The 57,671-nt window shown below is 37.8% G+C and carries 58 protein-coding genes, 1 tRNA gene and 1 other annotated feature (2 of these 60 running past the window's edge); of the genes, 43 read left to right on the forward strand and 16 right to left on the reverse strand.

Annotation, left to right across the window (positions count from 1 at the left end; genetic code table 11):
* The 5 genes from rhaA to IGL42_RS01690 form a co-directional block, all read left to right on the forward strand.
* Positions 1–1,013 carry the 3' portion of an L-rhamnose isomerase gene (gene rhaA, locus IGL42_RS01670; RefSeq protein WP_002355309.1) on the forward strand. Its footprint begins 274 nt before the window's first position, so the window shows 1,013 of its 1,287 coding nt (coding positions 275–1,287); the start codon falls outside the window, past its left edge; the stop codon is at positions 1,011–1,013.
* Positions 1,014–1,040: 27 nt separating this feature from the next.
* Positions 1,041–1,889, forward strand: coding sequence for a rhamnulose-1-phosphate aldolase (gene rhaD, locus IGL42_RS01675; RefSeq protein WP_010710818.1), 849 nt, complete (start codon positions 1,041–1,043; stop codon positions 1,887–1,889).
* Positions 1,886–2,197, forward strand: a complete 312-nt coding sequence (gene rhaM, locus IGL42_RS01680) for an L-rhamnose mutarotase (RefSeq protein WP_010710817.1) — start codon at positions 1,886–1,888, stop codon at positions 2,195–2,197. The genes rhaD and rhaM overlap by 4 nt, the downstream gene beginning before the upstream one ends.
* A 251-nt stretch (positions 2,198–2,448) precedes the next feature.
* Positions 2,449–3,327 carry an AraC family transcriptional regulator gene (locus IGL42_RS01685; protein WP_002358417.1) on the forward strand — a complete coding sequence of 293 codons (879 nt, stop codon included), beginning with the start codon at positions 2,449–2,451 and terminating at the stop codon, positions 3,325–3,327.
* 1 nt (position 3,328) lies between these two features.
* Positions 3,329–4,165 carry a sugar phosphate isomerase/epimerase family protein gene (locus IGL42_RS01690; RefSeq protein ID WP_002355313.1) on the forward strand — a complete coding sequence of 279 codons (837 nt, stop codon included), beginning with the start codon at positions 3,329–3,331 and terminating at the stop codon, positions 4,163–4,165.
* 83 nt (positions 4,166–4,248) lie between these two features.
* Here the strand turns inward: IGL42_RS01690 and IGL42_RS01695 are convergent, their stop codons facing one another.
* Together IGL42_RS01695 and IGL42_RS01700 are read right to left on the reverse strand one after the other, a co-directional pair.
* Positions 4,249–4,449 (reverse strand): hypothetical protein, encoded by a 201-nt coding sequence (locus IGL42_RS01695; RefSeq protein WP_002355314.1) that lies wholly within the window; start codon positions 4,447–4,449, stop codon positions 4,249–4,251.
* Positions 4,450–4,554: 105 nt separating this feature from the next.
* Positions 4,555–6,036 carry a peptide MFS transporter gene (locus tag IGL42_RS01700; RefSeq protein WP_002355315.1) on the reverse strand — a complete coding sequence of 494 codons (1,482 nt, stop codon included), beginning with the start codon at positions 6,034–6,036 and terminating at the stop codon, positions 4,555–4,557.
* Positions 6,037–6,853: 817 nt separating this feature from the next.
* Between IGL42_RS01700 and IGL42_RS01705 the strand changes: the two genes are divergently transcribed.
* Entirely contained in the window at positions 6,854–7,453 is a 600-nt protein-coding gene (locus tag IGL42_RS01705; protein ID WP_002355317.1) for a LysM peptidoglycan-binding domain-containing protein, read from the forward strand.
* 69 nt (positions 7,454–7,522) lie between these two features.
* On the opposite strand, the gene IGL42_RS01710 is transcribed toward IGL42_RS01705, so the two are convergent.
* Positions 7,523–7,903, reverse strand: a complete 381-nt coding sequence (locus IGL42_RS01710) for a PaaI family thioesterase (protein WP_002361187.1) — start codon at positions 7,901–7,903, stop codon at positions 7,523–7,525.
* Between the two features lie 110 nt (positions 7,904–8,013).
* Here IGL42_RS01710 and menB point away from each other — a divergent pair, with 110 nt between their 5' ends.
* The 6 genes from menB to menC are packed head-to-tail and all read left to right on the forward strand — an operon-like array spanning position 8,014 to position 15,358.
* On the forward strand, positions 8,014–8,883 hold the full coding sequence (gene menB, locus IGL42_RS01715; protein ID WP_002391106.1) for a 1,4-dihydroxy-2-naphthoyl-CoA synthase: 870 nt from the start codon (positions 8,014–8,016) through the stop codon (positions 8,881–8,883).
* 4 nt (positions 8,884–8,887) lie between these two features.
* The gene (locus tag IGL42_RS01720; protein WP_002364948.1) at positions 8,888–10,345 is read left to right on the forward strand and encodes an o-succinylbenzoate--CoA ligase; all 1,458 of its coding nucleotides are present in this window, start codon (positions 8,888–8,890) and stop codon (positions 10,343–10,345) included.
* Complete coding sequence (locus tag IGL42_RS01725) at positions 10,342–11,709, forward strand: isochorismate synthase (protein ID WP_002407297.1); 1,368 nt, start codon at positions 10,342–10,344, stop codon at positions 11,707–11,709. The genes IGL42_RS01720 and IGL42_RS01725 overlap by 4 nt, the downstream gene beginning before the upstream one ends.
* Entirely contained in the window at positions 11,709–13,442 is a 1,734-nt protein-coding gene (menD, locus tag IGL42_RS01730) for a 2-succinyl-5-enolpyruvyl-6-hydroxy-3-cyclohexene-1-carboxylic-acid synthase (RefSeq protein ID WP_185776364.1), read from the forward strand. Before IGL42_RS01725 ends, menD begins: the two co-directional genes overlap by 1 nt.
* A complete protein-coding gene (menH, locus tag IGL42_RS01735; protein WP_010710813.1) occupies positions 13,430–14,254 on the forward strand; it encodes a 2-succinyl-6-hydroxy-2,4-cyclohexadiene-1-carboxylate synthase in 825 nt (274 codons plus the stop codon). The genes menD and menH overlap by 13 nt, the downstream gene beginning before the upstream one ends.
* Positions 14,255–15,358, forward strand: coding sequence for an o-succinylbenzoate synthase (gene menC / locus IGL42_RS01740; protein WP_002364942.1), 1,104 nt, complete (start codon positions 14,255–14,257; stop codon positions 15,356–15,358).
* A gap of 56 nt (positions 15,359–15,414) precedes the next feature.
* On the opposite strand, the gene IGL42_RS01745 is transcribed toward menC, so the two are convergent.
* Both IGL42_RS01745 and IGL42_RS01750 read right to left on the reverse strand, forming a co-directional pair.
* Entirely contained in the window at positions 15,415–16,113 is a 699-nt protein-coding gene (locus tag IGL42_RS01745) for a glucosamine-6-phosphate deaminase (protein ID WP_002355326.1), read from the reverse strand.
* 251 nt (positions 16,114–16,364) lie between these two features.
* Entirely contained in the window at positions 16,365–17,891 is a 1,527-nt protein-coding gene (locus IGL42_RS01750) for an AMP-binding protein (RefSeq protein WP_002361196.1), read from the reverse strand.
* Between the two features lie 220 nt (positions 17,892–18,111).
* Here IGL42_RS01750 and IGL42_RS01755 point away from each other — a divergent pair, with 220 nt between their 5' ends.
* Entirely contained in the window at positions 18,112–18,513 is a 402-nt protein-coding gene (locus tag IGL42_RS01755; RefSeq protein WP_002355332.1) for an organic hydroperoxide resistance protein, read from the forward strand.
* A gap of 43 nt (positions 18,514–18,556) precedes the next feature.
* Here IGL42_RS01755 and IGL42_RS01760 read toward each other — a convergent pair whose 3' ends face one another.
* Positions 18,557–19,327, reverse strand: a complete 771-nt coding sequence (locus tag IGL42_RS01760; protein WP_225581367.1) for a sulfite exporter TauE/SafE family protein — start codon at positions 19,325–19,327, stop codon at positions 18,557–18,559.
* Positions 19,328–19,496: 169 nt separating this feature from the next.
* On the opposite strand from IGL42_RS01760, the gene IGL42_RS01765 reads away from it, so the two are divergent.
* The 7 genes from IGL42_RS01765 to IGL42_RS01795 are packed head-to-tail and all read left to right on the forward strand — an operon-like array spanning position 19,497 to position 24,822.
* On the forward strand, positions 19,497–20,300 hold the full coding sequence (locus IGL42_RS01765; RefSeq protein ID WP_002358431.1) for a PTS mannose/fructose/sorbose/N-acetylgalactosamine transporter subunit IIC: 804 nt from the start codon (positions 19,497–19,499) through the stop codon (positions 20,298–20,300).
* Positions 20,293–21,111: a PTS system mannose/fructose/sorbose family transporter subunit IID gene (locus tag IGL42_RS01770; protein ID WP_002355336.1), complete on the forward strand. Its 819-nt coding sequence runs from the start codon at positions 20,293–20,295 to the stop codon at positions 21,109–21,111. Before IGL42_RS01765 ends, IGL42_RS01770 begins: the two co-directional genes overlap by 8 nt.
* A gap of 30 nt (positions 21,112–21,141) precedes the next feature.
* Complete coding sequence (locus IGL42_RS01775; RefSeq protein ID WP_002355337.1) at positions 21,142–21,618, forward strand: PTS system mannose/fructose/N-acetylgalactosamine-transporter subunit IIB; 477 nt, start codon at positions 21,142–21,144, stop codon at positions 21,616–21,618.
* A gap of 16 nt (positions 21,619–21,634) precedes the next feature.
* Positions 21,635–22,486 (forward strand): MurR/RpiR family transcriptional regulator, encoded by an 852-nt coding sequence (locus tag IGL42_RS01780; RefSeq protein WP_002355339.1) that lies wholly within the window; start codon positions 21,635–21,637, stop codon positions 22,484–22,486.
* Positions 22,487–22,500: 14 nt separating this feature from the next.
* Positions 22,501–23,391, forward strand: coding sequence for an N-acetylmuramic acid 6-phosphate etherase (murQ, locus tag IGL42_RS01785; protein WP_002355340.1), 891 nt, complete (start codon positions 22,501–22,503; stop codon positions 23,389–23,391).
* Positions 23,392–23,403: 12 nt separating this feature from the next.
* A complete protein-coding gene (locus IGL42_RS01790) occupies positions 23,404–24,393 on the forward strand; it encodes a serine hydrolase domain-containing protein (protein ID WP_010709212.1) in 990 nt (329 codons plus the stop codon).
* Between the two features lie 9 nt (positions 24,394–24,402).
* A complete protein-coding gene (locus tag IGL42_RS01795) occupies positions 24,403–24,822 on the forward strand; it encodes a PTS sugar transporter subunit IIA (protein WP_002363016.1) in 420 nt (139 codons plus the stop codon).
* Positions 24,823–25,000: 178 nt separating this feature from the next.
* On the opposite strand, the gene IGL42_RS01800 is transcribed toward IGL42_RS01795, so the two are convergent.
* Positions 25,001–25,810: a DUF1189 domain-containing protein gene (locus tag IGL42_RS01800; protein WP_010710811.1), complete on the reverse strand. Its 810-nt coding sequence runs from the start codon at positions 25,808–25,810 to the stop codon at positions 25,001–25,003.
* 193 nt (positions 25,811–26,003) lie between these two features.
* On the opposite strand from IGL42_RS01800, the gene IGL42_RS01805 reads away from it, so the two are divergent.
* The 6 genes from IGL42_RS01805 (at position 26,004) to IGL42_RS01830 (ending at position 31,163) form a co-directional block, all read left to right on the forward strand.
* The gene (locus IGL42_RS01805; protein WP_002361201.1) at positions 26,004–26,612 is read left to right on the forward strand and encodes a superoxide dismutase; all 609 of its coding nucleotides are present in this window, start codon (positions 26,004–26,006) and stop codon (positions 26,610–26,612) included.
* 147 nt (positions 26,613–26,759) lie between these two features.
* The gene (gene dapF, locus IGL42_RS01810; RefSeq protein WP_002364932.1) at positions 26,760–27,740 is read left to right on the forward strand and encodes a diaminopimelate epimerase; all 981 of its coding nucleotides are present in this window, start codon (positions 26,760–26,762) and stop codon (positions 27,738–27,740) included.
* 149 nt (positions 27,741–27,889) lie between these two features.
* Positions 27,890–29,098, forward strand: coding sequence for an LCP family protein (locus tag IGL42_RS01815; RefSeq protein WP_002390468.1), 1,209 nt, complete (start codon positions 27,890–27,892; stop codon positions 29,096–29,098).
* A gap of 130 nt (positions 29,099–29,228) precedes the next feature.
* A complete protein-coding gene (nagB, locus tag IGL42_RS01820; RefSeq protein ID WP_002355352.1) occupies positions 29,229–29,930 on the forward strand; it encodes a glucosamine-6-phosphate deaminase in 702 nt (233 codons plus the stop codon).
* 95 nt (positions 29,931–30,025) lie between these two features.
* Positions 30,026–30,727, forward strand: a complete 702-nt coding sequence (locus tag IGL42_RS01825) for an MgtC/SapB family protein (RefSeq protein WP_002355354.1) — start codon at positions 30,026–30,028, stop codon at positions 30,725–30,727.
* A 79-nt stretch (positions 30,728–30,806) separates the two neighbouring features.
* Positions 30,807–31,163: a hypothetical protein gene (locus tag IGL42_RS01830; protein ID WP_002375865.1), complete on the forward strand. Its 357-nt coding sequence runs from the start codon at positions 30,807–30,809 to the stop codon at positions 31,161–31,163.
* Between the two features lie 252 nt (positions 31,164–31,415).
* Here IGL42_RS01830 and nrdF read toward each other — a convergent pair whose 3' ends face one another.
* From nrdF to IGL42_RS01850, 4 genes are all read right to left on the reverse strand, one after another.
* Positions 31,416–32,381, reverse strand: a complete 966-nt coding sequence (gene nrdF / locus IGL42_RS01835; protein WP_002355357.1) for a class 1b ribonucleoside-diphosphate reductase subunit beta — start codon at positions 32,379–32,381, stop codon at positions 31,416–31,418.
* Positions 32,382–32,581: 200 nt separating this feature from the next.
* On the reverse strand, positions 32,582–34,741 hold the full coding sequence (nrdE, locus tag IGL42_RS01840; protein WP_002355358.1) for a class 1b ribonucleoside-diphosphate reductase subunit alpha: 2,160 nt from the start codon (positions 34,739–34,741) through the stop codon (positions 32,582–32,584).
* Entirely contained in the window at positions 34,722–35,099 is a 378-nt protein-coding gene (gene nrdI, locus IGL42_RS01845) for a class Ib ribonucleoside-diphosphate reductase assembly flavoprotein NrdI (protein ID WP_002355359.1), read from the reverse strand. The genes nrdE and nrdI overlap by 20 nt, the downstream gene beginning before the upstream one ends.
* Before the next feature lies 1 nt (position 35,100).
* Positions 35,101–35,325 carry a redoxin NrdH gene (locus IGL42_RS01850; protein ID WP_002355360.1) on the reverse strand — a complete coding sequence of 75 codons (225 nt, stop codon included), beginning with the start codon at positions 35,323–35,325 and terminating at the stop codon, positions 35,101–35,103.
* Between the two features lie 512 nt (positions 35,326–35,837).
* Between IGL42_RS01850 and IGL42_RS01855 the strand changes: the two genes are divergently transcribed.
* The 12 genes from IGL42_RS01855 to IGL42_RS01910 all read left to right on the forward strand — a co-directional run bounded on the left by IGL42_RS01855 (position 35,838) and on the right by IGL42_RS01910 (position 50,568).
* Positions 35,838–36,311 carry a ferrous iron transport protein A gene (locus IGL42_RS01855; protein WP_002355361.1) on the forward strand — a complete coding sequence of 158 codons (474 nt, stop codon included), beginning with the start codon at positions 35,838–35,840 and terminating at the stop codon, positions 36,309–36,311.
* Entirely contained in the window at positions 36,308–38,458 is a 2,151-nt protein-coding gene (feoB, locus tag IGL42_RS01860; protein WP_002355363.1) for a ferrous iron transport protein B, read from the forward strand. Before IGL42_RS01855 ends, feoB begins: the two co-directional genes overlap by 4 nt.
* Before the next feature lie 6 nt (positions 38,459–38,464).
* A complete protein-coding gene (locus IGL42_RS01865; protein WP_002355364.1) occupies positions 38,465–38,602 on the forward strand; it encodes a hypothetical protein in 138 nt (45 codons plus the stop codon).
* Positions 38,603–38,683: 81 nt separating this feature from the next.
* Positions 38,684–38,757 (forward strand) — tRNA-Lys (locus tag IGL42_RS01870).
* A 278-nt stretch (positions 38,758–39,035) separates the two neighbouring features.
* Complete coding sequence (locus IGL42_RS01875) at positions 39,036–39,911, forward strand: aldo/keto reductase (protein ID WP_002390484.1); 876 nt, start codon at positions 39,036–39,038, stop codon at positions 39,909–39,911.
* A gap of 22 nt (positions 39,912–39,933) precedes the next feature.
* Positions 39,934–40,416 (forward strand): VOC family protein, encoded by a 483-nt coding sequence (locus IGL42_RS01880; protein ID WP_002355441.1) that lies wholly within the window; start codon positions 39,934–39,936, stop codon positions 40,414–40,416.
* A gap of 166 nt (positions 40,417–40,582) precedes the next feature.
* Entirely contained in the window at positions 40,583–42,028 is a 1,446-nt protein-coding gene (gene cls / locus IGL42_RS01885) for a cardiolipin synthase (RefSeq protein ID WP_002361214.1), read from the forward strand.
* A 291-nt stretch (positions 42,029–42,319) separates the two neighbouring features.
* Positions 42,320–42,534 (forward strand) — a binding site (T-box leader).
* Positions 42,535–42,725: 191 nt separating this feature from the next.
* The gene (tyrS, locus tag IGL42_RS01890; RefSeq protein ID WP_002355444.1) at positions 42,726–43,982 is read left to right on the forward strand and encodes a tyrosine--tRNA ligase; all 1,257 of its coding nucleotides are present in this window, start codon (positions 42,726–42,728) and stop codon (positions 43,980–43,982) included.
* A gap of 298 nt (positions 43,983–44,280) precedes the next feature.
* Positions 44,281–46,143 carry a tyrosine decarboxylase gene (tdc, locus tag IGL42_RS01895; RefSeq protein ID WP_002355450.1) on the forward strand — a complete coding sequence of 621 codons (1,863 nt, stop codon included), beginning with the start codon at positions 44,281–44,283 and terminating at the stop codon, positions 46,141–46,143.
* A gap of 202 nt (positions 46,144–46,345) precedes the next feature.
* Positions 46,346–47,764: a tyrosine-tyramine antiporter gene (gene tyrP, locus IGL42_RS01900; protein ID WP_002355453.1), complete on the forward strand. Its 1,419-nt coding sequence runs from the start codon at positions 46,346–46,348 to the stop codon at positions 47,762–47,764.
* 124 nt (positions 47,765–47,888) lie between these two features.
* Positions 47,889–49,295, forward strand: a complete 1,407-nt coding sequence (nhaC, locus tag IGL42_RS01905) for a Na+/H+ antiporter NhaC (RefSeq protein WP_002363118.1) — start codon at positions 47,889–47,891, stop codon at positions 49,293–49,295.
* A gap of 355 nt (positions 49,296–49,650) precedes the next feature.
* Positions 49,651–50,568 (forward strand): hypothetical protein, encoded by a 918-nt coding sequence (locus tag IGL42_RS01910; RefSeq protein WP_185776365.1) that lies wholly within the window; start codon positions 49,651–49,653, stop codon positions 50,566–50,568.
* 51 nt (positions 50,569–50,619) lie between these two features.
* Here IGL42_RS01910 and IGL42_RS01915 read toward each other — a convergent pair whose 3' ends face one another.
* The 3 genes from IGL42_RS01915 to IGL42_RS01925 all read right to left on the reverse strand — a co-directional run bounded on the left by IGL42_RS01915 (position 50,620) and on the right by IGL42_RS01925 (position 52,799).
* Entirely contained in the window at positions 50,620–51,069 is a 450-nt protein-coding gene (locus IGL42_RS01915; protein ID WP_002355456.1) for a YehR family lipoprotein, read from the reverse strand.
* Between the two features lie 138 nt (positions 51,070–51,207).
* Positions 51,208–51,714, reverse strand: coding sequence for a phosphatidylglycerophosphatase A family protein (locus IGL42_RS01920; protein ID WP_010710809.1), 507 nt, complete (start codon positions 51,712–51,714; stop codon positions 51,208–51,210).
* Between the two features lie 131 nt (positions 51,715–51,845).
* Positions 51,846–52,799: an L-lactate dehydrogenase gene (locus IGL42_RS01925; protein ID WP_002370889.1), complete on the reverse strand. Its 954-nt coding sequence runs from the start codon at positions 52,797–52,799 to the stop codon at positions 51,846–51,848.
* A 167-nt stretch (positions 52,800–52,966) separates the two neighbouring features.
* Here IGL42_RS01925 and IGL42_RS01930 point away from each other — a divergent pair, with 167 nt between their 5' ends.
* Together IGL42_RS01930 and IGL42_RS01935 are read left to right on the forward strand one after the other, a co-directional pair.
* A complete protein-coding gene (locus IGL42_RS01930; protein WP_002364850.1) occupies positions 52,967–53,329 on the forward strand; it encodes a DUF4809 family protein in 363 nt (120 codons plus the stop codon).
* 15 nt (positions 53,330–53,344) lie between these two features.
* Entirely contained in the window at positions 53,345–53,755 is a 411-nt protein-coding gene (locus tag IGL42_RS01935) for a DUF4809 family protein (RefSeq protein WP_002358638.1), read from the forward strand.
* Positions 53,756–53,802: 47 nt separating this feature from the next.
* On the opposite strand, the gene IGL42_RS01940 is transcribed toward IGL42_RS01935, so the two are convergent.
* Positions 53,803–54,630: a LysR family transcriptional regulator gene (locus IGL42_RS01940; RefSeq protein ID WP_002358639.1), complete on the reverse strand. Its 828-nt coding sequence runs from the start codon at positions 54,628–54,630 to the stop codon at positions 53,803–53,805.
* Between the two features lie 141 nt (positions 54,631–54,771).
* Here IGL42_RS01940 and IGL42_RS01945 point away from each other — a divergent pair, with 141 nt between their 5' ends.
* Positions 54,772–55,740: a TDT family transporter gene (locus IGL42_RS01945; RefSeq protein WP_002355462.1), complete on the forward strand. Its 969-nt coding sequence runs from the start codon at positions 54,772–54,774 to the stop codon at positions 55,738–55,740.
* A 23-nt stretch (positions 55,741–55,763) separates the two neighbouring features.
* Positions 55,764–56,723, forward strand: a complete 960-nt coding sequence (locus tag IGL42_RS01950) for a GDP-mannose 4,6-dehydratase (RefSeq protein ID WP_002371454.1) — start codon at positions 55,764–55,766, stop codon at positions 56,721–56,723.
* 13 nt (positions 56,724–56,736) lie between these two features.
* On the opposite strand, the gene IGL42_RS01955 is transcribed toward IGL42_RS01950, so the two are convergent.
* Positions 56,737–57,084 (reverse strand): winged helix-turn-helix transcriptional regulator, encoded by a 348-nt coding sequence (locus IGL42_RS01955; RefSeq protein ID WP_002355464.1) that lies wholly within the window; start codon positions 57,082–57,084, stop codon positions 56,737–56,739.
* Between the two features lie 111 nt (positions 57,085–57,195).
* On the opposite strand from IGL42_RS01955, the gene IGL42_RS01960 reads away from it, so the two are divergent.
* Positions 57,196–57,671: the 5' portion of a nitroreductase family protein gene (locus tag IGL42_RS01960; RefSeq protein ID WP_002355466.1), read on the forward strand. The gene runs 142 nt beyond the window's last position; 476 of the gene's 618 nt are visible here — the first part of the coding sequence; it begins with the start codon at positions 57,196–57,198; its stop codon lies off the right edge, out of view.

Here is a 57,671-nt window from a genome sequence, read left to right on the forward strand (position 1 = left end):
TGCATGCTATTTATTTAGACACAGAGGAAAGGGTGGATTTAAACGAACTGGAACCAAAGCATTTTGAACCATGGGTGACTTGGGCAAAAGAAAATGGCTTAGGATTGGACTTTAATCCAACCTTTTTCTCGCATCCAATGTACCGCGATGGCTTTACTTTAGCTCATCCGAATCCGCAAGTTCGAGACTTTTGGATTGAGCATGGGAAACGTTCACGAAGAATTGCTGAATATTTTGGAAGAGAATTAGGACAAGTAGCTGTCAATAACTTTTGGGTGCCAGATGGCTTTAAAGATAACCCAGTTGATCGTTTAACGCCGAGAAAGCGGCTAATGGCTTCGCTAGATGAAATTTTTTCAGAGGAAATTGATCCAGCTTATACAGTCGATGCAGTGGAAAGCAAGCTCTTTGGGATTGGGTCAGAAGCCTATACAGTTGGGTCCCATGAATTTTATATGGGCTATGGTTTAACGCGGAATAAATTAATTTGTTTAGATGCTGGTCATTTTCATCCAACAGAAGTGATTTCTAATAAGTTATCTTCATTATCCTTATTTGGCGAAGGAATGCTATTACATGTCAGTCGTCCAGTTCGCTGGGATAGTGACCACGTTGTCATTATGGATGATGAATTGCAAGAAATTGCCAAGGAGTTAGTTCGCAATGATTTATTAGGAAAAACACACGTGGGCTTAGATTTCTTTGATGCCACAATCAATCGTGTTGCCGCTTGGGTGATTGGCACCCGCAATACACAAAAAGCGTTAATGAAAGCGATGCTTGAGCCAACAAACGTCTTAAAAGAAGCTGAATTGATAGGAGATTTTACCACACGTTTAGCCTTAACGGAAGAGTTAAAAGACTTTCCATTTGCCGATATCTGGAACTACTACTGTCAAGAAAATCACGTACCTATCGGCTTAGATTGGTTAACGGATGTTCAAGAATACGAAAAAGTGATTTTACCAACTCGTCAATTGCCAACAGGTAAAGATAGTTGTCGTTTTTCATAAAATTAACAAACGAGAGGAACTTCTAAAATGAAAAAAATGAACGTGTTACAAGCACCATTTGTGGAAGAAATGGTCAAAACGACCAAAAATTTATATCGTTTAGGTTGGGATGAACGAAATGGCGGAAATATTTCGTATTTATTAAAAGAGGAGGAGATTTTACCTTTTCTAAATCCAACACAAGTGCTCCGAAAGATTCCAATGAAATTTGATGCAACGAAATTAGCAGGAAAATATTTTATCGTGACAGGCTCAGGAAAATATTTTAAAAATGTCTGTGATGCACCAAGCGAAAACTTAGGGATTTTACGAGTTAGTGAAAATGGCCAGGAATTAGAACTATTGTGGGGCTTAGAAGATGAAGCTGTGCCAACGAGTGAATTACCTAGCCATTTTATGAGCCATATTGCTCGTTTAGCTGTTGATCCAGAAAATCGCATTGTCATGCATAATCATGCGAGTCATTTATTAGCAATGAGTTTTACTCACGAATTAGATGAAAAAGTCTTTACTAGAACATTATGGCAAATGTGTACCGAATGTTTAGTAGTATTTCCAGACGGTGTTGGTATTATTCCGTGGTTGGTTCCTGGAACGAATGAAATTGGTGTAGCAACGGCTGAAAAAATGAAAGAATCTCGTTTGGTTTTATGGCCGCAACATGGTATTTATGGTACTGGCCGTGATATGGATGAAGTATTTGGTTTAATTGAAACTGCCGAAAAAGCCGCTGAAGTGTACACTTATGTTTGTGCGCAAGGAGGCGTTCGCCAAACAATTTCAGATGCAGATTTATGGCGCTTAGCAGAAGCGTTTGGTGTGACACCGAAAGTTGGCTATTTGGAAGAGAAAGTATCAAAATGGAGAAAGCTATGATAAAAAAAGCCTTTTGTATGCAAGTATATCCTGATCAACATGCCGAATATCAACGACGTCATGAGAAGTTATGGCCAGAAATGCGTCAAATGCTGAAAGAACATGGGGCAATTAAGTATCAAATTTTTTTAAATACTGAAACCAGTACACTTTTTGGTTATTTAGAAATAGAAGATGAAGCTCGCTGGGAGCAAATAGCACTGACGCCAATCAATCAAAAATGGTGGAACTATATGGAAGATATTATGGAAACAAATCCTGATTGCTCGCCGATGACGACTGAATTAAGAAAAGTTTTTGAACTATAATTTAAAATAGAACAGTTTGTTATAGTGAATCGTATGATTGGACACAAAACAACTTACTTGAGTGGAGTTGATTTTAAGAAATTGTTCTGGAACTTACAAAGAAAGCCTTTGTGGTAACGCCTGTTCCAGAAAGTAATAAATTGTACCAACATTAGCTGTAACTGTTTATTCAAAAAATAGTTAACTTCTAAAAAAAGAGGTGAATCTTGTTGAAGAGTGTAAAAGAAATCCGGAAATCACAAGTAAATAGTATGATTTCAGATCAATATGAGATCTTTCATGTAAAAGATATGGTTAGTCCAGAAAAAACCATCTATCATTACCACGATTTTTATGAAGTCCATTGTACGTTAAAAGGGGTAGCAACGTTCTTTTTAGATGGACATCAATTTGATGTTGAAGCAGGGACCGTTTTACTCATTCATTATCATGATTTACATCGAATTATTAAGCAGAGTACTGATGATTTTGAACGGATGTATATTTTTTTAACACCCGATTTTTTACAACAACGATCTAGTAAACGGACAAACTTGTCTGCTTGTTTTCAACATTTTGGTCAGCGTCGTAGTAAAGTTATCAAAGTGGATGTAGCAAAATTAGCAAACTACTTGACCCCGTTAGATCATTCTCCTTTGCCAGAAGAATATGGTGCGGATGTTCGTTATGAACAACAACTGTTAGACTTTTTAATTTACTTAAATCAATTAGTTCTGAAAGAAGAGAATGAGAGCCAACCAAAACAAATGATTGAAAATGAACGAATTGAAGCAATGATTACCTACATTTCTCAAAATTTGGATCAACCATTAACCTTAGAACAGATGGAAAAAAATTTTTTTGTGACTAAGTATTATGTAACGCGGGAATTTAAGAAACATACAGGATTTACTTTCCATCAATTTGTGCTGAAAAAGAAACTACTTTACGCTAAACAGTTATTAAAAGAATATCGCAGTGCTAGTGATGTTTACCTGAAATGTGGATTTAAATCATATCCACACTTTTTGAAGTCCTTTAAAAAAGAGTTTAATATGACACCGAAAGAATTTTTGGTGCAACATAAGAATAATCAGATCATTCATTTTGATCATTACGAAGAATCTATCAAGAAAGTGAGGCTTGAATAAAATGTTGACACTTGCAGTACGTGCCCATGATGTTGGCACCAAAATATCTCCTGTGGAATTGGCTAAAAAAATTGCTGAAACGAACATAACTTCAATTCAATTTGCCTTAGGTATTTCTTATCCAGAATATGCAAGTGCTGCTGTTCTATCTCCAGGACTAGGAAGTCAATTGAAGAATATTTTCGAAGATGAAAAGATTACGATTAGTGTCCTAAGTTGTTATATTAATCTGATTCATCCAGATTTAGAAGAGCGAGAAAAACGACTGCATCAATTTGAAACATACATTCGTTACGCTTCAATGTTTGGGGCAAAAATCGTTGCAACTGAAACAGGCAGTATATATGAAACGATTTATTACACTGAAGATAATTATACAGAAGAAGCCTACGAAGAAGTTTTATTTTCTGTTAGAAGATTATGTCGAGAAGCTGAAAAGTATGGGATAATTGTTGGGATTGAACCAGGAATCAATCATCCAATTCATACAATTGAAAAAATGCAACGATTGATTGACGAGGTTGCTTCAACTAATTTAGGTATTATTTTGGATCCTACCAACTTAATTCGAGTAGATATAGATAAAACGTATTTGGAAATAGTAGAAGAAGCGTTTGAGTGTTTTGGTGAAAAAATCGTTGCTTTTCATTTGAAAGATTTCATTATAAGAAATCAGCAGATATTTCCGGTAGCCATTGGCGAAGGGCAGGTACCTCTTAAAGAAACCATTCAATTTTTGAATAAACATAAGCCTGGACTGTTCACTATTTTTGAGGAAACACCATTTGAAAAAATAGCAAGTGCCTATCAAAAAGTTTCGCAATATCATTCCATTTAGATAAAAATGTGCAACAAAAAACATCTCGATTTTTTGAGATGTTTTTCGTTGCTTAATAAGACAAAATATAAAATATACTTGCCTTAAAAACTCACATAAAAGAAAGAAGCAATCGCCACAGCAAATGAAATAATAGCAAACACTAAACTACTCCATAGTCCTAACAGAATAAATGGTGAGGTTCTTTTGCCGCCCTCTTTCTTTAAGTAGGAAAATGTCCGTCCAGTAACAATGAATTGCCAGATACTAATCAATAAAAAAATACCGCCAATTAAGTAACGCATGTCCTCGTCCTCCTTCTATTTAGTATACCACTTGATGAAAACGTTATCAAAACGCTGTATAAAAAAGTTGCCTTTCAAAAAATAGAAAGGCAACTTTTTGACGGTTTAACGGACGTCACCCATTAAGTTTTGGATTGGTTTTTTCACAATGAATAAGAGAATCCCAGCAACGACAGCTACAAGTCCGACAATCCCAAAATATGCTGACTCTGTTCCAGGTGTATAGAAACGAGCAATTTGAGCGTTAATGGCTTGTGAAGCGGCATCTGCTAATAACCAAATAGCAACGGTTTGAGCTTCGAAAGCTTTCGGTGCTAATTTTGTAGTAATCGATAAGCCAACGGGAGATAAACACATTTCTCCGACAATCATAATGAAGAAACTAAAGAATAACCAAAGTGGACTAACCCGTCCTTCGGTACCATAAAGTAGACCTGGCAACATTAATAAGACGAAGGAAAGACCAGCAAAGACTAGCCCTAGTGAAAACTTCACAACTGTTGATGGTTGACGTTTACCTAGTTTTGTCCATAATGTAACAAAAATAGGGGTCAAAATAACTACGAATACAGGATTTAATGATTGGAACCAGCTAGCGGCAATCGGGAAGCCAAACAAACTCGTTTGCGTCCGTTCATTTGCAAATAGAGCAAGAATAGACGAACCTTGTTCTTCCAATGACCAGAAAACAATTGCTGCTAAGAATAATGGCAAGTAAGCCAGAACTTTTGGTTTTTCTTCAGCAGTGACATCTTTAGACGTTAACATTTTGCTGAAATAATAAACAGGTAACAGGATTCCTAACACGCTGATGGTATTAATAAAGAAATCAATTGTTAAATGTCCTGTGACATAGGCGCCACCAAAAATAAGTAAAGCAACGACAATTGCCAACATAAATGCTTTAGCAAATTTCTTTTGCTCTTCTTTAGACATTGGATTAGTTGGGGCTTGACCAATTCCAGCAAGAGATTTACGTCCTTGGAAATAATATTGTAGTAGCCCGAAGAACATCCCAACTGCGGCAACGGAAAAGCCTAAATGATAATTATATTCTTGTCCTAAAGTTCCGACAACAAGGGGAGCGATTAAGGCTCCGATATTAATCCCCATGTAAAAAATGGAGAAGCCTGCATCTCTACGTAAGTCAGTTTTTGAATAAAGATGGCCAACCATCCCTGAAACGTTTGGTTTTAACATCCCAGTCCCAAATACAATTAACATAATAGAAACGAATAAGGCGGGGACACCAAATGGGGTAGCGAGAACAATATGTCCAGCAATGATTAACAAACCACCAATAAAAACAGTTTTCCTTGAACCTAAGACTCGGTCAGAGACCCAACCGCCAATGATACTGGACATGAAAACCATTGATCCATAAATGGACATGATGGCTAAGGCAGTTGCTTTGGGGAGACCTAAACCGCCATTGGCTACGGTATCGTAAATGTAATACATTAGAATAGCACGCATGCCGTAGTAACTGAAACGTTCCCACATTTCTGTGAAGAACAGTGTTGCTAGTCCTTTCGGTTGTCCCAGAAAGGATTTGTCTAATTTCTCAAGTTGTTCTTTGTCACTCATAGATAAAACTCCAATTCTTATAATATTCAGAATATTTGATAATAAAATGACTTAAATGTAGATTCATATATTTTATTACTCATAGATTGGAAAATAGAAAGAGAAAAAACTGATTACGTTTTTAAATAACAAGCGTTCGAGTGATTATTTGTTTTTTATTCGTGAATTACAATAAAAATGAATATTTATTCTGCTTTATTTTCAATACTTTGTTTTCATAGTTGCTTTAGCTGTTCCTTTTTTGAATAAGATTAAAATGAATAAATAACAAGCAAAATATAAGATTTTTTTGTTTAACTCTTTTTGTTTCAATAGGAAGTGCTTAGTGTTTTTTCAGAATCGAAAAATGAATACGACAAAAAATTTATCTATATAATAGAAGGAAAAATAAAAATAGTGAATGATAAAAAAATTCAAAGAAAACGCCTGTTCTTTTTAGGCGTGAGTTTTTGAAAAAAACATTCTCATGTCTAGTATCTTTAACATTTTGTTACTTTTTGACTGAAACGAATGTAAAAAAACCGACATTTAATGACTAATCAAGGGTTAGAAAACGGTTTCTCAAAAATAAAATCCTGTTTTTTTAACTTTTTTTCGCAAAATATAAACAGGATAATATCAAGCTTCCAGCAGCTTTTTATTACAAAATGTAACAAAATCGACATTCTAGTAATAAATTGTCACGAGATATTCACCTACGGCCGGCCATTCGATGATAAAGTATGTGAAGTCGTTTCGATAAAGCGAAGCAGACGTGGTTGTTGCCGAGAGCTAAGAGCAACAATCAAATATTTTTAATTACAAAGGAGAAACATACATGAAATCAATCAAAACGATTTTACTTGGAACAACTTTGGCCGCAGGTTTAGGATTATTCTTAGGAACAGACGCAAACGCAGAAAGCTTATATACAGTTAAAGCAGGAGATACTTTATCAACAATTTCTCATCAATTTGCAGGAGACAATAGCTTAATTCAAAAAATTGCTTCTGATAACAAATTGCCAAACCTTGATTTAATTTTTGAAGGAGAACAATTAGTTATTCGTTCAGAAAAAGAAGTTGCTAATACTCCAGCACCAGCTGTAGAAGTTGCACCAGTTCAACAAGTAGTTGAACAACCTGTTGCACAACCAGTACAACAAGAAGTACAACAACCTGTTGCTCAAGAAGTAGCGCAACCAGCAGCACCTGCCGCAAGCAGTGATGCAAAAGAGTGGATCGCACAACGTGAATCTAGTGGTTCTTACGATGCAACAAACGGTCAGTATATCGGTCGTTACCAATTATCTGCCTCTTATTTAAATGGTGACTATTCACCTGCCAACCAAGAACGCGTGGCAGATCAGTACGTAGCAGGTCGCTATGGTTCATGGGATGCAGCTAAATCATTCTGGTTAGCAAATGGTTGGTACTAAAATTAAATAAACGAAGTAATCTAATTACTTATTAAAAACCATAAACAAAAAAACAGTAACCTGTAAAGATTACTGTTTTTTTTGTCGATTTGTTAAGGTACAACGCCCCACGCTCGTCAATTGGTGGTCTGCGTTATAAATTTTTGCTTCCCAAACTTGAAGGGTCTTTCCCGAGTGATCGGGTGTCGCAATCACGGTAAGGCTACCATCATGGACACTACGAAGATGATTTACTTGTAAGTCTATGCCGACAGCAAAAGTGTTTTCAGGAACGTTTTCGTTCGCACCTAAACTACAGGCGGTTTCAATTAAGACGCCGTTTAAGCCCCCGTGGACAAGGCCATAGGGTTGTTTATGCACGTCTTTTACCGCTAAAGTAAGCTGACATTTCTCAGCAGAAACGTGTTGAATCGTGATGCCTAAATACTCTAAAAGATGAATAGTAATCAGTCCTTTCTAATAAAAGAGAGAATAAAAGGTTTTTTATTTATTATACAGGAATGAAGAAAATTTGAAATAGCCATGTTTTTTCTTAAAATTCAAGCGACTTTTTCTCTAAAGTGCCGATTCTTGTGTATAATAGAAAAGATGAGATTAATGAAGGAGGTTTCCTAATGAGAAACTGGACAACAATTAAAGAATATGATGAAATTTTATTTGAGCAAGCAGGCAAAGTAGCAAAAATTACTATCAACCGCCCGCATGTTCACAACGCATTCACACCAAAAACAGTCATGGAAATGATTGATGCATTCAACATTAGTCGTGATAAAGAAGATGTCGGGGTTATTATTTTAACAGGCGCAGGTGACCAAGCATTCTGTTCTGGTGGCGATCAAAAAGTTCGAGGTAATGGTGGGTACGTTGGCGAAGACAACATTCCACGTTTAAATGTGTTAGATTTACAACGGTTAATCCGTGTCATTCCCAAACCAGTCATCGCAATGGTGAAAGGCTGGTCCATTGGCGGCGGCAATGTTTTACAATTAGTTTGTGATTTAACAATTGCGGCTGAAAATGCTAAGTTTGGGCAAACAGGACCAAATGTCGGTAGCTTTGATGGTGGATACGGCTCAGGTTACTTGGCGCGCGTTATCGGCCATAAAAAAGCGAAAGAAGTTTGGTTTATGTGTAAACAATATTCTGCCCAAGAAGCTTTAGATATGGGCTGGATTAATACTGTTGTTCCATTAGATCAAGTAGAAGATGTGACAATGGAGTGGGCAGAAGAAATGTTAACCAAAAGCCCGATTGCTTTACGGATGATTAAAGCCTCTTTAAATGCCGATACAGATGGCTTGGCTGGTGTGCAACAATTAGCTGGTGATGCGACACTTCTTTACTATACAATGGCTGAAGCACAAGAAGGCCGAGATGCATTTAAAGAAAAACGGACACCAGATTTCGATCAATTCCCTAAATTCCCATAAACCAATGACTTGGTTAAATAAACAAGTACAAAAACGTCCCGATCATCCTGCTTTTTATTTTCAGGATGAATCTTGGACGTTTTTAGAAGTGCAACAAGAAGTCAGCCATTGGGTAGCCACATATCAACAGGTGCTTGCACCAGAAGAAAAACGTGTGGCTTTATTCAGTAAGAACAGCAAAGAGTTGTATTTTTCAATTCTAGCCTTATGGGAATTGGGGAAAGAGTTATTATTTTTAAATACGCATTTGACACTTGCTGAACTGACTTTTCAGTTAAAAGATGCGCAAGTTAAAACGATTATTGGTGCGCCTGAAACGCAGGCTTTGTTAGAGGAGATTTCTTTTGTCGACGTTCAGCCAATGGTTAAAAAACAGCATAGTCTTTTACGTCAGGAGTTTCAACAGCCAAGTGACTTAGAGTCGGTGGCTTCTATTATGTATACATCTGGAACTACAGGACAACCTAAAGGGGTCTTGCAACGGTTTAAAAATCATTTGGCCAGTGCTAGAGGCACTCAAGAAAATATGGGGATTACTGCTGAAGATTGTTGGTTGTGTGCAGTCCCATTATTTCACATTAGCGGATTGTCGATTGTTTTTCGACAACTCGTCTTAGGTTGTAGTATTCGCCTTTACGATAAATTTGATGAACAGCAAGTGACACAAGATTTACAAGAAGGCCGTGGCACCGTCATTTCAGTGGTTGCGACAATGTTACAACAATTATTGTCTGTCTATCCTGAAGCTGGCTACAGCGTCAGCTTTAAAGGAATGTTATTGGGCGGCGGACCGATTGCACCGGATAAATTAGCGCAGTGTGAGGAAAAAGGGATTCCAGTCATTCAATCTTATGGGATGACGGAAACGTGTTCGCAAGTTGTTGCCTTGAAATTTGAAGATGCGGCACTGAAAATCGGCTCTGCTGGGCAACCGTTAAAAGATATGCAGATCAAAATTGTTGATGAACTAGGACAAGAACAGCCAGAAAAGCAAGTCGGGGAAATTTTACTTAAGGGACCAAACGTTGTTTCAGGTTACCTTAACCAGCGTCAACCTGAAAAATGGACAGCAGATGGTTGGTTTAAAACAGGCGACATGGGCTATTTAGATGCACAAGGTTACCTGTATTTGGTTAGTCGTTTAAGTGAACTCATTATCTCTGGTGGTGAAAATATTTACCCCACTGAGGTTGAACAGGTGTTACAGGCGATAACAGGAATTAAAGCAGCGGCAGTTGTAGGAGAACCAGATGCGCAATGGGGAGCCGTCCCAGTTGCATATGTGATTAGTGACCAAGAAATCACCTTAGCGCAAATTCAAGACCAGTGTTCACGAAAACTGGCAAAATATAAACGACCGAAACGCATTTATTTTTGTCATTCTTTCCCGCAAACAGCAAGTGGAAAGATTGCCAAACATCGTTTCATGACAGAAGAAAGAGAGGCGTTTTTAATCAGATGAAATTGCCTGATGAATTACGACAAGCCTATCAGAAGAATGCCCGTCAGTTCAGTTGGGTTTTTCCATTAGAAACAGAACAAACAGCCTTGGCAATTTTTGCCGCTGGTGAAAAGGCATACCAAGGAGAACGTTTTTTTTGGCAAACGCCGAAAAAAGATTTTGCTTTGGTTGGCTTCGGATATGAAACTATCTTAAAAGGCGCAGAAACAGAAACGCATCAATTGAACAACTTTTTAAAAAAAGAGGCGGCAACTCGTTTTCAAAATATGTCTATTTCTGGTACGGGGGCCCTTCTGTTTGGCGGTTTGCCTTTTGATACAGAACAAACGCCTACTGAGGCCTGGGGAGAGTTAGGGGAAGGTTGGTTTTATCTACCAAGTATTCTATTTACTTTTTCAGGTTCACGTATTTATGGAACGCTGAACTTTTCAGGTTCTAGTGAACAAGAAGTCGAGGAACGTTGGTCGACTTTGGTGGCTCAGTTTGATCGCTTGTTAGCTACCTGTGAGGAGTTGCCAGCTGTAGCGGAAACAAAGATTGACAAGGAAGAAGTTGCCGTGACTGAATGGCTACAAGCTGTCAACGAAACAGTAGCAGTCTTAAGAGAAGATGGCCCTTTAAAAAAAGTGGTTTTGGCTCGACAACTTGCTGTGAGCAGTCCTGAAAAAATTCGAAGTAACCAAGTGCTCGTTAATTTAATGGCACAACAACAAAATACGTATTTGTTTGCTTTAGAAGCCAAAGACACAAGTTTCATTGGTGCAACACCAGAACGACTTCTGTTGGGTACTAAAGAAACGTTTGCGACCGCTTGTATTGCAGGAACCATTAAAACGGGTCAAACACCAGAAGAAACGAAAGCTTTAGGAGCGCAACTTTTACAAGACCGCAAAAATACCGGAGAACACCAAATTGTGGTGGAACGTTTAGCGAAAGAGTTGGCGAAGATGACGACTTCTGAAAACAGTATTCAAGCACCTATTATTTTGGAAAATCGAGATGTACAACATCTTTATGTGCCAATCTCGGGTCAACGTAAACCGGGAATTTCGTTCTTGGAAAGTGTGATGCAGTTACACCCAACGCCAGCTTTAGGTGGTGAGCCCAAAGAGTTGGCAGTCGAATGGATTCGACAATATGAGCCAGGGAGTCGTGGGTTATATGGTGCGCCAATCGGTTGGATTTCAGGGAATGATGATAGTGGCGAGTTCGCTGTGGCCTTGCGTTCAGGTGTCTTTGCTGGTCAGCAAGGCGTTCTTTATGCAGGTTGTGGTATCGTTGCTGATTCTCAAGCAGAGCTAGAAAGAGAAGAAACGAAAATAAAATTTCAACCGATGTTACGAGGAATTGGAGGGCAGGTTTAATGAATCATCAAGAAACAATGACCGATTATTTAATGGCCTTTATTGAAGGCTTAAAAAATAGTGGGGTTGAACAAGCAGTCATTAGTCCAGGGTCCCGTTCCACACCACTGGCTTTATTACTTCATCGGGAAACCGCAATCCAAACTTTTGTCGATGTCGATGAACGTTCCGCTGCTTTTTTTGCTTTAGGATTAAGTAAAGCGAGTCAAAAACCAGTGGTCTTACTTTGTACCTCTGGAACAGCAGCTGCAAACTATTATCCAGCAATTTGTGAAGCCAATATTAGCCATGTGCCTTTAGTCGTTTTAACAACGGATCGGCCGCATGAGTTACGTCAAGTTGGCGCTCCTCAAGCCATGGACCAATTACAAATGTATCAAAATCACGTGAAATTATTTGTTGAAATGGCTTTGCCAGAAGCAACAGAAGAGATGTTGAATTACGCCTATTGGCAAGGCGCTAAAGGAGCAGCTTTCGCGCAACAAACGCCTGCAGCACCTGTTCATTTGAATTTTCCTTTGCGGGAACCATTATTACCTGACTTAGAGAGAAAAACAAAGAGTTCTCAACAAACGGCTTTATTCGCTGGTCAATCAATCCTTTCTACAGAACAAGTGCAACAGCTAGCGGATCAATGGTACCAGAAAAACGGCGTTTTGGTTGTCGGTGGCAGTCATACAGAGGAAGAAGCGGCGTTATTTATTCAATTAGCCGAAGCTTTGCAATGGCCGTTACTAGCGGATCCTTTAGCAAACATTGTGACACATGGGCAAAATAGTGAAGTTGTTATTGCACACAGTGATCTGTTTCTAAATGTGGCGACCTTGCCACAAGAACCAGAAGTGGTAGTGCGTTTTGGTTCGCTGCCAATTTCTAAAAACATCATGTTATGGTTGAAACACTTAGCAACGACAGAGACTGCTTTTTATTTTGTGGACGAAAATGGGCAATGGCAAGAGCAATTGAAAAAATCACAAACCGTTATTCAGGCAAAGGAAACCACGTTTGTAGAACAACTACTAACGGTTGTCAAATCAACAGAAGCGACTTGGTTAGCACAATGGCTCCTGCTGGAAAAAACGGTCTCTGAAGTTCTTCTAGAAACGCTGAACGCGACAGAATTAAATGAAACAACAGCCAGCTTAGCTGTTCACCAAACGATGAAAGAGAACGGTCAGTTATTTGTATCTAATAGTATGGCTATCCGCTACTTAGATCGATTTATGGATAGTCGCCCTTATCGGATGTTTGGAAATCGCGGCATCAACGGGATTGATGGGATTGTTTCAACTGCTTTAGGAATGAGTGCCGTAGCACCGACACAGCAAAACGTTCTACTGATTGGTGATTTAGCGCTATATCATGATATGAATGGTTTATTTTTGGCTAAACGTTATCAGTTGCCGTTAACAATTGTTTTATTAAATAACAATGGTGGCGGGATTTTCTCTTTTCTATCTCAACGAACTTTACGTGAGGACGATTTCGAGCCTTTATTTGGAACACCGCTTGATTTAGATTTTTCGTTAGTTGCTGAACTTTACGGTGCTTCGTACCAAGAAGTCAAAACAATCGCGGAGCTCAAGCAAATTTTACAAGCAGCGGCTGAAGAACCACAATTTCAAGTGATAGAAGTCAAAGGAAATCGCCAAGAGAATGTTCATTTGTACGAATCAATTTTAGCTGAAATTGGTAGACGAGTAGAAAGACAGGGGATTTCATGGAACGGTTAATTCGGGGGATGCAGTACCATTATCAATGGTTAACACCTTTTGATGCAAAGCGAACGACAGTAGTCTGTTTACACGGTTTCACAGGAACGTTAGCCACGTTTGCAGCCGTTTTTCCCAGTCAAACACCTTATAACGTTTTAGGAATTGACTTACCTGGGCATGGCGCGACTGCTAGTTTGGTAGCACCAGAGCGTTATACCATGAAACAGGTTTGCCATGATATTGCTGAACTAACCGAATCGCTAAATTTGCCTTGCTTTTGTTTATTAGGCTATTCAATGGGCGCTCGAACAGCTTTAGGTTTTGCATTACATTATCCACAAAAGGTACAGCATCTTTTATTGGAAAGTGGATCACCAGGTTTGGCCACTGCCGCAGAACGTCAGGCTCGGATCTGTCAAGATCATCGTTTGGCGGAACGTCTTTTAGAGGAACCGCTGGTGGATTTTATTGATTTTTGGCAAGAATTACCGTTATTTCAAACGCAAAAAGCTTTGTCTGTGGCACAGCAAATGGCCATTCGTCAGGAACGTTTGAGCCAATCGGCCTTTGGATTGGCTAGTAGTTTGTGGTATATGGGCACAGGAGCGCAAGAGAGTTACTGGGAACGTCTAGCAGAATTGCAGCCGATTCCTACCGATTTATTGGTAGGCGGCGAAGATCAAAAATTTATTGGAATTGCGAAAAAAATGCAGGCACGTCAACCGTTGTTGAGGCTGACAATTTTTCCTGCAGCAGGACATTGTATCCATTTAGAACAACCAACGATTTTCTATGAAAAGGTGACAGCGTTATTGGAAGGAGCTATCTGAATGAACATTCAATCAATTGAAACCTATCAGGTTCGTTTGCCTTTAAAAACGCCGTTTGTCACGAGCTATGGTCGCCTGGAAGAAAAAGCGTTTGATCTATTTGTAATAACGGATGAGCAAGGAAATCAAGGGTTTGGCGAATTAGTGGCTTTTGAGCAACCTGATTATGTGCAAGAAACGTTGGTAACCGAACGCTTCATCATCCAACAGCATTTAATTCCGTTACTTTTAACAGAAGCGCTTGAACAGCCGCAAGAGGTTTCAACAATTTTTGAAGAAGTTAAAGGGCATTGGATGGGAAAAGCTGCGTTAGAAACTGCCATCTGGGATTTATATGCCAAACGGCAACAGAAGAGTTTAACTGAATTTTTTGGACCAACGCGGAGGAAAATTCCTGTAGGGATTAGTTTAGGGATTCAAGAAGACTTACCTCAATTGCTTAAACAAGTTCAGTTAGCTGTAGAAAAAGGGTATCAACGAGTGAAGCTGAAAATTCGTCCCGGTTATGATGTGGAACCCGTTGCTTTGATTCGTCAGCATTTTCCTAACTTGCCTTTAATGGTCGATGCCAATTCAGCGTATACATTGGCTGATTTGCCTCAATTACAACGTTTAGATCACTATCAATTAGCGATGATTGAACAGCCTTTTGCTGCAGATGATTTTTTAGATCACGCACAATTACAAAGAGAACTGAAGACAAGAATTTGTTTGGATGAAAATATTCGTAGTCTCAAAGACTGCCAAGTGGCGTTAGCATTGGGCAGTTGCCGTAGTATCAATTTGAAGATTCCTCGTGTAGGTGGGATTCACGAGGCGTTGAAGATTGCCACATTTTGCCAAGAAAATGATTTATTGGTTTGGTTAGGTGGTATGTTTGAGTCTGGTGTTGGTCGCGCATTGAATTTGCAATTTGCGTCACAGCCTACCTTTTCCTTTCCAGGTGATATTTCAGCAACGGAACGCTATTTTTATGAAGATATCATCACGGAACCTTTTATTTTAGAGCAAGGGACAATGACCGTGCCTCAGGGACTTGGTATTGGTGTTACACTTTCCCAGACGAATTTGCTAAAATACAGTCAGTATCAAAAAATCATGTAATGATAACAAAATTGCGCCTATGACTATGCAGAGAAGCATAATCTAGGCGCAATTTTTTATTTTTCTAATTGACTCGCTGCGGCTTCATCCAAGAGAACTGTTAAATTTGGATGGAGTTGAAGAATAGAGGCAGGATACGTTTCTGTGACAGGTCCTTGGAGCACTTGTTTGACCATCTGAGCTTTTTGTTCACCATTTACAATTAGGACAAGATGCTTAACTTTCATGATGCTGGCTGGCCCCATCGTAACAAAGGTCATGCCTGGCTGCATCATTTCAGGAACAAACCAAGGCTCTGAACCAGTGACGGTCACTTGGTAGGTTTCATTTTTAAAATGAGTGGTAGTGGGCATGTTCCCGCAAAAATGACCATCTGCTCCTAAGCCAATTAACATCAAATCTAAGCCGCCTGCGTCAGCAATCCGTTGTTCTTGTTGTTGAAAGTTTTCCACAGTTAATGGATGGATGTTTTGCTCGGATATTTCCGCAGGTGTCAAATACAGCGTCCGCAAATCTGTCAGAGTAATGCCTTCCTTTTGATGAGGAACGGGGATTTCATCAAAGTTATAATAATGAACATTATCAAAGTCAGATGAGTTTTTCACAATCGAGGCTAATTTTTGGTAAACAAGTGCTGGTGTTTTGCCAGCGGTAATTGATAAATTCACTCGTTTATCTTGGCTCATCGTGCTTAGAAGTAACATTTTTGCCCATTCGCTCATCGTGTCGAAATCTTGTTTAATTAAAATTTTCATACTTGCTCACTCCATTCTTTGAATAAGCTAAGTATAATTTGTGGGAACCATCCCATGTCAAGTTCTTCACAAAAAGGATTTAATTAACGGTAGACAAAAGAAAGAGGGGCAGCCGTCAAAACGACGACTGCCCCTCTTTTTAAAGCTTAAGATAACCTACAACGAGTTAACTTTTTAGCTTTCTGTTCCACTTGATCCAACGCTGGCCTAAGCGTTCTTTTGACCAACGTTATTTGACAAAGAATCTTATTTTATTGTTCTTTTAACCATTTTTCTAGTTGTAAACGTTGCACTTTCATAGTAGCTGTGTGAGGAATTTCATCAAAAGCCATAATGATAGGTTCGTTTAAATGTGGTAAATCGGCTACTTGTGTCCACCAAGCATCCCAATCCATTTCTTCCCCAGGGACAACCGCTAAAATTGGCTGAGGTTCATTTTCTTTGCCACGGACAATAATCACTTCTTCTAAGAAATCTAATGCATCCAATAAATGATCTTCAATAGCTAAATTACTGTCGATGTTTTCAATTAGATCTACTTGGCGATCTTTCAAGAATAAGTGGCCGCGTTCATCTAACATCCCGTAATCGCCGCTGTCCCACCATTCGCCGTAGACATTTTCTGCAAAGCGGGCATCTTCTTTGTAATATGTTAAGGCCCGTCCTTTTGATAAGAATTGGATATGGCCGTCCGTCATCGCAGGTAAAACTTGTCCTTTTTCATCGGTAATTCGAGCTTGTGTTAAATCCTCTAAACCAACGCCCATGTCACGAGCATCTGAATCTTTTAGGGATTCTAAAGTATGCGCTCGTAAGATCATTGGCCCGCATTCACTTTGTCCATAAACTTGTAGGAAAATTGGTTCATTGGCAGCAGATGCTTTTAAGAAAGCCACCATTGTAGCGTTGTTAATTGCATCAAAAGTAGAATGATAATAATGGACACTAGCGAAAGCTTCAGGTTTTTCTTTGGCCAAACGAACCCATTGAACGAAGTTATTGGGGTGTGTTTCTACAGCGATTGGTTGATAGGTGCTGAACATTTCAGCGACTTTTTCGCTCGAAGCATTTGCTAAAGGCATCATAGGGAAGCCCATGGCCATTAAAGAAGACACGCCAATGTTAAAACGAGAATGAACTGGCGAAATATGAAAGCCAACTAATTTCTTTTCAGCAATTTTTGTAAAAATGGTTTTTTGCCATTTTGTACGCCAACCCATAGAGTGATTGGAATGACAGATAAGTTTAGGAATACCTGTTGTTCCAGAGGTGTGGGTCATGTAGGCAATTTCGTCTTTAGTCAGTTCGTCTTGAGGAACTTCCGTGGCATCAGCTTCTAAAAGAGAAGCAACCGAAAGTTTTTTATTGGCAGAGCTGTTACGAACAGCTTGAACTTTTTCAGCAGTCACATCATCAAATAAAATATAAGGATCTTCTAAACGATCAACGAATACTTCAATTGTTTCAAAAGGTAAATGGTATGAAACCATTACAGGAACGGCTGCTAGATATGAGGCTGCAACAGCTAGTAAATACGTGTCGAATTTAGGACTTTTATAAATAATAATTTTGTCGCCTTTTTTTACACCTAAAGCGGCTAATTGATATGCCCGTTTCAAAATTTCTTGATGGCTTTCACCATAAGTTGTTTCTAAGCCAAGTGCAGGAAAAGCAGGCAAAGATTCATCAAAAATAATTGGAACAGTTGGTGTTTTTTCTGCGGCTTCTTGATAGTTTGTGTAGAGGTTTAATGGTTGATAATCAAGTAAGTGTGTCAAGGGAAAGTCTCCTTTGTAAAATAGTTTGTGTACAAATGTACAAGTTCACTTTATCCTATCATAGAATGGGTTCTTTTTCTACGTCAAAAATACAACGTTAAATGTTATTTTTTATTATTCACAAGCACAACGTTTGCTGTATCTGGCAAAGTTTCCTACAATAATTATGTAAGTAACAAGTTCTCAGAAGTGTAAAACTTTACAAAGGAGAGGAATTTACATGAAAAAAATCTATGAAACAACTATCATTAATACGGGCGGACGTGCAGGAGAAGTTCACTCACCGGATAAATCATTTTCTTATGCAGTTGCTTCGCCAGGTGTCAAGAAAGAAAATACAACAAATCCAGAACAATTATTCGCAGCGGCTTACAGTGCTTGCTTTAACGGTGCATTAGAATTAGTGATGGATCAAGAAAAAGTCGAAGGTAAAAGTACAGTAACTGCACGTGTTTCCTTATTCCAAGGAGAAGATGGATTTAGCGTTGGTGCTGAATTAGAAGTTCATATTGATGGGGTAGATCAAGCTAAAGCAGAAGAACTTGTTAAAAAAGCCCACGAAATTTGCCCATATTCTAAAGCAACAAGAAATAATATAGATGTTAAATTAACAGTGATTTAATTAAAAAAGAAGCGCTTTGTCGTATAGACAAAGCGCTTCTTTTTTAGATAACAGTCCACAAATTATACATATTTAATAAAATAACTAAAAAAACAACTAAACTATAAATTTGGGCGACCCGTTGTTGGGATAATTTTTTACTGAAAAGACCGCCGACATAACCACCGAATAAAGCGGCAGGAATAATAGCCCAAAGCATTGTCAAATCAAAAACCGCAAACCCTGTGGTCAAGCCGATATTGCCAAGTTTGGCGAGTTGGGAGAAAAAAATAGTAATGATGGAATAAACAGTTGCTGATTTGATATCCATTCCAAAAAAGAGAATAAGGCAAGCTACATTAATGGGACCGCCACCGATGCCTAAAAAGGTTGATAGAATCCCTAAGCCTAATCCGACAATCAGAAAAATGCTCAATCCGTTGAGGTGTAAGTGCCAGTTGGAAAATTGATTGTAGAGAAGAACCAAAACCAAGGTCAGCAACATGATGATATATTGGATTAGTTGTACTTTTTCTTCATTTGGCGCTAGTGCAATCGCCTGATTAAGAAGTAAATCACCTAACATGCCGCCGACTAAGGAACCAAACGAAATACTCGCGGCTTTTTTCCATTCAATTTGGACACCATTTTGATACTGTTTATAAGTCGAAGAAATGGACATGACAAAAACAGCTACACTTGAATAGAACGCAATACTATTTAACGAATGGAACCCAAGAAAATCCAAAACAGGCTTAATAATGACGCCTCCACCCATCCCAGAGAGCGCCCCAACTGTATTGGATAGAAAAATAGTTATGAAATAAATCAGCAAAACCCGCACATAATCACTCCTAAACCGTTTTCTTTTAGTATAGCACAAAAATTATATAAGAAATGTAATTTCATTTAAAAATATTTTTAAAAAGAACTTGAAATGATATTTCTTTAATGGTATTCTACAAATACAAAAAAGAAAACGCATTCAAGGAGGATGAGAAAGCATGACAGTATCGATTGGTATTATTTTGATTTTATGTCTTTACACAGTTGTTGGTGTACTTGACCAAATTTCTATTCAGATTGGTCCATATACACCATTGTTTGCTGCAACGTTTACTGGCCTAGTCTTAGGAGATGTTCAAACAGGTTTGATGATTGGGGCAACGCTTCAATTGATGACATTAGGCGTAGCGACTTATGGAGGAGCAACAGTCCCAGACTTTCTTTCAGGGGCCATTATGGGAACGGCTTATGCAATCATTTCAGGGAAAGGGGCAGAGTATGGTATCGGAGTTGCGGTTCCGATTGGGTTATTATTGACACAACTAGATATTTTAGGCAGAATGGCTAATACGTTTTTCCAACACAAAGCAGATCGTTATGCGGAAGAAGGCAATTATAAAGGGGTCGAGCGCTGCAATGTTTTAGGAATTTTTCCTTGGACGATTTCTCGTGTCATCCCAGTTTTTATTGGCCTAGCTTTTGGTGAACAAGTTGTAAACGCTATCAATAATTGGATTCCTATTTGGGTGATGAATGGGTTAAAAGCAGCAGGCGCTATTTTACCAGCGATGGGGATTGCTATTTTAATGCGTTACTTACCAATTAAAACATACTGGCCCTATTTTATTATTGGGTTCGTGTTACTTGCTTATGGGGCCCAATTCTTCTCAGTTTTAGGTGTCGCACTGGTTGGCTTGGCTTTAGCAGCGATTTATGTGATGAATCATAACAAAGGCGGCGCAGCTACAACAAGTGGCACGGTTATTTACGAAGATGATGAGGAGGTTGAGATTGATGACTAACAAATTAACAAAAAAGGATATTAATAAAGTTTACGTCCGTAATCTTTTTGGCTATCAGTGGGGCTGGAACTATGAAAAAATGCAAGGACTTGGTTACGCTTGGGTGATGATGCCTGCATTAAAGCGACTATACAGTGAAGATCCAGTAGCTATGAAGAAAGCCTTGAAGACACATCTTGGCTTTATGAATACAACGCCAGCCATGTCGCACTTAATTGTCGGAGCTGATATGGCTTTGGAAGAAGAAGTCGGCATTGAAGATGAAACGGCCATTACTGGTTTGAAAACAGGTCTAATGGGTCCGTTTGCTGGTGTTGGTGATACCATTTTTATCGCGATTTATCGTGCGATTGTTTTTTCGATTGCAGCTTACATGGCGCAAGGGGGCCAGGTTGTTGGGTTACTGATCCCGTTAATTGCCGGAGCAGTGGTCCTATGGGTTCGCTATAAATTCACTTGGATTGGTTACCATCAAGGGAAAAAAATTGCGACAGAATTTGCGGATAAAATGAAATTGTTTACGCAAGGTGCAGCTATTTTAGGGTTAACGGTGGTCGGCGGTTTGATTCCTTCGGTAATTACTTACAAATTAGATTTAACTTATAAAATGGGAGATGTAACATTATCTGTTCAAGAAATGTTGGATAAAATTTTACCCGCATTAATTCCTTTAGGGATTGTTCTTTTATCCTATTGGTTACTAGGGAAAAAGAAAATGAATTCAACACGGCTAATCTTTGTTTTAATTTTAATTGGCATGGTTTTAGGTAATTTACAACCAATGTTGGCTTGGGTTGGCGGTTTATTTTAAAAAAATAGTATATAATAGGAGAGATTTATTATGACAATTGTACATGCAAGAGTAGATGAGCGTTTAATTCACGGACAAGTTGCAACCGTTTGGACGAATACGGTTGGCGCACAAAGAATCATGGTAGTAAATGATGCCGCTGTCAAAGATCAATTACAAATTGGTGCCTTAAAAATGGCTAAGCCTGCAGGAGTTAAATTATCCATTTTATCAAAACGTAAAGCGATTGAAAAAATTTTAGCAGGCAATTATGATGAAGAAAAAGTCTTTTTAATTACGAAAGACATTGCAGACATGGCGGCTTTAATTGATGGCGGTGTCCCATTACAGAGCTTCAATGTCGGCAATATTTCTCAAAAAGAAGGCAGTCGAGCAATTAAAAAATCTGTTGCATTAACCGATGAAGATATTCAAACCGTTCGTCGTTTAACAGATAATGGGGTGACTATTACCGCACAGATGATCCCTTCTGAACCAAACGAAGCAATTTTAACTTTCATAAAATAGAAATGGAGATGAGAAGATGGAGCCAATCCGTTCAATCAGACAAAAATATAAGGACTTTTCCAAAGTAAATAAGAGAATCGCAGACTATATACTGAAGGATCCGACCCGTCTTCTCTCATTAACAGCAAACGAAATTGCTAGCAATAGCGAAACTTCTCCGGCGTCAGTTACCCGTTTTTCTAAACAATTAGGGTTTGACAGCTGGGAAGAGTTAAAACTATCCATTGCAGCGGTACAAGCTGCCAGTAACGGTAAAAAAGATATTGATCCAATTGTAGCGGCGGATGATTCGGTGGATACTATTTGTATGAAAGTGGAATCTTTATTAAATGCTACGATTGAGGATTTATTTTATACAGTGGATAAACAAGCCTTGGAACGAGCAATCGCGCATGTTAAAAAAGCGGAAAAAATTCATTTGGTTGGAATTGGTGCCTCTTCTTTAACGACTTATAATCTTTATCACAAGTTTAACCGCGCTGGTCGCCAAGCAATTTTTAATTATGATAGTCACATGATGTTGGAGTTTTTAAATTATGCAACGGCACAAGACATTTTGATCACGGTCTCCTATAGTGGTTTGACAAAAGAAGCCTTAATCGCCTGTGAAATTGCCAAAAATAGAGGTGCAACGGTTATTTTTATTACCAGTAACGATGGAGAAAACGTGCGATCATTGAGCGATGAAGTTCTTTTAGTCCCCAATAATGAGCACCTCATTCGAGTTGGGGCTATTTCATCGATTGCTTCGTCAATGGCAATTGGCGATGTTCTGTATTTAGGTTCAATTCAAGATGATTTAGACACAGAAATTGAACGCAATATGATTGAAACGAGTCAACTTGTCAGCCGTCTAAAAGAGAAGTAGGGGTGTGCAAGCAAATGAACTTAGAAGGATTAACGACAGAAGCCAGAAATGAAGCGACTAAAAAGATTGACCAAGTGTCAACATTAGAAATGGTAACTTTAATAAATCAAGAAGACCAAAAGGTAGCACAAGCAATTGAAAAGGTGCTTCCGCAGATCGCTGCAGCAATTGATGCAGCGGCAGAACGATTTAAAAAAGGGGGCCGTTTAATCTATTGTGGTGCAGGAACGTCTGGACGTTTAGGTGCTTTGGATGCGATTGAATTAACACCCACATATAGTGTGTCGCCAGAACGCGCATTTGGTATTTTAGCTGGTGGTGAAAAAGCAATGTATCAAGCAATTGAAGGCGCTGAAGACTCGAAAGAATTAGCTATCGAAGATTTAACGCAACATCAATTGACCGCCCGAGATGTCGTAATTGCGATTGCTGCTAGTGGTCGGACACCATATGCCGTTTCCGCAATTGAATACGGAAAAAAAGTGGGCGCTCTAACCATTTCAGTTACCTGTAATAATCAAAGTCCGATGAATCAATTGGCGGAAATTGGGATTGCGCCAATTGTAGGACCGGAAGTCATTACAGGGTCAACTAGAATGAAAGCGGGTTCAGCACAGAAAATGGTGTTAAATATGTTTTCAACAGGGATTATGGTTAAAGTAGGGAATATCTATCAAAATTTGATGGTCAACGTACAACCAACGAACGAAAAATTAATTCAACGTGCCACGAATATCATTAAAGAAGCAGCAGAAATCGAGGAATCGCAAGCCAAAGAATACTTGGAGGCAGCACAGCTAGAAGTGGCACCAGCCATTGTAATGGCGAAAGCCCACGTTGATTTTCAAAAAGCCAAACAACTATTAGCAGAACATGACGGACGGATTTCAGAAGTTTTAGCATAGAAGTGGTGAACAATGAATCAAATCGCAATTCAAGAAACAATTCAGAGACTGATTAATCAGCAAGTAGTTCCGGGTGTCGCTTGGGGAACGATTACAGAAGGTAGCTTATCAGAACAGTATACGGGCTTTTTAGGTAATACTGGTCCATTTGCAAGACAAAAGGTTTCATCAGCTAGCCTGTATGATTTAGCGTCCTTAACGAAAGTTATTGGGACAACAAATCGAATGTTACAATTAATCGATACAAATCAGCTTACTTTTTCAACCACTGTGGGGGAAATCCTACCTGATTATCAAGGACTATCTTGTTCGATTGGGGAGCTTCTACTGCATCAGAGCGGACTGCCAGCTGATGTTGTCGATAAGAAAAATGTCACAAAAAAAAGCTTGCAAGAAATCATTTTAACGCATTCGTTATCTGAACGAGGGAAAACCACTTATTCTGATTTAGGGTATTACTTATTGGGAGAAATTATTCAAGTATTGGATCGCTGCTCATTAGAAGAGAGCTTTCAAACATACGTATTTCAACCAATGAACCTACAGCATACAAGTTTTACGGTCAGCGATTTTGCCCAGGCAGTGCCCACAGAGATTACAAAACAACGCAGCGTTATTCAGGGGGTGGTCCACGATTCGAAAGCCTATCAACTGAAAGCGCCAATTGGCAGTGCAGGGTTATTTGCAACTTTACCAGATTTACTCACTTTTGTTCAGTGTTTTATGAACAATCGCTACCCGTCTGGCAAACCATTATTTTCTGAAAAAATGTTCGATGCTCTCTGGTCTATGAACCAAGGGGGACGTACATTTGGTTGGGAAGTGAAAAAGACGCAAGCAGGGGCAGGCTATTTGTATCATACTGGCTTTACTGGAACGGCGATTGGTATGAAAAAAGAGACCAAAGAAGCCCTAATTTTGTTGACGAATCGGATTCATCCCACTCGTGAAGAACGTGGTTTTCTGAAAGCACGAACAAAAATTTATCAGCAGTATTTTTAGGAGGATATGATGAAACCAAAATTAATTTTAATGAGCCATGGACGGATGGCAGAAGAAACCTTAGCTTCTACTCAAATGATTGTCGGGGAATTAGCAGATGCTGCGATTGTGTCAATGACCGCAGAAGATGGCTTGAGCGGCACGCAAGCAAAACTGGCAGCAATCTTAAAAGAAGCTGGCAATGTCCCGACGCTTGTATTAGCTGATTTAAAAGGAGGAACACCTTGTAATGTGGCTATGATGGCCATGGGCACTTATCCGCAATTGCGAGTAGTCGCTGGACTTAATTTAGCAATGGCAATTGAAGCAGCCGTCTCACCTGTTGAAAATGTGGATGAATTAGCTGCATATTTAACGCAAATTGGCCAATCTGCGGTGACCACGATTGACTTACCTGAATTAACAGATGAAGAAGAATTTGAAGAATAGAAAGAGGTCGGGACGGAACCGTTTAGCTCCGAGAAATAAGAAGGAATTTCCGAAAATTGCTTTTTAATTTTTGGAGAATTTCGGCTTATTTCCGAAGGAGTTGGTTCTGTTCCCGCCGTTTATCAGGTTTTGAGCCTGGAACAAAAATCCAAAGTGATTTTTGTCCCAGGCTCTTTTTTTAAGAACCAGGGATATTCCGTGGTTCGTTTTTGGTTGTGACAAAGAAAAAGAACAGACTTAGTAAAATAACTAGGATGCCATCGTTAAACATCGGATTTACGAAATTTAAAATAGCACTTAAGATGACTGGCACGGTAGCACAATACGTAATAATTTTTAAACAATCAATCAAACGTAAAGAATAAAAACGTAATTTTGAATAGAGAGATGCACCGATAGCGGCAATCAGTAAGTCTAAAACTAAACCGATTAGAACAGGGTAGATAGCCACTAAAAAGACAATGAGTTTTGTCCACCAAGGGATTGCTGCTTCACTTAGCGCAGTCTTGATACTCTGAGCGTTAACGCCATCTAAGGTTCCTTTACTATAGGGGAAGATAAATTGGTCGGTGCCTAGAATTGATTCAGTTGCTCCTGAATTTGGTAAGGCGACTACAAATTCATCTTGTAAAAAAGCCAAACCAAACGCATTACCAATTAAATCCTTTTGGACATCAGCGGCTGTACGCTTTCCATCTGGATCAAACGTAAAAATAATCGAGTCGGTTTGATAAATAAAGCCAGATTCTTTGACCTTTGTTTGCAACGTGCCATTTTCAATAGAAAAGTCAGGCAACTTTTCTGCAATTTTTTTGCCATCTTGTTGCACCTCTTGTAGCACAGAAAAGACTTGTTTGGTAATAGGTAGTGCTAAAATAGCACTTAAAAAAACAGCATAGAGAATTACTTTCCAAAACGCCATTTTTTTCGCATGCCGTAATTCTGAAACTGAAAAAAAGGCCTGCTTAAATAATTGCAATGTATTCATTTATTTACTCCTCACATCATTCTTCTACAGGTCATTCTAGCGAATTTATGAGGGAAACACAAGGTAATCTCCCTCTTTTGTAAAACTTTTCTTTTGGCAAGCAAACTATTTTGTAGAAAGCGGTTCACTCTGTTATCATAATAGTTGTATGAAAGACGTATGTTACATACTAAAAAATAGGGGGATTTAAAAAATGACTTACACATTACCAGAATTACCATATGCTTATGATGCATTAGAACCTTACATTGACGTGGAAACAATGCACTTACACCATGATAAACACCACAACACTTATGTGACTAACTTAAACGCAGCGATTGAAAAACATCCAGAATTAGGCGAAAAATCTGTAGAAGACCTAATTTCAGATATGAATGCTATTCCTGAAGATATCCGTACAGCCGTTCGTAACAATGGTGGCGGTCACGCAAACCATACATTCTTCTGGGAAATTATGGCACCAAATGCTGGTGGACAACCAACTGGCGCTATTAAAGAAGCAATCGATGAAACATTTGGTAGCTTTGATGAAATGAAAGCTGCTTTCAAAACAGCTGCAACTGGCCGCTTTGGTTCAGGTTGGGCTTGGTTAGTTGTGAATAACGGTAAATTAGAAATCACTTCAACACCAAACCAAGATTCACCATTAATGGATGGCCAAACACCTGTTTTAGGTCTTGACGTTTGGGAACATGCGTATTACTTAAAATATAAAAACGTTCGTCCAGATTACATTGAAGCATTCTGGAACGTTGTTAACTGGGATAAAGTAAACGAACTTTTTGCAGCAGCAAAATAAGTTTGCCAATTGTGAAGGAAAGAGTCAAATGACGGCTGTCATTTGACTCTTTCCTTTTACAAATCCAGGGTCGAAATAGTTGTTCGTTTATGGCATACTAAAGTAAGTAGGGAAAGATAACGGATACATAAAGAAGGAGCTAAAAAAATGAATGTTATGATGCAAAAAGTACACGGGTCAGAAAATGATTTCTTTTTATTGGATGAAACACAGTTTGAGCGTTCTTTAACCGCTGAGGAAATTGAGCAATTGCGCATCCAGTTATGTTCGCGGGAAACAGGATTATTGGCGGGAGCAGATGGGTTACTTTTGGTAGGAGAAGGGACTCACGGCACGTCCAATGCTAGAATGCGAGTGATTAACAGCGATGGTAGTGAAGCAAGCATGTGCGGGAACGGCTTGCGTACGGTTGCCCGTTATTTAGCTGAAAAAAACCAAGAAAAATCATTTACAGTTGAAACAATGTTTGCAGATTTGAAAGTACGTCAAGCCCCCAATTTAGCTGAAGAAGTAGCGACTTACCAAGTGGAAATTTCGCCAGTAAGTTTTGAAGCAGTCACTATCCCAATGCATTTAGGGGTCCAAACATTAATTGATGAAATCGTACCAGCCTTATCTAACACCATTCGCTTTACAGCGGTAGCAGTGCCTAATCCGCACCTTGTAGCATTTGTGGATCACGAAACCTTAAATGGTCCAGAATTTGAACGAATCGCTACCTATGTAAATAATGAAAATCCATATTTTCCAGAAGGGATAAATGTGAGTTTTGTTGAAGTTCTTGGCAAAAATCAACTATTTGTTCGAACGTATGAACGTGGTGTAGGTTTTACAAGTGCTTGTGGGACAGCTATGTGCGCAAGTAGTTTACTTTATACGTTATTGAAAGATGGTGTTTTTTATGAAGAAATAACCGTCAAAAATGCTGGAGGTATGGTGAAAACAGTCGTCCACGAAACGTCAGATGGCAGTTATTGGATGGAATTAATTGGGAATGCCACGATTACGCATTTGATTGAAGGATCACTGACTGATTTACTAAATGGTGCATTTGAGAAAATAACTATCACTGAAACGAATGAACAGAAACATTATCAAGAATTTCTGCAAACACTTTCTCAAAAATAACAATTGTTCCTTGATAAAGCGCTCTTTTATTTTACAATTGTGTTAAGTTCTTGTTCCAAAAAATAAAAAATATTGCTTGAATAAGCAAACTATGAGAAAATAAAGGGCATGAATTAAGAATTATTCTTAGATAAACGAGGAAGTGTCTTATGAAACTATGGAAAAAAGTAGTACTGGGCTTCTTGAGCGTCTTGCTAGTGGTAGTAGCTGGGGTATGTGCTTACGGGATTAAGATGTATTCAGATGCCAATTCAACAATTAATGGGATCTATCAATCAGTTAACCGTAAGTCCAATAAAGGAGCCACGGCCAATATTGATGCGCAAGAACCATTCTCTGTTCTTTTAATGGGGATTGACACAGGCGATTTAGGCCGAACAGAGCAAGGTCGTTCAGATACTACAATGGTTGTAACCATCAACCCGAAAGAAAACAAGTCCACAATGATCAGTTTGGATAGAGATATTCTAACAGATATTGTTGGAAATGACACACAAGACAAATTGAACCATGCCTATGCATTTGGTGGCGCCGAAATGGCGATTAATACAGTCCAAGAATTACTGGATATTCCCATCCATCACTATGTATCCATCAATATGAAAGGGTTAAAAGACCTGATTGATGCGGTAGGCGGTATTGAAGTAGATAATACGATTGGTGAATTTACGTTGGACGGTATTACTGTTCCAGCAGGTAAAATCAAGTTAGATGGCACGACAGGTTTGGCTTATGCGCGGATGCGTCACGAAGATCCTGAAGGAGATGTGGGTCGTCAACGCCGCCAACGAGAAGTTGTTGAGAAAATTGTGCGCAAAGTCATGAGTTTTGATGGTGTTTCAAAATATCGAAAAATTCTTGATGCTGTTGAAGCCAATGTAAAAACAGACTTAACCTGGGATGACATGATGGACATCCAATCAAAATATTTGTCTGCCTTTAAAACAATTGACTCAGAACAATTACAAGGATACAGTGCAACCATTGATGATATTTATTATCAAGTCCTAGATCCAAATAGCTTATACAAAACACAAACAACGCTTAGAAAACAACTTGGTTTAAAAGAACATGCTTCTGAACGTGAAAAAGATTTAGCCTTTTATAATCAGTTTAGCTATGCTGTTACAGATACTGCACTGATTGGTGAATCTGGTGATTCAAGTGCTAATAGCTCTACTAGTTCGAGTAGCACAGCGGACACCACAGCCGGACAAACAGAATACAACGGCAATACGCAACAAGCAGCAGAAGGAGCCTACGATCCGAATACGTACGTTGACCCAAATGCGTACACAGATCCAAACGCTTATGCTGATCCAAATACGTATGTGGATCCCAACGCACCACAATATTAATCTGTTAAACAAGCTCGAAAACTTCTATTTCTGATGAGAAATAGAAGTTTTTTTCTTTTATTCTAGAAATTTTTTTCAGAAGGTGTTATAATTGGACTATACCAAAATAAACCGTAAGGAGCGTGTCAAAATGCAAATTATCCGTGTAGCAAATGCAGAAGAAGGCGGCAAAAAAGCGTTTGAATTAATTAAAGAAGGTATGAACAATGGTGCGAAAGTTTTAGGCTTAGCAACAGGTAGTACACCAGAAACATTATATAAAGAAATGACTGCAAGTGATGTCGACTTTACAGAAATGACTTCTGTAAACTTAGATGAATATGTTGGTTTAGGTGGCGAAGATGAGCAAAGTTACCGTTATTTCATGAACAAACACTTATTCGACAAAAAACCATTTAAAGAAACATTTGTACCAAATGGTAAAGCAGAAGATTTAGATGCTGCTTCCGCAGAATATGAAAAAATTATCGATGCACATCCAGTAGATATCCAAATCTTAGGTATTGGTCAAAATGGACACATTGGTTTCAACGAACCAGGCACACCTCTAGATAGCTTAACACATGTCGTTGAGTTGACTGAATCAACAATCAACGCAAACAAACGTTATTTTGACAAAGTAGAAGATGTCCCAACACGTGCTGTTTCTATGGGGATTGGCTCAATCATGAAAGGTAAAAAAATGATTTTAATGGCTTATGGCGAAGCAAAAGCAGAGGCCATTAAAGGAATGATTGACGGACCAGTAACAACAGACATGCCAGCAAGTGCATTACAAAACCATCAAGATGTTGTTGTAATCATTGATGATGCAGCTGCAAGTAAATTATAATCGTTGATGAAAAAGAACTTGAAACATGAGGATTTCCTTATGTTTCAAGTTCTTTTTTTGTTATACTGGAAGTAATAGAAGAAGAGGTGAAAAGGATGTTACAGCTAACAATTCCAGAAATTATTTTACGGTTAGTCCTAGCGATGGTGATGGGTGGCGCAATTGGTTTTGAAAGACAATATAAGAATCGCCCAGCAGGGATGCGCACTCACATTTTAGTTTGTATGGGCGCGGCTATTATTGCGTTAATTCAGTCGCAAATTGCAATCAATGCATTAAAAGATGCGTTAGCTAATCCGGCTTTGACGGGGGTCATTCGTTCAGATCAAGCAAGATTGATCGCACAAGTTGTAAGTGGAATCGGCTTTTTAGGTGCTGGAACCATCATTGTAACGAAACAAAGTGTCACCGGATTGACGACAGCAGCGTCACTATGGACCGTTGCTGGTTTAGGGATCGCGGTGGGCATGGGCTACTATACGATTGCCTTAACAAGTTTTATCGGTGTATTATTTGCCTTAACCATTGTCAAACGAATTATTCACGTACCAACAATCAAAAAATTAGAAATTCGCTATCAACATAAACAAGAAACCAAAGAATTTATTAATCAGTATTTTGAAGAAAAACATATTGAAATTTATGATGTGAACTTCAATGTTTCTTGGGTGGATGATACAAAAATCTATACGAATATCTATACTATTGATTTGCCTAAAGGCCTAACGTATGCCGATGTTATCGAAGATCTATCTGTTTCAAATAATGTAACAAAATTACGATTGATTAATGTATAGAAATTAAAAAATATCTCATGAAATGAATGCTTTTAGCGTTTGGTTTTATAGGGATAATGAAAATAGAGAGGGATGTAGGATGAAAAATAATCAAGAAAAAGCTAATGAGAAAATGAATATCTCTAATTCTTCTTTTGATAAAATGAATACAAAAGTAGATCCTTCGCAAAATGGTTCACCCCTTCCATTTCAAGTGGGAGATTTTGCTTCTACCAGATTTGAAAAAGGAGAAGAAAAATCTAGCCGAGAAATACTCCAATTTTATTTGGTGGGCATTATTTTATCTCTTATTGGGTATCTAGGGTTAATAAAAATTCCCGTATTTAAGAATGTTTTGGAAAATACTATCGGTTCTTTTGTTATTTTAGCCTGCATCATAATTTTTAGCTTTATTTTCTCCAAAATTATCCAGGTTGCTTTTAAAAGAAAAAAGTAATCCATTTTGCATAAGCTAATTGTTATCCTGTTTATCAGGGGCAATGAGAAAAGAAATTACTTATAAGTTAGAGTAGGGTACATAATAAAATGGTTTCATACTCTAATTTATATATATCTTTTACTTAGGGAGGTGAAAAGTATGTTTGGTTGGATTAGTTCTTGGTTCGGTGGCGGCTCATTCGGCGGTGGCGGTGCCTCAGGAAGTTGGTAAAACAAAAAGCTAGAAACGTTAATCGTTTCTAGCTTTTTGCTATTTATCTAAACCGTAAAGATAGTCATCATCTTTCATGGCTTCAACTGTTCCTAGTAAATAGCCATTTCCTACTTGGGAGAAGAAGTCATGGTTGCTAGTTCCTGTCGAAATACCATTCATTACAATCGGGTTCACATCATTGGCTGTATCCGCAAATAAGGGATCCATACCTAAGTTCATTAAAGCTTTGTTGGCGTTGTAACGTAAAAAGGTTTTTACTTCTTCGGTCCAACCTAAGTCATCATATAATTCTTCTGTATAACGTTCTTCGTTTTCGTACAATTCGTAAAGTAAATTATACATCCAGTCTTTTAGTTTATCTTGCTCATCTTCTGGTAATTCATTAAATCCTAATTGGAATTTATAGCCAATATACGTGCCGTGCACTGATTCATCACGGATAATCAATTTAATAATTTCAGCGACGTTCGCTAGTTTATTGTTTCCTAAATAGTAAAGAGGAGTGTAAAACCCAGAATAGAATAAAAACGTTTCTAAAAATACACTAGCAATTTTTTTCTCTAACGGAGTACCGTTTTTATAAATTTCGTTAATCCGTTCTGCTTTATATTGCAGATGTTTGTTGGTATTTGTCCACTCAAAAATATCATCAATCTCTTTTTTTGTATTTAATGTACTGAAGATAGAAGAATAACTTTTGGCATGGACAGATTCCATGAATTGGATGTTATTTAAGACGGCTTCTTCATGGGGCGTCCGCACATCATTTCTCAGTTGATCCATGCCGCTTTCTGATTGAACAGTATCTAATAAAGTTAAACCGCCGAAAACGTAGCCGACAGTAGTTTTTTCTAAATCGGAAAGAGTCCGCCAATCATCTAAGTCATTGGATAACGGAATCCGTGTATCTAACCAAAATTGTTCGGTTAATTTTTCCCAAGTGGATTTATCAATGACGTCTTCAATGGCGTTCCAGTTAATTGCTTCATAATACGTTGCCATGGTTATTCCTCCTGTATGCTGGGACAGCAGTCTGTTTGACTAGTTGTCTCGTTTCTTCGCTTAAAACGTTCTACAGAGTCCAAATAGGAGCGTGCAGCCGTTCTTCTTTGTCCAGTATATCTGAAAATGTCCTGTTTAAAAAGAGAACATTCCTAAAAAATAAGACGCTCAAGCAGAACGCCTTATTTAAGTGCTTTTCATTAAATCACGCAAGACTCACATTGATTGCTGCCAATTTCTTCAGCATCATCTGTAAATGTACGAATATAGTAAATTGATTTAATCCCTTTGTTGAACGCATAATGACGTAAAATGTTTAAGTCACGGGTTGTTTGTTTTGGTGTTTCTTTCCATTCATACAAGCCTTCAGGGATTTCTGAACGCATAAACAAGGTTAAACTCATTCCTTGATCAACGTGTTGTTGCGCTGTTGCGTAGACATCAATCACTTTGCGCATATCCATGTCGTAAGCAGAAGTATAGTAAGGGATTGTATCATTAGCTAAATAAGGCGCTGGATAGTAAATCTTACCAATTTTCTTCTCTTGACGTTCTTCAATCATACGAGTAATTGGATGAATGCTGGCACTAGTATCATTAATATATGAAATTGAACCATTTGGCGCTACGGCTAAACGATTTTGATGATAAAGACCATCTTTTTTCACAGCATCGCGTAACGCAGCCCAATCTTCAGCTGTTGGAATCTGAATGTCTTTAAAAATTTCTTTCACTTTATCAAATTTTGGTGTAAAGTTGCCTTCAATATATTTATCGAAGTAAGCACCAGAAGCATAATCTGATTTTTCAAAATTATGGAAGACTTGGTTACGTTCTTTCGCAATTTGGTTACTTTCCATTAAAGTCCAGTAATTTAATAACATGAAATAAATGTCTGTAAAGTCTAATGATTCTTCAGAGCCGTATTCCATATGATTTTTAGCGAAGAAGGTGTGTAAGCCCATTGCGCCTAGTCCGATTGTATGGCTTAAACGATTTCCATTTTGGATAGTTGGCACGACATCAATTTCAGAAGCATCTGTTACAAAAGTTAACGCACGCGTCATAGCGCGGACAGATTTTCCAAAGTCAGGACTTTCCATTAAATTAACAATGTTAGTTGAACCTAAGTTACAACTAATATCTGTTCCTAAAACTTCATATTCTTGTTTCCCATTAATAACAGAAGGCGTTTGAACTTGAAGAATTTCAGAACATAAGTTACTCATGATAATCTTGCCATCAATCGGATTGTTTTTGTTAGCTGTATCAATATTGATGATATAAGGATAGCCAGATTCTTGTTGTAATTTAGAAATTTCATTTTCTAAGTCACGGGCTTTAATTTTACGTTTACGTATGTTTGGATTGGCCACTAGGTTATCATATTCTTTGGTAATATCTACATAGGAATAAGGCACACCATATTCACGTTCCACACTATAAGGACTAAATAAATACATATCTTCGTTGTTACGCGTTAATTCGTAAAATTTATCTGGAACAATAACACCAAGAGACAACGTTTTTACACGGATTTTTTCATCAGCGTTTTCTTTTTTAGCAGATAAGAACATTTCAATATCTGGATGGAAGACGTTTAGATAAACCACACCAGCACCTTGACGTTGACCTAGTTGGTTAGAGTAGCTAAAGCTATCTTCAAATAATTTCATAACAGGGACAACACCACTTGCTGCGCCATCATAACCTTTGATTGGTGCGCCCGCTTCACGTAAGTTGGAAAGAGTAATCCCTACGCCACCGCCGATTCGTGATAATTGAAGGGCAGAGTTAATTGAACGCCCAATGCTGTTCATATCATCTGTTACTTGAACTAAGAAACAAGAAACCAATTCACCTCGACGTTTACGCCCAGCGTTTAAGAAAGAAGGTGTGGCTGGTTGATACCGTTGATGGATCATTTCATCCGCCAATGTTAAAGCCAACTCTTCATCGCCATCCGCAAAATACAAGGCATTAAAGGCAACCCGATCTTCATATGTTTCTAAATACTCTGTTCCGGCGTTGTTCTTTAAAGCGTATTGAGAATAAAATTTATAAGCCGCCATGAAAGACTTGAATTGGAAATGTTGTTCATCTAAGAAAGCATATAATTTTTCAATAAAGTCCATTGAATATTTTTCGATGAATTCAGTTTCAATAAAATCTTCTTTCATTAAAAAGTTGATTTTTTCTTCAGCAGAGCTGAATTTACGTGTATTCGGTTCTACATTTTCTTTAAAGAAGGCTGCGAGTGCTTCTTTATCTTTATTTAAAGGGATTTGACCATCAACAGGACGGTTAATCTCGTTATTCAGTTTGAAATAGCTGACATCTTTAATTTCTTTTAGACTCAATTTCTTCCACTACTTTCTTAAAGGTCTCCACGTCTTCGTCTGTTCCGCTAAACTCAAAGGAGTACAGAAGCGGAACGTGGTAATCGCGGGCAATATCTTTGGCGGTATAGACAAATAATTCAGCAAAATTACGGTTGCCCCCACCAGCTACACCAACTAACAGTTCTTGGTTACTTTTATAATCAAGAAAGTCATTCACTACCTCTGTAATTTCTGCATCATAGGTAGGAATGACAAGAATAAAAGGCTCATTTATTTCAAAAAAAGGATTCGCTGGCTCAAGTTCATAAGCAGGCAAATCCAATTTTTTAATAAAGCGCCTTGTTTGACCGGTGACTGAAAAATAAACAAGTTTCATCTTAGCTAGCCAATTGTTTTAATTGGTCTGGACGGAAGCCAACAACGGTTGTTGCTTCAGATGTGATTACCGGTACGCTTTGGAACCCTTGTTCTTTTAACCAGTCGATAGCATCTGGTTGTGCGTCGATATTGATTTCTTCAAAAGCGATGTTATTTTCACTTAGGAAACGTTTCGCCATTTTACATTGGATACAGTTATTTTTTGAAAAGATTTTTACGTTCATTGAAAGTTCCTCCTCTTTTTTTCTACATAGACTAGTATAAATCTATGTAGAAAAAAGTCAACACTTTAACACTATATATTGTGGTGCGTTTTTCTCATAATACTAGTTTTTGTGTTTTTGAAAGAAAAATGAAAACACGTGAATCCTCGTTTTTGGGAGAAAAAACACATTGGTCAGTGTTTGACAAACAAAAAAATTAAAATTTTGAAAGAGAACATTTAGTGAAAAAACACTAAATATTGTGTTGACATTTGAGTTAGGCACAAGAAGAAAAAATAAGCGGATTTGTTATTGAATGAGTGAAATTTTATAGTAGCTAGTAACATAAAAAACAAGAGCTGACTTTTTTCAAAAATAGTAACCTGAAAAAAGTGTCTCTATATAGAAGGAAAATAGAAGAAAACAGGAGATACATCCAGAAATTCATTGACTTTCCGTGTAAGCAAGCGTATTCTTTTAATTGAGAACGATTCTCATTTTCGTTTGAAACTTTTTCACATGGAGGAAAGTAAATGATTACGTTAGCGCAGGCAGAAGTTGGGAAAGTCTATACAGTCGAAAGCGTCCAAGCAGATGTTCAGACAAAGAAACATCTGAACAATTTAGGTGTCGTTGCAGGCCAAGCAGTTGTCCTTGTCAATTATCAGAATCAAAATGGTATTGTTTTATTACATAATAGTCGAATTGCGCTGACAGATACGATTTTACAAGCGATTCATGTGGAGGAGCGCTCGGCGAATGAGAAAGTTTGGGTCTCCTTAGATACCTTGAAAGTTGGAGAACGCGCTACAATAGTAGGGATCCACGGACAAGGAGCGGTGAAACGTCGGTTGATGGACATGGGCTTAACAAAAGGAACAGTAATTTTTATTCGTAAAGTAGCTCCTTTAGCTGATCCAATTGAAATCAATGTACGTGGCTACGAACTAACGTTACGAAAAAGTGAAGCGGAACTAATCTTGGTTGAAAAGGAGGAAAGCGAATGACTCAGCAAATTGCACTAGCCGGCAACCCTAATAGCGGTAAAACGACAACGTTCAATATGTTAACAGGAGCCAACCAATATGTTGGAAACTGGCCAGGGGTGACTGTGGAACGCAAAGAGGGGGTGGCAAAGAAAGATAAGACACTCATTATTCAAGATTTGCCAGGGATTTACTCTCTTTCTCCTTATACGCCTGAAGAAATTGTGGCACGAGATTATCTTTTGGAGGACCAACCTTCAGTGATTTTGAATATTCTCGATGTGACCAATTTGGAACGGAATCTTTATTTAACAACACAATTAATTGAAACCGGATTACCGGTTGTTTGTGCGTTAAATATGATGGATTTGTTGGAAAAAAACGGCCAAACATTGAATAGTGAAAAGTTAAGTTATGGCTTAGGCGTGCCTGTTGTTGAGATTAGTGCTTTGAAGAATCGTGGGTTGGATCATGCTTTAAAACAAAGTAAGCAGCGAGCGAATGCCATAGAGACAGAGGTTATTTATCCTTCTTATGATAATCGCTTAGAAGCAGCACTTGCTGAAATTGTTGATATTTTAGGGAATACTGTTCCTGAAACGCAACAGCGTTGGTATAGTTTAAAACTTTTTGAACGAGATGTTCGAACCAAAGAGCAATTATTATTGAGTTCTTTTCAAGAAAAAGAAATTGAAGAAGTCATTCAAATTACTGAAAAAATCTTTCAAGATGAAAGTGAAGCGATTATCATTAATGAACGCTATGCCTTTATTGCTCGATTAATTGCTTTGTGTGCGACGAAAAAAACAGAAATGACATTTACTCACAGTGATAAGATTGACCGAGTGGTAACCAATCGGTGGTTGGCGTTGCCAATCTTTGCGTTTGTGATGTGGTTGGTCTATTACTTATCTATTCAAACGGTTGGTACAATGGGGACAGACTGGTTAAATGATGTCTTTTTTGGGGAATGGGTTCCTCAATTTGTGGGAAATTGGTTGGCACAATGGCAAGTAGCGCCATGGATGCAAAGTTTAATTTTAGATGGGATCATTGCAGGTGTTGGGGCGGTGTTAGGATTTTTACCACAACTGGCCGTCCTGTTTTTATGTTTAGGTTTTTTAGAAGATTGTGGCTATATGGCCCGGATTGCCTTTGTCATGGATCGCTTGTTTCGGAAATTCGGCCTATCTGGTAAGTCGTTTATTCCAATGTTAATTGCGACAGGTTGTGGGGTCCCAGGCGTGATGGCTAGTCGAACGATTGAAAACGAACGCGATCGGCGAATGACTATTATGGTCACGACTTTTATGCCATGTTCGGCGAAGTTGCCAATTATCGCTCTGATTGCAGGTGCATTTTTTCCTAACCAAAGTTGGGTCTCGCCCTCTGCTTATTTCTTAGGGGTTGCTTCCATTGTGTTATCAGGAATTGCTTTAAAAAAGACCAAGCATTTTTCGGGAGATCCAGCACCATTCATTATGGAACTTCCCGCCTATCATTTGCCACAGCTTAGAAGTGTGGTTCGGCATGCCTATGAACGATGTCGCTCATTTGTAAAAAAAGCAGGTACGATTATTTTTGTTTCCAGTATTCTCATTTGGTTCATGTCACATTATTCTGTGACGTTTCAACCCGTTCCAGAAAGTCAAAGTATTCTAGCATTTCTAGGTAAAGGGTTGGCGGTGCTATTTATCCCATTAGGCTGGGGTAATTGGCAAGGGGCAGTTGCCACAATTACAGGATTGATAGCGAAAGAAAATATTATTGGTACCTTAGGTATTTTATTTGGCAATGTGAAAGATGTTTCTGAAAACGGGGTAGAAGTCTGGGGCGCACTGCAACACACCTTTACGCCAGTCGCGGCCTATTCGTTCTTAACTTTTAACTTATTATGTGCACCTTGTTTTGCTGCAATTGGCGCAATTCGTCGTGAAATGGGAGACCTCAAATGGACATTAGGAGCCATTGGTTATCAATGCGGTTTGGCTTATATGGTCAGTTTTGTGATTTATCAATTAGGCCATGTGTTAGTCGAAAAAGGCACACTAACTCTGGGGACTTTTTTAGCGATGGGTGTTGTTTTAGCTGGATTTTATTTCCTTATAAGAAAACCAAAGCCAGGCAAAGAAAGTGTCCAAGCAATCACTTCTTTAGAAAGAGGGTAATAACGGATGGCAACAATTATTTTATCCATTTTAATTTTTGGAACAGCAGGAATCATCACCTATCGACGAATCAAAAAAGGGGAAAGTTGTGAAGATTGTCAAACAGCTTGTCCTGTAAAAAAAGAACAATCTTCACAAGAATAACAACTGAAAAAAATTCCCTCTTGTATAAATAATAGCGGAGTGCTACAATATTGAGGTAGCTGAAAAGCCATTTTATACAACGGGGGCATAGCTCAGTTGGTTAGAGCATCTGACTCTTAATCAGAGGGTCTAGGGTTCGAATCCCTATGCCCCCATTGGGTGCCAAACCCACGAGAACGGTATTCTGTCGGCGTCTTAGGACGTTTCGAAGACGGAGTACGCGTTCTCTTTTTTTACATAAAATGTCGTGTGTCGTGAGAGATACACTAGTTAAATCGGTTAAAGAATGCTACGCTTAGAAGAGCGAGAAAGTACGTTATATAAAAAAAGTTAAAAATTTTTCAGGCTAAAAAAGCGAATTTAACAAAAAGCGCACTTTTTGGTTCCTATGAAACGAAAAAGTACGTACTATACAGCATGTACGGCACGGTATATGATGATATCAGAAAACGTTAAAGGAGCGAATCAAATGATTACATCACTAGCAGATACAGTAACATTAAACAACGGCACTAAAATTCCAGGAATGGGTCTCGGGGTATTCCAAATACCAGATGAAGAGACAGCAAAAGTGGTCGAAGAAGGGATTATCAATGGTTATCGTTTAATCGATACAGCGCAAATCTATGGTAATGAATCTGGCACAGGAGCGGGAATTAAAGCAGGCTTAGCGGCAACTGGTTTGAACCGTGAGGACTTATTTGTTACCTCGAAAGTTTGGAACGCGCATATTTCCTATGATGAAACAATTCAAGCTTTCAATGATAGTTTGGAACGTTTAGGTTTAGATTATTTAGATTTGTATTTAATTCATTGGCCAGGAAATAATTCTTACAAAGAATCATGGCAAGCTTTAGAAACTTTATACGCCGAAGGAAAAGTGAAAGCAATTGGTGTCAGCAACTTCCAAGTTCATCATTTAGAAGATTTACTTTCTTATGCAAAAGTTGTTCCGGTAATTAACCAAGTGGAACTACATCCAAAATTGGATCAAAAAGAAGTGCGTGATTTCTGTGAAAAACATGATATCAAAGTCCAAGCTTGGTCACCATTGATGCAAGGTCAATTATTATCGAACGAAACCATTTTGGCGATTGCTGAGAACCATAATAAATCAGCAGCCCAAGTGATTTTACGTTGGGATATTCAACAAGATATCTTATTAGCCGTGAAATCTGTCCACAAAGAACGGATGATTAGCAATGCAGCGGTCTTTGATTTTGAACTAAGTGCAGATGAAATGGCACAAATTAACCAATTGAATGAATCGTTACGTGTGGGACCAGATCCAGACACGTTTGATTTCTAAAAATTAATTAGGAGGAGATACAATGAGTGAAGCAGTTAAAGGTTTTTCAGTAGTCAACCACGTGGGGATTACAGTCAGTAATTTGGATGAATCAGTAAAGTTTTATGAAGCATTAACAGGAACAAAAATCGCAAATCGTGATGAAATTGGTGGAAAACGGATGGCCCAAACACAAGGGTTAGATGATACATTAATCAAGTATGCCAATGTGCATCTAGAAAACATCAATATTGATTTATTAGAATATGTTAAACCAAAATCAGAAAAAGCTTCTTATTCCAACGAACAAATTAGTGCAATGCATATGTGTTTCGAAGTGGAAGATATTGATGCAGCTGTTGCACGTTTAAGAGCGATTGGCGTAGAACCTGATGGAGAGCCGATTACATTCCAAGAAGAAGATGGCTTGAAGAGCGGTTTTGGTACAGGGGTTGCTTACTTTACCGATCCAGATGGTACAAATTTAGAATTGATTGCTCCTAAAGGTCCATTTACACGAAATTAAGTTAAAAGACTTTCAAACAAACATCAAAAAGACCCCCTCATTCTAGTTACTGGTACTAGAATGAGGGGGTCTTTTTATTTTTTGAGACAGAAGCAGCTAAAGAAAAGATATTCCAAATCCGTAATTGATGGTATACTAAAACGTAACAAATAAAGGAGGAAGACAATTGATTCTTAGCGTCTTAACAGTTATTTATTTTATTAATGCAATTATTGCGGGAATTACCATTTTGTTAAAACCTCGAGATGTAGCAGCAATTTGGGCATGGCTACTCGTACTGATTGCTCTACCCGTTTTTGGTTTTTTCTTATATTTATTCTTTGGGCGCGGTTTAACCGACAAAAAGAAATTTTATTTGCAACAAAGTGATTTGCGGGAATTAGAGAATTTTCAGAATTTCCAAGAAGAAAGTTTTGAACTTTATAGTCAAAAGATGCCGACGGAGGAGCAACAACAGTTTACAGACTTTTTTTCCTCGTTAAATAGGATGCCTCTGACTAAGAAAAATGATGTTGAAATTTTTACGGATGGTACGGAAAAATTCAATGCGTTGATGGCGGACATAAAAAAAGCTCAGCACTCCATTCATATTGAATATTATGCCTTTGTAACGGATCATATCGGCACCAAAATTTTGAACTTATTAGAAGAAAAGGCGGCTGAAGGGGTTGAAGTGCGGTTGCTTTACGATGCCTTTGGCTCAAAGGGCACCAAGGTTCATCATTTGAATGAATTGAAAAAAAACGGTGGTTTTGTCCAAACGTTTATTACTTCTCAAAAAGCACTTTTGAAGTTTCGTTTGAATTATCATGATCACCGGAAAATTGTTGTTATTGACGGAAAAGTAGGCTACATTGGCGGCTTTAATGTTGCCGATCAATATGCCGGAACGACTAAAAAGTTTGGCTATTGGCGGGATACACATTTACGGATTCAAGGGCCAGCAGCCTCATTACTGCAAATGCGTTTTTTAATGGATTGGAACGTCTCTTCCCCCGAGAAAAATCGTGTGGCGTATCAATTGGATTATTTCTTTAAACTTGAAGCATTGGTGCCAGAGGCAAATACATCCATTCAGATGATTGCCAGTGGTCCTAACAGTGACCGTGAACAAATTAAATTGGCCTTTATTAAATTGATTACTTCTGCCAAGAAAAGAGTCTGGATTCAAACGCCGTATTTAGTTCCTGATGACAGTGTCTTGGCTGCTTTAAAGGTTGCTGCGGCTTCAGGAGTAGATGTTAAAATTATGATTCCAGATAAGCCCGACCATCCGTTTATTTATCGAGCAACACAGTATTACGGCCGCTTATTGATGAAAGAAAATATTGAAATTTTAATTTATAACGGTGGTTTCTTACATGCGAAAACAATGATTATGGATGATGAAGTCTGCACAGTTGGTTCAGCCAATCAAGATATCCGAAGTTACAAATTAAACTTTGAAGCAAATGCTGTGTTATATGATAAAAAAATCATTGATCAATTAGAAGCAATTTTCTTAGAAGATCGAAAAAAATGTACAACAATGACTCCAGAAGTTGTTCGCGACATGTCAAAATGGTTGATTTTTAAACAACAAATTTCACGATTATTTTCACCAATTCTTTAAAACTGTTTTTCACAAAATGACGAACTTCTGATCCGAAGTTCGTCATTTTTCTTCGGGAATTTTATAAAAGTATAGAAAATCACAAAAAAAGTCAAAAAAATTTAAAAGAATATTTTTTAAATTTTTTCGTTATTTTTTTATCTGTAGTTGCTGTTAAAACAAATAAATATTATTTTGAATTCGTTATTTTATTTTTGTGAAAAAGGGACATCTTTTGTAAAAGTAAAAAAAATTAAGCAAAGAGTGTTGACAAAAAAAACGAAAAGGAATATGCTACATGTACAAGTTAAATACAAAGCAATGACAGAAAAGCAGTAGAGAAATAACCACTGTTACAGAAAGCTAGTGGCGCTGGAAACTAGTACACGTTATTTATCGAATTACATTCTTGAGCTTCTGCCTACAGGGCACGGGTAACAGCGTTATTTGTTAAGAGGTATATAGTATTTTAAATAAATTAAACTATGTATAAATTTGGGTGGTACCACGAGAAATTCGTCCCTAAGTCGTTTCGACGGCTTAGGGATTTTTTGTATTCTTTTTTTGAATACGTGGCAGACCAAAGAAAATTTCGTGAACCCGTGTATACATAGAAATAAACACGGAATATCGTGTAAAAACAAGTGTGTTAATCGTTTGTTTCGTTAAACGAACGATTTCCTATAAAGAGATAATTATAAATATGGAGGGTGATAACATGAATATCATTGACGAGCTAGCATGGCGTGATGCAATCAATCAACAAACAAACGAAGAAGGACTAAGAGAACTTACAGAAAATACGAGCATTTCGCTATATTGCGGTGTCGATCCAACTGGAGATAGCATGCATATTGGACATTTAATTCCTTTTATGATGATGAAACGATTCCAATTAGCAGGTCATCACCCATACATTTTAATTGGTGGCGGAACTGGAACAATTGGTGATCCGAGTGGACGAACAACTGAACGTGTCTTACAAACGATGGAAGCTGTGCAACATAATGTGGACAGTCTTTCAAACCAAATGAAAAAATTATTTGGTAAAGATGCTGAGGTAACAATGGTGAACAACTACGATTGGTTATCAGAACTATCTTTATTAGATTTTTTAAGAGATTACGGGAAAAACTTTAATGTCAACACGATGTTGGCAAAAGACATTGTCGCTAGTCGTTTAGAAAGTGGCATTTCCTTTACAGAATTCACATACCAAATTCTTCAATCAATTGACTTTTACACATTGCATAAAAAACATAATATTCAATTGCAAATTGGTGGCGCTGATCAATGGGGCAATATCACTGCAGGATTAGATTTGATTCGTAAAAAAGAAGGACCAGAAGCCAAAGTATTCGGGTTAACCATTCCTTTAATGCTAAAAGCAGATGGTACAAAATTTGGGAAAACAGCGGGTGGCGCTATCTGGTTAGATCCTAAGAAAACCTCACCATTTGAATTCTACCAATTCTGGTTAAACCAAGATGATCGTGATGTCATCAAATACTTGAAATTCTTTACTTTCTTAGATAAAGAAGAAATCGATGCGTTAGCTGAAAAAGTTGAAAAAGAACCAGGTAAACGTGAAGCACAAAGACGCTTAGCTGAAGAAGTGACACGATTTGTTCACGATGATGCAGCATTAGAAGAAGCGCAAAAAATTTCAGAAGCTCTTTTCTCAGGCAACATTAAAGACTTAACGATTGAGGAAATCGAGCAAGGGTTAGAACATGTGCCAACTGTTGAAATTACCAAAGATGCTAAAAACATCGTAGATTGGTTAGTTGACACAGAAATCGAACCATCAAAACGTCAAGCTCGCGAAGATGTGAGCGGAGGAGCTATAAGTATTAACGGTGACCGAGTTACCGATTTAGATTTTGCAGTCGATCCAACACAACATTTCGATGGAAAATTCGTTGTTGTACGGAAAGGGAAGAAAAATTACTTTTTAGCAAAAGTAATGGATTAGAAATTGATAATAATTTCACGAAGAGAAGACGTGTGATTATTTGATCAAAGTTAAAATTCTATTTCTCCTTACAGGTAGTGGTGAAACCGTTAATACACCTAATAAGAGTGGGATTGTACACACAATCCCACTCTTATTTTTTTATATAATGGTTCTGACAAGACACCTTGTGAAAAAATTATAAAATTAAAGAGCTATGATAACCATTGTTATTTTTCTTCTTTACACTTTAGCCGTTTGGGTGTAAGTTGTGAATGCAAAATCTAATTCATTAAAATTTGTAAGGAGGAATTTTCGTATGAAAAACGAAAAATTAGCAAAAGGCGAAATGAACCTTAATGCACTATTCATTGGGGACAAAGCCGAAAACGGACAATTATATAAAGACTTGTTGATCGACTTAGTAGATGAACATTTAGGATGGCGTCAAAACTACATGCCACAAGACATGCCAGTTATCTCTTCTCAAGAACGCACATCTGAAAGCTACGAAAAAACTGTCAACCATATGAAAGATGTATTGAATGAAATCTCTTCTCGCATGCGTACACATTCAGTTCCATGGCATACAGCAGGTAGATATTGGGGACATATGAACTCAGAAACATTAATGCCTTCTCTATTAGCTTACAACTTTGCAATGCTATGGAACGGGAACAACGTTGCCTATGAATCTTCTCCAGCAACTTCTCAAATGGAAGAAGAAGTAGGACATGAATTTGCTCACTTAATGAGCTACAAAAATGGTTGGGGACACATCGTTGCTGATGGTTCTTTAGCTAACTTAGAAGGCTTATGGTATGCCCGTAACATTAAATCATTACCATTTGCTATGAAAGAAGTAAAACCAGAATTAGTTGCTGGCAAATCAGATTGGGAACTATTGAACATGCCAACAAAAGAAATTATGGACTTATTAGAATCAGCTGAAGATGAAATTGATGAAATCAAAGCTCATTCAGCTCGTTCAGGTAAACATTTACAAGCAATCGGTAAATGGTTAGTCCCACAAACTAAACACTATTCTTGGTTAAAAGCTGCTGATATTATCGGTATCGGTTTAGATCAAGTTATCCCAGTACCAGTTGACCATAACTACCGTATGGATATCAACGAATTAGAAAAAATCGTTCGTGGCTTAGCAGAAGAACAAATTCCAGTGCTAGGTGTTGTCGGTGTAGTTGGTTCTACTGAAGAAGGTGCCGTTGACTCAATCGATAAAATTATTGCTTTACGCGATGAATTAATGAAAGACGGTATTTACTATTATGTACACGTTGATGCTGCTTATGGTGGTTATGGACGTGCCATCTTCTTAGACGAAGACAACAACTTCATCCCTTACGAAGATTTACAAGATGTTCACGAAGAATACGGTGTCTTCAAAGAGAAAAAAGAACACATTTCAAGAGAAGTGTATGATGCATATAAAGCAATCGAATTAGCAGAATCAGTAACAATTGACCCTCATAAAATGGGTTATATCCCTTATTCAGCTGGTGGTATCGTTATCCAAGATATCCGTATGCGCGACGTTATTTCTTACTTCGCAACTTACGTATTTGAAAAAGGTGCCGATATTCCTGCGTTACTAGGTGCTTATATCCTTGAAGGTTCAAAAGCTGGTGCAACAGCTGCTTCTGTATGGGCTGCACATCACGTTTTACCTTTAAACGTTGCAGGTTATGGTAAATTAATTGGTGCTTCAATTGAAGGATCACATCATTTCTATAACTTCTTGAATGATTTAACATTCAAAGTTGGCGACAAAGAAATCGAAGTCCACACATTAACTCATCCAGACTTCAACATGGTTGACTATGTGTTTAAAGAAAAAGGCAACGATGATTTAGTAGCAATGAACAAATTAAACCATGATGTATATGACTATGCATCATACGTTAAAGGAAATATTTACAACAACGAATTCATTACTTCACATACTGACTTTGCTATTCCAGATTATGGCAACAGCCCATTAAAATTTGTAAACAGCTTAGGATTTAGTGACGAAGAATGGAACCGTGCAGGTAAAGTAACTGTGTTACGTGCTGCTGTAATGACTCCATACATGAACGATAAAGAAGAATTTGATGTTTACGCTCCTAAGATTCAAGCTGCTTTACAAGAAAAATTAGAACAAATTTACGACGTAAAATAATTGAATCTTAAACGGAAAAAAGAAATGGTAACCGAACGAGGGAACGTTCGTCTGGTTGATTTATTCAAGAGATAAATCAACCAGACGGCTAACCTCTTAACCAATTCTTTGTCTGGGTAAGAGGCAGTCGAATGACTGTTTTACTCAGCGTATAACAGTCATTCATGCTCCTTATCCAAAATCTTATAAGGAGTGTACAAAATTGGATAAACAACAAGTTAAAAAAATTGAATTAGGTACTTTTATCGGTTTAACAATGGCATTGTGTGCAACTGTACGTAGTATCCCAACACTTGCTGCTGTTGGTTGGACATTAATTTCTTACACAATTTTCGCGGTCTTATTCTTTGCTGGTCCAATCGCATTGATATCTGGTGAATTATCTACGATGCTTCCTCAAGAAGGTGGCCCTCAACTTTGGGTTAAAACTGCCTTAGGTAGCAAATGGGGTTTTGTTGTCGCTTGGTTACTATGGGTGCAAATGTTCCCAGGAATGGTAATGGTTGCTTCTACATTAGGCCCTTTGCTAGGTAATACATTTGGTAATGTTCACTTAGGTGAAAATCATTGGTTCGTATTAGGTTGTATCTTAGTGATTTACTGGATTATTACAATCTTGAACTTGAAATTTGACATGGCGAAAGTTGGCGGAAATATTGGTGTTTGGCTAGGTGTTTACATCCCAGTATTAGTTATGTTTGTTTTAGGTCTTCTTTCAATGATTAAAGTAGGCTTAACACCTGGCGGCTATTTAGGTGCCTTCTCTTGGTCAAAAGTTTTACCAAACTTAGAAAATATGGACACATTTAAATATCTAGCAGGGATTGCGTTTATCTTTGTTGGGATTGAAATGTCTTCTGTTTATATTCCTCGTTTGAAAGATGCAACAAAAAATTATACAAAAGGCGTTTTCATTTCATTAATTGGTTTAGTTTTATTAAACGTTATTAATGCAATGTTTGTTGCTAATATTGTTCCAAATGGCAAAATGGAATTGTCTAACATTACACAACCAATTTTGCTTTATTGTGACGTTTTAGGTTTACCAACAATTATTGGTAATATCTTTAGTTTCATGGTCTTCTTAGGTGTGTTATTACAATTATCTGCTTGGGTTACTGGACCATCAAAAACAATTATTCAAGTTGCTCGTGATGGCTTATTGCCACCAAAATTTGGTTTCCATCGCGAAAATAAATATGGCGTTTCTCGTAACGTTGTGTTAACACAATCTGTGGTTATCTCATTATTCGCTTTACTTTATGGGGTAATGGATGATGTCAACGCTGTATTCTTAACTTTAACAAATGCAACAACAATTATTTATAGTATTGTGTATGTATTGATTGCGATTTCCCTAATTAAATTACGTAAATCTCAACCAGATACACTACGTCCTTACCGAATTGGTAAAAAAGGTAATGGCTTAGCTTATTTAGTGGCAGCAATGTTAATTTTTAGTGTTATCATTGTTATTTTCGCCACATTAGGTACAACAACCGTGACTGATGCAGTCTTAGTTGCATTAATCACTATTGTCATGTTTGTGATTCCGTTAATCATTAATCGCTTTAAAAAAGCAAGTTGGGCAACGGAAGTAAAAGAAGATTTAGGTGAATAAAAAGGCCAGCAATTATTTTGCTGAGTGCCTCTTCACCTGATGACTATAGTAAATTGTCGTTTGGAAACTGAAGCAAGTTCGATTATTGCTTCAGTTTTCGCTTTCCATAAAAGGAGGTTTTCATATGAAATCAACGAAACCCACTGTTTCGTTCGCTGAAAGTTTAGGCATTTTGATTGCCTTGTTAGCGATTCTCGGGTACTTAATTATTGGTCAAAAATTAACCCCTCACATACCGATTCTTTTTGTATTCATGTTGTTGTTGCTTTATGGCAAATGGAAAGGATTTTCTTGGGATGAAATCCACGAAGGCATTGTGGAAGGGATTAAACCAGGGATCATTCCGATTATTATTTTCTTGCTGATAGGTGTCTTAGTTGCTACTTGGATCTTATCTGGGACGATTCCAACAATTATGGTCTATGGTTTTAAAATTATCTCAGTGAAGTTCTTCTTACCAACCGTTTTTGTGGTCTGTGCACTAGTTGGTGTGACAGTAGGGAGCTCCTTTACAACTGTTTCAACTATGGGGATTGCCTTTCTAGGTATTGGACATATTCTTGGATTCGACAATGCGATGACAGCTGGCGCAGTTGTTTCAGGTGCCTTTTTGGGGAACAACATTTCACCGTTATCTGATACAACAAACTTAGCTGCTGGAATTGGTGGCGTGAACCTTTTTGAACATATACTAAACATGATGTACACTGTTATTCCGGCGTTTATTATTTCGATTGTCGGCTATATCTTCTTGGGGCATCAATCTGGCTCGGCGGATTTACAATCGGTTGATGCAATGGTCCAAACGTTACATCAAGGATTCTGGATTTCACCGATTACATTGTTGCCAGTAGCGGTTTTATTCTTATTCGCTTGGAAAAAGGTACCAGCTATTCCAACGTTATTAGTCGGTTCTACAGTGGCGGTCATCTTAGCTTTTATAAATGATCATCACCTAAGTTTAGCGAAAGTTTCTACCATCTTAATGAGTGGTTATGTGGCAGATACAGGGGACCAAAGTATTGATACACTTTTATCTCGTGGTGGGATTGAAAGCATGTTAGGTTCTGCTGCGTTGATTATTTTGGCATTAGGTTTGGGCGGCTTGTTGATTAAGTTTAACATCGTGGCTACTTTAATTGATAAAATTAAAGGCTATGTGAATAATCCAGCTAAATTAATCGCTTTAACTGCTTTAAGTTCTGTGGGAATTAACTTACTAGTTGGCGAACAATATTTGTCAATTATTTTACCAGGGGAAACATTTAAATCCTCATTTACTCGTTTAGGTATTGATAAAAAATATTTAACTCGTACTTTGGCAGATGCTGGGGCGGCAGTCAACTCGTTAATTCCTTGGGGAGTTAGTGGTACCTTCATTATGGGAACGTTAAAAGTTGGTGCACTAGAATACTTACCATATGCCTTTTTCCCATTGCTTTGTCCTATTATCACTGTCATTTTGGGGATATTCTTAAAAAAACAACAAGGGGAAAACAAAAAAGCACCAGGGACTAACGTTGAATTGTGAGTTTTTTCAGATAATTAAACAATTGGTTACGATTGAACCTCAGTGTATCTACTGATTGGTTCAATCGTTTTTTCGTCACAGATTTTTTACAATTCTTCATATAATCTTTGAAGCTCCTTAAAGGCAATTTAATTATTCTAAGTTATGATACAAAGGATCAATCAAATAGGTGGATGAACGTGGTGTTAAACTCATAGAGACTAACAGTAGTTTATTCTTGCTCAATGTTGAGGTGTAGGTTCGAATCCTACCGTCCACTTTTGTTATTTAAACCAACTTAGAACGAAACACAAACAAGTGACGGATACACATGATTAAGGTACAATAAGGGTAGGGAAAACAAGGAGGAATTCTTATGAAAAAGATAGGGCTTATTTCTAGTGCTTTTCTTTTAACCCTTGCTTTAGCAGCATGTGGCGGCGGAAAAAGTACAGAAAATACGGATAGTAGTTCCAGTGCTGCGGAAAGTACCACAGTCGAGAGTACAAAAGCATCTGCTACAAAAGAATCAAGTAGCAAAGCAGCAACAAAATCTAGTGATGCGAAACCGTCAGGAACAACAACAGCTGATTCGAAAGCAACAGCTTCTTCTACGAAGGAAGCGGCAAATAATGGCTCAGCAGAGAAGCAATCACCAGCGAAAAATGCGAATCCAGATGACCAAGCCAACCAAGTGCTTAACCAGCTAGCAAACATGTTTCCTAGTCAAGGCTTACCGCAGGCAATTTTAACGAGTCAAACGAATAACTTTTTAACTGCAGCGACAACATCACAAGCGGATCAAAACAATTTCCGTGTTTTATATTATGCAGAAAAAGAAGCGATTCCAGTGAATGATGCACGTGTTAATCAGTTAACGCCAATTAGTTCTTTTGAGAAAAAAACATATGGCTCTGATGCCGAAGCAAAAAATGCAGTGAACCAAATCATTGACAATGGCGGTCAACCAGTAGATTTAGGTTACAATATTACTGGGTATAAACAAGGGGCGGCAGGTTCTAGTTACTTATCTTGGCAAGAAGGCAATTGGAGTTTAGTCGTACGGGCCTCAAATATCAATGGTGAATCGCCTGATGATTTAGCGAAAAATGTTGTCAACATTTTGGAACAAGAAACATTACCAGCACCGAATACCGTTGGTCAAATCACACTGAACGTGGCAGGAACCACTGACTATAATCGCAACTCAGTAGTTTGGCAAGCCGGTACAGTCGTTTACTCTGTCCATCATTTTGACCCAATTCAGGCAGTGAAGATGGCAACATCGATTTAAATAATCAAAAGAAAGCGTGCAACAATGCCCATTGTCGCACGCTTTCTTTTATTATTTTTGTTCTGTATAACCTTGTGACTCCACCAATTCTTGGCTTTTCTTCATGCTAATTCCCTTAGAAGAATCTCCATCAATCTGGATACCATCCACTTTTTTTGCTTTATCATAATCAAGTTTTTCATAATTAATCGTCAATTTTTCGATGGCTTGTTTGTCCTCATAGGTCAGTTTGTAATCAAGCCCTTTGATGTCCTCGTATTGTTTAGAAACGGGTTCCAACGCTGTTTTTGCCTCTTCTTTTGTAATCCCCAATTTGTCATAAGAAACAATGTTTTTAGCCGTTTGCGTTAAGACTTTATCTCCTTGGTACGTATAGGTTAAGGTGGAATCAATCCCATCTTGTGGCGAACCTACAAAGGTTTTTGTCTCTATTTTTGAACCGCAACTTGCAAGAAAGAATACCCCAATAAAAATTAAAAATACGCGTAAAAACTTTTTCATTTCTAGATAACCTCCTTTAGCTGTTTATTCTTGACTGTAACATAACACGGCAAATAATTACTGTTAAGTAGAAAGCTTGTGAGAAGTCCAGCAAATAAAAAACTTGCCTCTTCTCATAAAAATGAAGAGGCAAGTTTTTTATTTAGTAATATCACTTAAATCTGGTTGTGAGTGAGCCAACCGACTGGCAGCCGCAGCCGCAATTGCGCCCACGATATCATCCAAGAATGTGTGGACATGTTCGCCATCATGCGCATTTAACTCTTTTAAAATGCCTGGTTTTACCTTGTCGATATACCCATAGTTCGTAAAACCGATAGATCCATAAACATTTACAATGGAGAGCGCCATAATTTCATCAATGCCATAAAGCCCTTCATCTTCCGTTAAAATTTCTTGTAACGGTGAGAGTAGCTTGTTTTCTTCTGCCAGAATATCCAGTTGGACACCTGTAATAATCGCGTTGTGTACTTCACGCTTTGTTAACACTGCATCAATACTTTCTAAACAAGTATCTAATGTTAAATTATCAATATAATCTTTTTGTAAAAATAACACAAGTTCAGCTAAATCATTCATTGTTACGCCACGTTCTTGCAATAAACGACGTGCGCTATTTTCTAACGTATCTCCTTGGATTACCATTTTTTGTCCTCCTAATTTCTGCTTTAGTTGAAGTTCTTCTTTCATGGTACCAAAAAGAACGATAAAGGGGAATTAGAATCTATTTTGGTAGAGAATAATTTAGTTGAAGTGTTATTTTTAGTTAAAAATTACTAAGCGTTCGGTTGTAACGATGACATCACTTGTTTTAATTGTGTCACTGATTTTTGGAAGAGTTCTTTTTCAGCAGCATTCAGATTCAATTCAATAATGTCAGTAACACCTTGATTGCCAACGACTGCAGGAATCCCTGTAAATACATCTTGTTGCCCATATTGCCCATCTAAGTAAGCTGAGACAGGTAAAATAGCTTGTTCATTATTTAAAATGGCTTTAACAATGCGTGCAGTACTCATACCAATCCCATAATAGGTCGCTTGTTTGCGATCGATAATTTCATAAGCTGTATTTTTCACTTTATCAGAAATGATTGGTAAATCGTCACTAGTTAAGCGCTCTGTCGTATCCACAATTTCTAAAATAGGTTTGGTACCAATCATGGTATGAGACCAGACAGCCACTTCAGAATCCCCGTGTTCGCCAATAATATAGCCGTGAACATTGCGTGGATCAATCGCTAAACGTTGAGACAGTTCTTTGCGGAAACGAGTTGTGTCCAAAGTTGTACCAGTTCCAATTACTCTTGAAACAGGTAAACCAGAAGCTTGCCAAGCCACATAAGTCAGTACATCGACAGGATTTGAGGCAATCACTAAAATTCCATCAAAACCAGATTTCATGATATTGTTAACAATTGTTTTCATAATTTCTGCATTGATTGAAACCAAATCTAGACGACTTTGCCCAGGTTTTTGATTAGCGCCAGCTGTAATCACGACGATATCGGCATCTTGGCAGTCTTGATAGTCGCCAGCCCAGACGTTTACATTTTCTTGACCCCAAGACACACCATCTAATAAGTCAATTGCTTCGCCTTCAGATTTGGCTTTGTCAATATCAACTAAGATTAATTCATTCGCAATCCCTTGGTTGATCATGGAATAGGCAATACTTGTGCCAACAAAACCAGTACCAATAATTGCGACTTTTTTGTTAAATACTTTCATCGTTCATCTCTTCTTTCTGTAATATTTCTTTCTTAGTGAATTATATCACGAACTTTTTAGGTGTGGTTATACCAATCTGTAATAGTCTTTATTAACAATTTAAATAAGGGAAGCGTGCTTTTTTTGTTATGATAAGAGTAGGAAAATAGAGAAGATAAGGAGGCAAAATGACAACGACAACAGTGTATTATGCAAGCAATAATGAAAAACAGCCGAACCGTTTTCAACTAGTTATCGGTAGCTGTAGCTATGAACTTCCAAAAATAGAAATCTACGAAATTCTGGAATGTATCGCTTTAGCATATGGCTATCAAAAAGAACCATTCATTGAAGAACAAACAGAATGTTTTGTTAAAGGCAACCGTTGTATACATGTTTCCCAACAAGCGACGACGTTGACTTTTGTTGTGAATGATCTGCGTTTAGTAATGGAAAAACAATGCCGGAATCACGAAGAAGTCTTTCAAGAAGTCAATCATATTTTATTGAATATTTTTGAGGAGACCCCTTGTGTTTTTCTCGAAAAGTAGGAAAGAAGGATTAAGATGAAACAGGTGAAAATAACAACTACCTCAGACTTGATTAATGGCGGCTGCAATGCCTGTCCGAATGTGAAGTGTACGAATTATCTTGTTCATGTAGAAGATGAAACAATTGCGTTAGAAACGCTAACCGTTGCAGATTTAGTAACTTTATTAGCACTCAAAGAAGGGTTTCGTCAAAAATTAGTTATGGAAATGTTCGAAGAATATACGGTGTTTGAAAGGGAAACTCATCAAGTTGTATTCAAGGAAGAGGAAACGAGAATTCTTTTTCAATCAAAAAAACAGACCATTCAAAGCACTCTTTTGTGTAAAGAGCCACAACAAGTGTTCCAAGAAACCCAGCAAATTTTACACCAACTATTTGAGTTAGAACCTTTTGAATTTGAATTGGTAGAGGAAACTGATGAATAAAAAAACAGGAAAACGATTTAGCGAAAGCTAAGTCGTTCTCCTGTTTTTTAGGTTTGTCGTTCACGAATTTTTTCAACGATTCGGTTATAAACTTCAGAGAAGGAAGTATTGGCATGGTGATCGGTCTGGACAATGAAAATTTTTCGAGAAGCAAAGGACTGATCAATTGGTTGCCAAGGGATCTCATCGGAAATAGATAATCGAGAAACAATTGATTGCCCAATGTTATTTTTTAGCAATTGTAACAGGACTTCGTTGTTGTTTAATTCGATAATTGGTAAGTTGATGCTGTGTTCGTTGAGATAAAGCTCATTGAAAAAACGTAAGCCAGAGTTCTTTTCTCTTAAGAGCCAAAATTTTGAAGCGGCATCTCCTGCTAGAACTAGTTGATCTTCATAAACAATTTCTTTGTGTAGATTTTTGGTTTCAATGGGTTTTTCAATTAGTCCAATGTGGGCATGATTATTTTGAACCATATCCACGACTTCGTTTGAATTCATCAGTTGAATCGAAAAATTGATGAGTGGAAAAGCGGTAACCAAACTCTCCATAATATCTGGCAGTAAATAAATAGCAACTGTATTTGAAGAGGCTATAATGCAGTCTTCTTTAAAATTCTCTTTTTCTGCAGCTTGCGCAAAAGAAGTAGTTAAGCTTTCAATAATCGAGAGCATTTTTGGATATAAAAAATCAGCTTCTTTGGTTGGAATAACCGATTGTTTTCCATTACGATAGAACAGCTTGATCGAAAAGTGTTGCTCTAATTTCTTGATTTGCAAAGAAACAGTTGGCTGAGAAATATACAATTGTTTGGCCGCCGCACTAAAATTTTTGGTTTCATACACAGCAATAAATGTTTTGATCCATTCGAACATAAAATCGCCTCTTTCTATTTACTATCTTAATAGTTGGTATTGCAAATATTTATTTTACAAATATAAATATTTCATTTAGTATAATAACATACTTTTGATTAATATCAATAATAATAAATAAAGACGGAGTGTGACTACATAATGGTAGAAAGTGCGAAAAAATTCTTGCGGAAAGTCCCGATTCCCATTTGCGGACTAATTTTAGGGATGGTTTCTTTGGGGAATTTACTTTATTCCTTGGGATATGCAACAATTGGGACCATTTATTGTGTACTTGGCAGTCTCTTAATGATTTTAGTTATTTTAAAAATTATTTTTACAATGAAACATGCATTAAGCACCTTAGATGATCCAATTATTGCTTCGGTATCACCAACATTTACAATGGCTTTAATGGTTATCTGTGTTTTCTTAGATCGGATATTTACCAATGCTGCTTGGATTAACGTGTTGTGGATTGGCGCAGTGATTTTACATTTTATTTTAATGATTTATTTTGTAGCGGTGCATATTTTTCCAACAAAAATCGAACTGGAACATATTTATCCAAGCTGGTTTATTACGTTTGTCGGCATTGGCGTTATTCCTAATACTTCTCAATTGTTTATCAATGAGTTGGGAAAAATTGTTTTTTGGGTAGCGTTGTTCTTTTATTTACTCTTGTTACCAATTTTAATCAAGAGAATTACGAAGTCGAAAGAAATGCCTGAATCGACCATTCCTTTATTGACGATTATGACAGCGCCAGGTTCGTTATGTTTAGCTGGCTATATTTCAATGGGTGGTCATTTGTATATGCCATTAGTTGTTTTCTTGCTAATTTTATCTCAATGTATTTATGGGATTGTAGTAGTGAATCTATATAAAATTATGCAAGTGACATTCTATCCAAGTTATGCTGCCTTTACATTCCCATTAGTAATTTCTGCGACAGCATTAGTCAAAGTTAAACCTTTATTTGCAGAAAAGGTAGGCCTAACGAGTCTGTTAAATATTTTGTCTACTTTTGAACTCTTATTAGCTGTGGCTATTGTAAGTTATGTGTTCATTCGATATTGCATTTTTTTATTCCAAAGAGAAAATAACACGAAAAAAGTGGAATTAAATTAAAAAAAAAGAGAGGAAGCAAAGAGGTGAAGAAACTATTAATTACTGGAGGAGCTGGCTTTATTGGTTCTAATTTGGCTAATTTTTATAGTCAACAGTATCAAGTTTTTGTGATTGATGATTTGTCCATGGGGCGAGTGTCAAATTTGCAACAAACTGAGCAGTTGGTTTTTATTAAAGGAAGTGTGACGGATCAGCAATTATTGGACGAAGTACTTTCAAAGCATTCGTTTGAGTATATCTTTCATCTTGCGGCCGTGGCAAGCGTGGCAAGTTCTGTGGCACAGCCTCTAGAGACCCATGAGGTCAATTTTTTAAGTGTATTGAAAATACTGGAATCAATAAAAAAATATCAAAAAAAGCTCAAACGTTTTGTTTTTGCTTCGTCAGCAGCCGTTTACGGTGCAGAGCCAACGTTGCCTAAAAGAGAAACTTCGGTGATTTGCCCTTTGAGTCCCTATGCTATTGATAAGTTTGCTGCTGAACGTTATGTTCTCAATGAATACCATTTACACGGGGTACCCACGAGCGCAGTTCGCTTCTTTAACGTCTATGGTCCCAATCAAAATCCTGCTTCACCCTATTCTGGTGTCCTGTCCATTTTGATGGATCGTTATATCCAATTAGAGCAAGGGCAAGTGAGCCAATTTCAAATATTTGGAGATGGTCAGCAAACACGTGACTTTATCTACATTGAGGATGTCCTAACTGCATTAAATTTAGTAGCAACCAAAAGTGAAGCGTTGGGACATGTTTATAATGTGGGTACCGAAGTTGCCATTTCCCTTAATCAATTAATTGAAGAAATGAACCAATTAGTGGGACTTTCTTTGCCAGTTTCTTATCAAAAGGAACGAGATGGCGATATAAAATATTCTCTTTCAGATAGTTCCGCTTTGAAAGGCTTAGGTTTTTCGCCCGTTTATTCAATTCAAGAAGGACTTCAAAAATATCTTAAGTTTACCCATAATACCCAAAATAGATAAAAAAAGACGAGACTTATTTGTTAAGTCTCGCCTTTTTTTGTGCAAATGTTTCGCCCCAATGGCAAAGTGAAGAGAGGGCATCGTAAAGAGCATATCCTTCCGGAGTGAGCGTATATTCCACACGCGGGGGTAGTTCGTTAAAGGATTCTCGATGGACTAGGCCATCTTTTTCCATTTCTCTCAAGCGATCTGTCAGGACGCGCTGAGTGATTCCGTCGAGCGCACGCATCAATTCACCGTTGCGCTTGGTTCCTTGGAATAATTCATCCATTAATGATAATTTCCATTTGCCGTTAATGGTGGAAAGGGCTAAGTTGATACTGGTTTGTTTATCAGTTGTCATAGTTTCTCCTTGTGACACGTAATGGTTACTTTTTTCTTCCTAGGTGAATAAAAAGTGCGTACTTTTTTTCTCCATCATAGTGAGTAATAATAACTATGTCAAGTAAGGCAAGAGGAAGGAAGAAGAAATATGATGTATCAAGATGTTGTTCGCAGCCGCCGCTCAGTTCGGGATTTTATGCCAGATGTTGAGATTCCTAAAGAGGAATTAATGGCCATAATTGAGGAAGCGATGTTCGCGCCAAATAGTACCAATTTAAATTCATGGCGTTTTTTAATTGTCACAGAAAAAGAACAAAAAGAGGCCCTTTACGAAGTTTCGATGCAACAACCAGCAGTTAAAGGGGCAGCGGCGGTGATTATTTTATTAGGTGATTTGACTGCTTATACAGTGGCAAATGCAGATGAAATCAGTGCTAAAGCTGTCGCACAAGGAACGATGACGGAAGAAATTCGTCAAGGAATTAATGAAAATGTTTCTTGGTACTATGATGTTAGCGAAGAACAAAAAAGAGAGTGGCTAATGTTAGACCAAGGCTTAGTTGCAATGCAGCTGATGCTTTCTGCAAAAGATCGAGGCTATGATACTGTGGCGATGTCTGGTTT

Origin of the sequence: Enterococcus sp. DIV0712 (assembly GCF_050554855.1) — a bacterium.
In the GTDB taxonomy this organism is placed as follows: domain Bacteria; phylum Bacillota; class Bacilli; order Lactobacillales; family Enterococcaceae; genus Enterococcus; species Enterococcus faecalis.

What these genes read in the sequence shown, in the direction of transcription:
- IGL42_RS01685 (WP_002358417.1), top strand. Translation starts at nt 2,449, where the DNA reads ATGATTTCAGATCAATATGAGATCTTTCATGTAAAAGATATGGTTAGT.
- IGL42_RS01725 (WP_002407297.1), top strand. Translation starts at nt 10,342, where the DNA reads ATGAAATTGCCTGATGAATTACGACAAGCCTATCAGAAGAATGCCCGT.
- IGL42_RS01825 (WP_002355354.1), top strand. Translation starts at nt 30,026, where the DNA reads ATGTTACAGCTAACAATTCCAGAAATTATTTTACGGTTAGTCCTAGCG.
- menC (WP_002364942.1), top strand. Translation starts at nt 14,255, where the DNA reads ATGAACATTCAATCAATTGAAACCTATCAGGTTCGTTTGCCTTTAAAA.
- tdc (WP_002355450.1), top strand. Translation starts at nt 44,281, where the DNA reads ATGAAAAACGAAAAATTAGCAAAAGGCGAAATGAACCTTAATGCACTA.
- IGL42_RS01945 (WP_002355462.1), top strand. Translation starts at nt 54,772, where the DNA reads ATGGTAGAAAGTGCGAAAAAATTCTTGCGGAAAGTCCCGATTCCCATT.
- dapF (WP_002364932.1), top strand. Translation starts at nt 26,760, where the DNA reads ATGAATGTTATGATGCAAAAAGTACACGGGTCAGAAAATGATTTCTTT.
- nhaC (WP_002363118.1), top strand. Translation starts at nt 47,889, where the DNA reads ATGAAATCAACGAAACCCACTGTTTCGTTCGCTGAAAGTTTAGGCATT.
- IGL42_RS01880 (WP_002355441.1), top strand. Translation starts at nt 39,934, where the DNA reads ATGAGTGAAGCAGTTAAAGGTTTTTCAGTAGTCAACCACGTGGGGATT.
- feoB (WP_002355363.1), top strand. Translation starts at nt 36,308, where the DNA reads ATGACTCAGCAAATTGCACTAGCCGGCAACCCTAATAGCGGTAAAACG.
- IGL42_RS01790 (WP_010709212.1), top strand. Translation starts at nt 23,404, where the DNA reads ATGAATCAAATCGCAATTCAAGAAACAATTCAGAGACTGATTAATCAG.
- IGL42_RS01930 (WP_002364850.1), top strand. Translation starts at nt 52,967, where the DNA reads ATGACAACGACAACAGTGTATTATGCAAGCAATAATGAAAAACAGCCG.
- nagB (WP_002355352.1), top strand. Translation starts at nt 29,229, where the DNA reads ATGCAAATTATCCGTGTAGCAAATGCAGAAGAAGGCGGCAAAAAAGCG.
- tyrS (WP_002355444.1), top strand. Translation starts at nt 42,726, where the DNA reads ATGAATATCATTGACGAGCTAGCATGGCGTGATGCAATCAATCAACAA.
- IGL42_RS01920 (WP_010710809.1), bottom strand. Translation starts at nt 51,714, where the DNA reads ATGGTAATCCAAGGAGATACGTTAGAAAATAGCGCACGTCGTTTATTG.
- IGL42_RS01700 (WP_002355315.1), bottom strand. Translation starts at nt 6,036, where the DNA reads ATGAGTGACAAAGAACAACTTGAGAAATTAGACAAATCCTTTCTGGGA.
- IGL42_RS01745 (WP_002355326.1), bottom strand. Translation starts at nt 16,113, where the DNA reads ATGAAAATTTTAATTAAACAAGATTTCGACACGATGAGCGAATGGGCA.
- rhaD (WP_010710818.1), top strand. Translation starts at nt 1,041, where the DNA reads ATGAAAAAAATGAACGTGTTACAAGCACCATTTGTGGAAGAAATGGTC.
- IGL42_RS01795 (WP_002363016.1), top strand. Translation starts at nt 24,403, where the DNA reads ATGAAACCAAAATTAATTTTAATGAGCCATGGACGGATGGCAGAAGAA.
- menH (WP_010710813.1), top strand. Translation starts at nt 13,430, where the DNA reads ATGGAACGGTTAATTCGGGGGATGCAGTACCATTATCAATGGTTAACA.
- IGL42_RS01910 (WP_185776365.1), top strand. Translation starts at nt 49,651, where the DNA reads ATGAAAAAGATAGGGCTTATTTCTAGTGCTTTTCTTTTAACCCTTGCT.
- IGL42_RS01755 (WP_002355332.1), top strand. Translation starts at nt 18,112, where the DNA reads ATGAAAAAAATCTATGAAACAACTATCATTAATACGGGCGGACGTGCA.
- IGL42_RS01765 (WP_002358431.1), top strand. Translation starts at nt 19,497, where the DNA reads ATGACAGTATCGATTGGTATTATTTTGATTTTATGTCTTTACACAGTT.
- nrdI (WP_002355359.1), bottom strand. Translation starts at nt 35,099, where the DNA reads ATGAAACTTGTTTATTTTTCAGTCACCGGTCAAACAAGGCGCTTTATT.
- IGL42_RS01875 (WP_002390484.1), top strand. Translation starts at nt 39,036, where the DNA reads ATGATGATATCAGAAAACGTTAAAGGAGCGAATCAAATGATTACATCA.
- IGL42_RS01805 (WP_002361201.1), top strand. Translation starts at nt 26,004, where the DNA reads ATGACTTACACATTACCAGAATTACCATATGCTTATGATGCATTAGAA.
- IGL42_RS01800 (WP_010710811.1), bottom strand. Translation starts at nt 25,810, where the DNA reads ATGAATACATTGCAATTATTTAAGCAGGCCTTTTTTTCAGTTTCAGAA.
- IGL42_RS01940 (WP_002358639.1), bottom strand. Translation starts at nt 54,630, where the DNA reads ATGTTCGAATGGATCAAAACATTTATTGCTGTGTATGAAACCAAAAAT.
- IGL42_RS01705 (WP_002355317.1), top strand. Translation starts at nt 6,854, where the DNA reads ATGAAATCAATCAAAACGATTTTACTTGGAACAACTTTGGCCGCAGGT.
- IGL42_RS01850 (WP_002355360.1), bottom strand. Translation starts at nt 35,325, where the DNA reads ATGAACGTAAAAATCTTTTCAAAAAATAACTGTATCCAATGTAAAATG.
- menD (WP_185776364.1), top strand. Translation starts at nt 11,709, where the DNA reads ATGAATCATCAAGAAACAATGACCGATTATTTAATGGCCTTTATTGAA.
- murQ (WP_002355340.1), top strand. Translation starts at nt 22,501, where the DNA reads ATGAACTTAGAAGGATTAACGACAGAAGCCAGAAATGAAGCGACTAAA.
- IGL42_RS01720 (WP_002364948.1), top strand. Translation starts at nt 8,888, where the DNA reads ATGACTTGGTTAAATAAACAAGTACAAAAACGTCCCGATCATCCTGCT.
- IGL42_RS01780 (WP_002355339.1), top strand. Translation starts at nt 21,635, where the DNA reads ATGGAGCCAATCCGTTCAATCAGACAAAAATATAAGGACTTTTCCAAA.
- IGL42_RS01770 (WP_002355336.1), top strand. Translation starts at nt 20,293, where the DNA reads ATGACTAACAAATTAACAAAAAAGGATATTAATAAAGTTTACGTCCGT.
- IGL42_RS01695 (WP_002355314.1), bottom strand. Translation starts at nt 4,449, where the DNA reads ATGCGTTACTTAATTGGCGGTATTTTTTTATTGATTAGTATCTGGCAA.
- rhaM (WP_010710817.1), top strand. Translation starts at nt 1,886, where the DNA reads ATGATAAAAAAAGCCTTTTGTATGCAAGTATATCCTGATCAACATGCC.
- IGL42_RS01865 (WP_002355364.1), top strand. Translation starts at nt 38,465, where the DNA reads ATGGCAACAATTATTTTATCCATTTTAATTTTTGGAACAGCAGGAATC.
- IGL42_RS01915 (WP_002355456.1), bottom strand. Translation starts at nt 51,069, where the DNA reads ATGAAAAAGTTTTTACGCGTATTTTTAATTTTTATTGGGGTATTCTTT.
- IGL42_RS01690 (WP_002355313.1), top strand. Translation starts at nt 3,329, where the DNA reads ATGTTGACACTTGCAGTACGTGCCCATGATGTTGGCACCAAAATATCT.
- IGL42_RS01925 (WP_002370889.1), bottom strand. Translation starts at nt 52,799, where the DNA reads ATGAAAGTATTTAACAAAAAAGTCGCAATTATTGGTACTGGTTTTGTT.
- IGL42_RS01815 (WP_002390468.1), top strand. Translation starts at nt 27,890, where the DNA reads ATGAAACTATGGAAAAAAGTAGTACTGGGCTTCTTGAGCGTCTTGCTA.
- IGL42_RS01830 (WP_002375865.1), top strand. Translation starts at nt 30,807, where the DNA reads ATGAAAAATAATCAAGAAAAAGCTAATGAGAAAATGAATATCTCTAAT.
- IGL42_RS01935 (WP_002358638.1), top strand. Translation starts at nt 53,345, where the DNA reads ATGAAACAGGTGAAAATAACAACTACCTCAGACTTGATTAATGGCGGC.
- nrdF (WP_002355357.1), bottom strand. Translation starts at nt 32,381, where the DNA reads ATGGCAACGTATTATGAAGCAATTAACTGGAACGCCATTGAAGACGTC.
- IGL42_RS01855 (WP_002355361.1), top strand. Translation starts at nt 35,838, where the DNA reads ATGATTACGTTAGCGCAGGCAGAAGTTGGGAAAGTCTATACAGTCGAA.
- IGL42_RS01775 (WP_002355337.1), top strand. Translation starts at nt 21,142, where the DNA reads ATGACAATTGTACATGCAAGAGTAGATGAGCGTTTAATTCACGGACAA.